This window comes from Bradyrhizobium sp. 45 (assembly GCF_023073155.1).
Classification (GTDB): Bacteria; Pseudomonadota; Alphaproteobacteria; order Rhizobiales; family Xanthobacteraceae; genus Bradyrhizobium; species Bradyrhizobium canariense_D.
In genome coordinates this window covers 1-46118 of sequence record NZ_JADPIX010000061.1, presented here as the reverse complement: position 1 = coordinate 46118, position 46118 = coordinate 1, and the positions used below count along the sequence as shown (strand labels likewise).

Here is a 46118-nt window from a genome sequence, read left to right as displayed (position 1 = left end):
ATAAAACCGCCGCTGCCTGAACGGGTCAGATGCCGCCCTCGATACGAAGGCCATCCGTCAAAAGCGCGGGCGTCATCGTGCGGAGAAAATCGCGCTTACTCTTGTTTCGCCATTCCGCTCAACGCCAGGTTTCTATTGTTCTGGAAGCTCAGGGTGCCGGATATTCGGACCTTGTGCTGAAGCAGTGCCTTCGCCGCCGCGATCTGCTCCCGAGAACGGCGGAGCATCTCTCGTGTCATTTGGCTTGCCTCGTTAACATGGCCTGTGCACTTCTATTGCGACTGTACCGAAAGACTGCCTCGATTTAGGAGCCGAGTTTAGTGGGTTGGATCGCGAATTTGCTCCGTCGGCCGGATGTCGGCCTGCGGCCTGGGAACGGCGCACAAGTAGACCTAGAACCGCTATCCGAGCGCGGCGGCCGATGGCTGAAGTACAACCTGTTTCCCTTCCCGGGCGCGGTGTGGTCTGGCAAGCGCGGTTGCGTGGAGCTGGCCGAGGGCGACGTGATCGCACTGCATCTCGTGGTCGAGCGGTTGAAAGAGGCCGGGGTTCGAGTGAGGTTCTACGGGCGGCTTCGGCGCTGGGACGGCACGTCACCGGTCTGGACGTTGCTGGCACGCGGGAAGCAATGATCCGGCGACTGTCGCAGCGACACCGGCACCGCGCACGCTGCGGCCGGCCCCGCTCTTGGGCATTTTCTGCGTAATAAACAAGGCAGGTTTTAACTCGTCCTGCACTGCCCAATGCTGGTACCCTCAAACGTTTCCCAGTGTCACTTCATCTAGCTTGTTGTCGTCTACATGGGGCGCGAGGGCCCAGTCGCCTGCGGCCGCGCGCTACACCATCGGTTTCGGCGGCGAGCTTCATCGCCGGCACTGCCTCGCGCTCACGTCGTACTCGATGTCCATCGCACGCAATTATGGTCTCGGGTCGTAAACGATCACGCGTCGATGCAGAAATATGGAGCCCGGCCACGCACAGGTTTGACGCTGGTCTAAGGGTCGGGAAATCGCTCCTCTCTCATCGAGATAAGGTTACGCACTGAAGTCTTTTGGATATGTCTTGGGCAACTTGAAAACAAAGGTCTTGGCCTTGGGAAGAATATTGGTCGGTGTTGTCGAGGTCCGCAAAAGGGACAATCTCGACCAGGAATTGACAACGATCTCGTGGCGATCGCAGATCAGCGTGATTGTCCTGCCTGTCGCTGGAACGCGTAGATGGGATTCAGACCGCAATATGCGAGGGTGCCGGATGCGGTGGCCATGCATTGATCGTAGGTTGAGAACTGGCAGTTGCCAGGATATCCCAAGGTACGTCCCTGCAGGCAATAAACGTCCTGCCGAGCTGGGGGGATGTACGAACGAGCCCGCGGAGCGGCGGTCGAAGGTGATCCAAAGCAGACGAGCATGGGAAGTGCAAGCACAGCAATATAAAGAAGGTTGCGCATGATCTAGCCTCCGTGAAGTCTTGAGAGGATAGAGAGTGTAGAATTGACGCTTTGATCTTGGTCAATGGCAAAACGCTTAGTAGACGGTTTGAGCGATCGGTTTCAAAGTAAGTCTAAGCGTCAGGCACTCGGGTTTTGGAGCAGCTTTCCTGCGAGTTTTGCGGATGGAATGCATTTTTCAAGCGCGGTGGGGTTCGTGCGTTTGAAAAACCTAGGAGAATAGGCAATCCGAGCTTGAGAACTCCGCGCACGGCAATATGCCGATTTGGGACAGCCGCAAACCCGCGCGCTTATCAAGCACAAATCGCCGCACTACTGTCACCTCAATTTGTGCCGCTGAGCGTGCAGGGAAGCTTCGGCGGGCTCAAGCTCGTCTAGGCTCTCGTGATCGGCCTGATCCGGCGCAGCTGGGAATTGGCATATTCCTCGCGCTCACGCGTGAAGTGCTCTTGGTGCGCTTTGAAGCTCTCGACCCGCTTCTTGATCTCTTCGCGTTCGCTGCCGTCATACTCTGACGCGCTGAGGTCACCCCGCTCGACGGCTTCCTTCGGCAGAGACCGGGGCAGCTGGATCTCTAGCTTCAGCGATTTGGTGAATGCCATCGTTTCAGCGACCAGTGCGTCAAGTTCGTTCTTCCAATCGTGCATTAACGCCCCCATGCGGCACTGCTGTGCTGGCCAGCTAATTCATAATAATCTGAGCTGCGGCTATAAGCACCGAAGCCGTCGCATGTAGGCCAGTCCCAAATCGTGTTATTGCTGAAAAAGGCGGCCGACAATATTGCCGGCGGCCTTCCCGGGTTCAAAATGCCTATTCGTGAAAAAATGCGGTCCAGCCCCGGTGCGAGCGATCCTACACACAAAACGTCTCTCTTCATAGTTTTGCCGTTCAGAAACCTTAACGCGGGGCGATCCGGGTTTGCTCGAAAGGGGGGAGGCGTCCAGCCGCCTTGTTTCCAATTATGTGCAATCGGTCCGGACCTGTTTCGGCGTGGCTTGCATCAAAGCGCGTAATGGTGTTGCCTCGACGAGGTCAGCTATATCACGAGGACTGCAAGAGCCATGGTCTGGATGAATGGCGCTGTGAGCCCGGCCGTACATCGTGAACTGGACATTCGGGTTAGCGAGGGTTCTAAATGCCAGATTGTGTGATCGTTCGGGCCCATGGGAGGCAATTGGATGTCTTGCGCGAAGAGGCATCGCGCATTGCACGGGCTGCCAAAATCGACTGGTCGATTGAGCGCGCCGATGAGGGGGCACATTTTTGCTTTGAGAATGCCGAGGCGAAAAAGACGTTCGTCACCAGCTGCAAGCGCTTTGATATGCCGCACCGAGACGCTTAGAAACCAAGTTCGCGTGCGATGAGTCAAGCCAGTCCAGAACTCTGCGCCCCACGCGTAGAGCTCGGGCCGCATACCGAATCTATCTTGATCGGGACTTCCAGAAAAGCGGCATGAGCCCAGGATCGACCATCGTATGGGCCGGGATGGCAAATCTGCTCATTGACTTTGACATGAGCCAGTTAGGTTCGCCCTTACTTGCTGCTGCAACGTCTCACGAAGCGGATGTGACCGTGTCGTCGCAAAAAGTTGTTGGACCGGAGCACCTGGTAGATCGGCGCTCGTCGAACGCCGAGGCGGAATTGCAATGCGATGAGCCGATGGGCGGTTGATGATGACGGTGCCTGGACGTGCGTGGTACCCTCGCAAAGGCAACCATCAGCGATCCAACGAGCTTCCCTTCGTCGACCGAAGTCGTCCCCTGCCTCGGGTTGTCACCGCGCCAATATCCATGGAGGCCTTTAAACGAGCCCCGTCCAGCCGTCGCCTGAGCGCTGCAAATCGGCTGGACAGTTTGGTCAATTCCTCGACGCCAAGCTCACCGAACACAAATTGATCGAGTTCCTTCTGTTGTGCAGCGACGTTCGCGAGGCGCTTACAAGCCTTGTCCGTCAGTGACATGTGGACGACCCGACCATCCCTGATACAGGGCTTGCGCCGCAGAAATCCGGCTTTCTCCAGCGCCTTGGAATTTATTGTAATGAACGACGGGTCAACTTTCAGCAATTTTGCCACCGTGCTGACTGCAACATCCCCCTCGCTCGCCAGGTCTGTCACTGCCATCAAGATTGTCAATTGTGGTCCAGTGATGCCGATTGCCTTGGCCCGGACTTGAAGAAAATCCTCCAGACAGATGTTGAGGGATCGGACCTCCAACGTTAATCGCCGCACCAGCAGCTGAGTGTCAGCAGAGTCGTTCCCGACTTGCGTTGCTGGCTTGGTCAAATGCGGCGCCACCGGATGTTAGGCCCTATCCTCAGAGCTCGTTCGCACTGACAAGATTTCAATAGAGGATCTCTGCTCGTTGCAGCGATCCTGTGCAAGCATCACGCGCTCACCTGCGCCCACGATTTAAGAACGATTACTAGTGATTCGGATTACTGGCTTTTCGACGAGAAACTCGGGCCGCCGTTGGCGGCCGCGCCTAGCTGAGTTGCGAATGCTAGTAATCTCACCGAAATGCACGTTCAAAGGAAGATCTCGTTCCGTAGTCTCGCGCAGCGGCGCGGCGTTTCGCCCGCTTCGAAAGCGCCAATTCGAAGGTCTGTTGCCGGATCCCGGGCAACGGCTTCGAAATGGCTTCCATACTGAGCAGCTTTGGGGCGCAACCTCGCACAGGCGCTGCGGTGAAATTCATCGAAATTGATGGCCTGAACGCGGGATTCAAGCGCATTGCGCTGTCGCGTCTCGTGTCGCAGTTGCCGTCCACGAGCGCGTGTTACTGGACGGGTTATGCGACTTCACACTTTGCAGCCTGGTCGCCCCTTACAGGTTCAGTCGAGATCCAAAAATTCAACCGTGGAGCTCTTGGAGTAGTGTTAGTTGTCCTGGTCTAATTTACTCATTGAGCATATTTGAGCGCTGCTGAAATCGAACCCGGCCTCTCGGCCGGGTTTCTCAGGCTCCATATGTGCTCAAATTGAGCTTATTTAATATCTGCTGGAGGCTTCATGCCGATCTCTGGACTTTACGGCCCCGACAACTTTGCCAACCGGCCGCAGGGCCAAACCACCGCTGCGCCGCGTTCCGTCCCAGCGGGCTCGAGGCCCGCATTTCCGATGCCTTCGCTGGAATGGACGCCGGAGGTCGAGCGCGCCACCGCGCCGCTTTACGAGCGCGTCAAACATGTGATCCCGCCGATCGAATGGCCGCTGCTGGCGCCGACCATCAAGGCGATCAACGAGCTGAAGCGGGCGCGGGGTGCGGTGATCCTCGCGCACAATTACCAGGCGCCGGAGATCTTCCACTGCGTCGCCGACATCGGCGGCGATTCGCTCCAGCTCGCGGTCGAAGCCACCAGGGTGAAGGCCGGCATCATCGTCCAGTGCGGCGTGCACTTCATGGCGGAGACATCAAAGCTGCTCAATCCGGACAAGACGGTGCTGATCCCCGATACGCGCGCCGGCTGCTCGCTCGCCGCCAGCATCACCGGCGCCGACGTTCGCCTGCTCCGCGACAAATTTCCCGGCGTGCCTGTCGTTGCCTATGTCAACACCTCCGCGGAGGTGAAGGCCGAAGTCGATATCTGTTGCACGTCGTCGAACGCGGTGCAGGTGGTCGAGAGCTTGGGCGTGCCGAGCGTGATCTTCCTGCCCGACCGCTATCTCGCCACTTACGTGGCCTCGAAGACCGACGTGAAGATCATCGCCTGGAAGGGCGCCTGCGAGGTGCACGAGCGTTTCACTGGGGCCGAGCTGCGCAGCTATCGCGAGGCCGATCCCTCCGTACAGATCATCGCCCATCCCGAATGCCCGCCGGACGTGCTGGCCGAGGCCGACTTCACGGGCTCGACCGCGCACATGATCAACTGGGTGCGCGAGCGAAAGCCGCGGCGGCTGGTCATGATCACCGAATGCTCGATGGCCGACAATGTGCGGGCCGAGCTGCCTGACGTCGAAATGCTGCGCCCCTGCAACATCTGCCCGCACATGAAGCGCATCACCCTTGCCAACATTCTGGAGAGCCTGTTGACGCTCGGCGAGGAAGTGACGATCGATCCCGCCCTTGCAAACCGCGCGCGGCGATCTATCGAGCGGATGATCAATCTGGGGAATTGAGAGCGGAACATGCAAGATAACATCCACACTCTCACCCGCAGCGCCGACGATGTCGTCATCGTCGGCGGCGGTCTCGCCGGACTCTTTTGCGCGCTCAAGCTCGCGCGGCGGCCAGTAACATTGATCTCGGCCGCGCCACTTGGACAAGGCGCGTCGTCCGCCTGGGCGCAAGGCGGCATCGCCGCGGCCGTGGGTGAAGGCGATACGCCGGAAGCGCACGCCGCGGATACGGTTGCCGTTGGCGGCGGCATCGTCGACGAAGCTGTTGCACTGGGGGTCGCGCGCGAGGCCGCGCCGCGGATCCACGATCTGCTCACCTATGGCGTGCCGTTCGACCGCGATCTCGAAGGCAGGCTCGCAGTCGGGCGCGAGGCCGCACACTCGGCGCGGCGTATCGTGCATGTGCGTGGCGATGGCGCGGGCGCCGCCATGATCGCGGCGCTGAGCGATGCGGTGCGGCGCACGCCGTCGATCCGAGTGATCGAAGGCCTCGTCGCCGAAGCGCTGTTGACCGAGGACGGCGCCGTCACCGGCCTTCAGTTGCGCGAAGCCGACAATTTCGCCGCACGGCCGGTCCTGCTCGCCGCTAGGACGGTGGTGCTGGCCACGGGTGGCATCGGCCATCTCTATGCCGTCACCACCAATCCGCGCGAGGCTAGCGGATCCGGCCTTGCGATTGCTGCACGCGCAGGCGCGGTCATCGCGGATTCCGAGTTCGTGCAGTTTCACCCGACCGCCATCATGGTCGGCCGCGATCCCGCGCCGCTCGCCACCGAAGCGCTGCGCGGCGAAGGCGCGACACTAATCAACGGCCGTGGCGAGCGTTTCATGGCGGCGCGCCATCCGCTCGCTGAGCTCGCACCGCGCGACATCGTGGCCCGCGGCGTGTTCGCGGAGATCTCGGCCGGACGCGGCGCCTTCCTCGATGCGCGGCAGGCGCTGGGCGAACGTTTTGCCGACAGATTCCCGACTGTTCATGCAAGCTGCATCGCCGCTGGGATCGACCCCGCCACGCAGGTCATCCCGATCGCACCGGCGGCGCACTATCACATGGGGGGCATCGCAGTGGACGATCGCGGCCGCAGCTCGATCGACGGGCTCTGGGCCGGCGGCGAAGTGTCGTCTACCGGCGCGCATGGCGCGAACCGGCTTGCGTCGAACTCGCTGTTGGAGGCCGTGGTCTACGCCGCGCGCATCGCCGACGACATCGCCGGCCGCACCATTCCCTCGCCCGCCCGCCTTGCGGACGTGGCGACGCCGCGGGACGGCGCGGCGGATGCTGCGGCCGTGAAGCGGCTGCGGATGCTGATGAGCACGCATGTCGGCGTGATCCGCAATGGTGACGGGCTTGCGGACGCGGTTCGCAGCTTCGCCGCGCTCGAACGCGAGGCCACGAGCATCGCGGTCCGCAACATGGCAACGGCAGCCCTGCTCGTGGCGGCGTCAGCCTGGAACCGGCGCGAGAGCCGCGGCGCGCACTTCCGCTCCGACCATGCCGCGGACGTGCCCGCCCTCGCGCAACGCACCATGACGACGCTCGCAGCAGTGCGCGAGATCGCGGACAGCCTGAGCGAACGCCCGACACCGCGCACCGCGCAACCGATGATCGCCTGACGGAGTCTGCCATGATCACCCCGAATTCTCTGCTTTATCCCGACGCCTTCCTCTCCCCGCTCGCGATCGACGAGGCCGTGCTGCGCGCGCTCGATGAGGATCTCGGCCGCGCCGGCGACATCACCTCACTTGCGACGATCCCCGAAGCAACGAAGGCGCAAGCAATCCTGGTCGCGCGGCAGTCCGGCGTGATCGCCGGCTTGCCACTGGCGCTCGCCACCTTGCAGAAGCTTTCGCCCGACATCGAGATACGCGCACATGTTCGCGACGCCGCGCGCGTCGCCCGCGGGCAGCAGGTGCTGACGATCTCGGGGCCGGCACGTGCCATCCTTACGGCGGAGCGGACCGCGCTGAATTTCGTCGGCCGCCTGTCGGGCGTTGCAACACTCACCGCAGACTACGTTGCGCGCACCGAAGGCACCAGGATGCGGGTCTGCTGCACGCGAAAAACCACCCCTGGACTGCGCGCCTTGGAGAAATACGCGGTACGCTGCGGCGGCGGCTTCAATCACCGCTTCGGGCTCGACGACGCCATCCTAATCAAGGACAACCACATCGCGGTTGCCGGCGGCATCCGCCCCGTGCTGGAGCGCGCCCGCGCCCATGCCGGCCATCTCGTCAAGATCGAGATCGAGGTCGACACGCTGGCGCAGTTGCGCGAGGTGCTCGACACCGGCCTTGCCGACGCCGTGCTGCTCGACAACATGGACATTGCGACGCTGCGCGAAGCGGTCAGGCTCAACGAGGGACGCCTCAAGCTGGAGGCATCCGGCGGTGTCACCCTGGACTCGATCGCAGCCATCGCTGCGACCGGCGTCGACTACGCCTCATCCGGCGCGCTGACGCATTCGGCGCCGAATTTCGACTGCGCGCTGGATATCGAGGCCTGAGGAGGTCTTCTCCCTCTCCCCGTTCCTACGGGGCCGCAACGAGATTTGCTCGCGCCGAGAGGACTGGGGTGAGGGGCATCTCTCCACGTATTCGACTGTCGAAAGACCTGTACCCCCTCGCCCGCATCGCAAGAGCGATCTTACGTCTCCCGCAAGCGGGGAGACGTAAGAAAGGTTACCGCCGTTCGCTCACGCCATCTCGGCCGAGCTCTTCGCTTCCTCGGCGAGTTCGGGGGGAGTGCGGCGGTCTGTGCGGGATGCCCAGTTTGGTTCCTCGCTGGCGTCGCCCCAGGCGCAAGGCCGGTAGAAGGTGTGGACGGCGCTCGTGTCATCTTCTTCATCTCGGCCACCCAGGACGGACGCACCCACTAGGCGTGCCTGCGTCGACTTGCCGACCTCGGGCCAGATCTGGTCACCAGCATCGCCTTCCAAAGTTTCTGGCGTGCTTCCGCCTGCTTCAGCGGTTCGAGCGGCTGAATCGTCAGCGAGCGCGCAGCGTCGCGGGCCTGCGACCGATTGGGGATTGCGAGCGGCGGCGCGTGAACGGCTGAGGCGCCAGCGGAGAGGCGGTGTGCTAGTAGGCGGTCTCTCCAGGCATCAATGCGAAGATGCAGAGACCAGTGCCGAAGGACGCGAACCGCGCGCCCTTCGGACGGGTACGCAAACACACAAGTCGCTACGCGCACGCTACGCTTACGCCAGAAAAATCGAACCGCAGTACATCCGTGCGATTCGAGTCTTCTCGTGAGTATCTAATTTAGGTTGCTGGGGCGTTAATCGGCGTTGCGCGTGCAGCGCACGCAAGCGAACACAGGTGGTTCCACGCAGTGACCGCGTGCACTGGTAAACGCCGCTCATGGAAACGATTAAACATCCGGTCAACGTGAGTGGTGAAGGACCCTTGCACGCCCGTGTCATAAGGGGATTCGCTGTGTTTCCCACTGTCTCACCATTGTGGTGCGGCCACTCCCTCGACCTCGCATCGGTGTTCGCCAGGAATTTATGAAGGGTACCCGGAAGCCCGATCGTGACCGGCAGGCCCTTCATGATCTCGAAGAAGCACCACGAAGTCGGCGCTAGAGTGCTTCTCGAGCAGCGTGTGGATCCGCGTCAACTCCCTTCAATACCTGCGGCAGCGGCGATCCATCGATGCGTTGTGGGATCCCGTTTTCCGTGCTGCCTCACTGATGTTCTGCGGCGCACGAATGCTCGCCCATTACGCTCTTAGCACGGAATTCACGTTGCTTGCGGCTCGCGCTCTACAGGATGCCCCACGCGCGATAGCGTCCCCGGCCAGTCGTCTCGCGAAGGTCGAGTTCGGCGACGAGGTTTTGGGCCGCACGGGCCGTGATCCCAAGCTCCGCCGCGATCATGCCGGCCGAGACGATCGGCCGGGTCAGCACGTAGTCGAGGAGCGCCGGCAGTTTCGAAGTGGCGCGCCGGCCGGCGAGTTTTCGGGCGAGGAGGTTTCTGGTCATCAGCCAGCGGTCGTGGTCCTTTAGGCCGGCCTCGGCGGCGGCCGTCATCGCCTCGAGCTGCACAACCAGCCGCGCTGCGACGTCGCGTGCCCGCCGACGCTCACGCGAGATGCTTTTCAGCCCTCCATGCAGGCACAACAGATAGCAGCGTGTCTTGCCGCGGTCGCGCAACACGCTAGCTGCGAGCAGGCACCCTAGCCAAGGCGTGTGCTCGAGCGGTTCAATCGCGTCCCAGGCATCCGCGGCGATTGCAGCCGCCAGAGTCGGTGGCAGCTTGCGGGTCTCATCGACGACGGCGCGCCAGTCATCGAGGCGGCCGTCCTCGTCCCAGTCCGGATCGTAGACGAGCGAGTCCCGCTCTGGCCACGACCGAAGCTCGTCGGCGAGTCTGCGCTCCGCCTTGGCGTTAGCGGCGTCGACCGCGGCGAAGGCTGCGGCCAGATGGAGATCGGTGTTCATGACGCCAAGCGGTCCGTCGAAACCCACCGCGTCCCGCTCTGCGTCCTCGTTGAGCCCGAGACGTTCCTCGACCTCCTCTCGCTCGCGCCGGCCCCGAAGGTCAGCCAGTCCGGAAACCGACAGCGCCCAATTGGGCTTCGCGTCGGCAATGCGCCGACGGGCGCGCAGCACGGCGTGAGCCCGGGTCAACTCGTGGGTGGGGGCGCGAACGTCCATGCCGGCGTCGTGGAGCACGAGGTCATCGAGGTGGACAAGTTCGCCGTCAAGCCACAGAGTGGCGCAAGCCTCGGCGAAGTGCATTCGGCTGATCGCACCGTCACGGATTGGGCTTTTGGCCAGTCGCTCGTCGAGGCGGGCGGCGGCATCCTCGGCCGCGGCAAGCGGCCCCGCGAGCTGAGCCCAAGGCAGCGGATCGGCGATTTTGTAGCCGGAAGACAAGGCCTTGATAACCTTAAGAGGAAACGGCGAAACGGAACCTAACACACCTTTATGTTCCGTCATAGCGAGGCCTGTTCCCGCTCCCCTCTCGCTATCGATAAGCACGCCTTATCGATCGGGTGCGGCCGCAGTGCGATCAGCACTCGCAGCGCTGCAAATCACCAGCGCCACTTCAGATCAACCACAAATCGCCACTCGTGCCAACCCTGCCCTGTTCCGGACCAGCCGCTCCGGTGACTGTCCCCTCCCCCGGCAAAGCAGGCGCCCTCGAAAATCAGGCTGCGCGGAATGCAAGTTGAAGCGTAGGTAAAAACAGGTCCGGAAATTGACGCCCGCCGGACCGCCTTGCCCAAAGCGAGAAAGGCGTCGAGCGAGCCGTGCGGTCTCAGGCTGCACCGGGACTGCGGCAATGAGGATCAGGCTACCTAATCTTCGAGCGCCTCCGCGTGGCGCTGACCGAAAGATTTGTGCTGGCCACGGCAACCGCCCTCCCCACGGCCTGCGGCGACATCAGACGCGTTCCGATTTCCTGCAGGCGAGCCAATAGCTCGCGTGCCTCGTCTCAGTCGCTGATGAGCGCGATGAAGGGCGATGCGCCGATGAATCTCCTCATACGGGCCGTCGCGGAATCCTTTTGGTGGGCCGTCCGCCGCGGAGTTGCCCCCTTTGGCGCATATCCGGGCAGAACTGGACGCCGCGGTCGAGAAAAAACGACCTCGGCTCTCGAGCTCATGAGCGCGTGCCGGTGCACTGTTCGGGTGAGGCGGACCTTTTTCTAACACCGTCACTTTCCGCGCCATCGCTTCGGTCTGCGGATTCTCGATGTGCAAGGCGATGGCGTGCTCCTCTAGACGCCACCTCCCGGTCATTCGATAAACGGAATACGGGAGCAGGTCGCTGTTAGGACCGCCAAGGTCGCTGGCTTTCCAGTGACGGGCGGCCTCAGGTCGACGTGCGGCTCTTTGTGGTGCTGACTGGAACTACATGGTTAACGGCTGATAAACGCCTCCCCTATTCCTCCGTCCTTTCCGCTCCCCTACCCTGCCCTTTCCGTCTCCGGACACGGGCGCGCTTTGTTTCCATTGTTGCCGCCCTAGCTGACCTCGATCCGTCCCGGACGACCACAACCTCTCGATGCCCTCGCCCGCGCTTGCGTGGTTTCAAGACAACCGATCCGAGACCCGCTCGGGTAAACCCTCGGCGCGGTGCGACCTGGATGCTGGAAGGCGCCAAGGAGGCGGAGCTGAGGAAGCCTCCGCCGACTACATCTGCATTCGCCCTCGGCTGCGAGCGGGAAATGGGCTGCACCGCCGTTGATCCGCATTGTGGCCCGTTCCGCGAAGATGAAGAGATGCCGTTCCTTCCGAACTGGATTGGCCGAGACCGGTTTCGGCGAGACTGATCGCCCGACCGGCTCCGGTCTACCTCTTGCCCGTCGCGCCGCCATCCCTGCTGCTTTCTTAGTCCCGCCAGTCGCGTGGAGCGTGGGACCCAGCAACCCGGGATGGCACGGCGGATGATCCGCATAGGACACCCGCGAGGGATAACAGGTCCTCAACCCCGTGCCTATGCTCGAACGCCTGCCGCGCGAGGTCCACTGCTTCCGGGGTGTTGTGCCGCTTGGGAGCCGACCGTCCGCCAAGGCCCTTGATCGTCACGCTATGCGGGCTGACGTCGCGGTCCTGCTGTGCGAGCGCGACATGTTCGCAGCCGATGATCATGCGGCTTCGAGGGTGGAACGGCGGCTGGGAGCGCGCCGGCTTTAGCGGTGAAAGAGGGCACTTTCCCTCGCTGCAGCGCTCGCCGAGTCGGCTCGCCATTCCAATCCAGCACGCGACGAATCGGTGCAAACGCAAGCGCCCGCATCAGGTCATGCGCTGGACGACTTGCTCGTGACGGGTCGCGGGACTCTCGACCTGCCATCCTTCCGACCTGCCATCCTTCGCGTCTGCACGGTCTCGGCGCGGGCGCCGCGCAGCGGATGTTGCGTTGCGGCTGAGCGGAGCGCGCCAGGCTCAACGCTGAATTTTAAGCCGAATGGGGCGGTGATAGAGTTCGAGCGCGAGTCGATTGTGGGAACTGCGTCGGGAGAAAGTTGACCGCGGTCAACTTCTGTTTAAGAGCGGCGCCTTCGGAACCGCAGCAGCCGCGCAGTTACGTGCCGAGAGTTGACCGCGGTCAACTTTAGACCACCCGTTGCCGATTCGGCCTGTTAAGGATTGGTTTACCCTTTAACTGTTGCGAGACCGGCCAGAATCGGGCGTAATAGCCACGCTTTGCGCATGCCGTGTACCCGAAATTCGTAACTACGCGAGAAAGCCGTGGCCCTGAACGACCAACAAGCGATGGCGTCAATCACGCCTGGCGCGCCGCAGGCGATCCACGACACGATCGCGGCAGACGCGCGGGAACTGTCGGCGAAGCTGCACGCCCACCGAACGAAGCTGTTCCCGCCAAAAGCACGCAAGCATCTGCGCCGCTTTACATCTGGCGAAGTCGCTAAGCTCGTCGGCATTAATGACGGCTACCTCCGCCAATTGTCGCTGGAGGGCAGGGGCCCTCAGCCGGACACCAGCCCATCGGGTCGAAGGTCGTACACATTCGACGATATTCAAAGTCTTCGTGCTTATCTCGATGAATCCGGCAAGGGTGCGCGCCGATACCGACCGTATCGCGTCGCGGGCGAACAGTTGCAAGTCATTGGCGTCGTTAATTTCAAGGGAGGGTCGGGTAAGACCACGACCGCCGCGCATCTCGCCCAACATCTCACACTGCAGGGCTATCGAGTGCTCGCGATCGATCTGGATCCGCAGGCCTCGCTCTCCGCGCTGCACGGCTATCAGCCCGAGTTTGATGTCGAGGAAAACGGAACTCTGTACGGCGCCATCCGCTACGACGACGCGCGTCGCGAACTGAATGAGATCATTCGGCAGACTTACTTTTCGGGGCTCGACATCGTTCCCGGCAACATCGAACTGATGGAATTCGAACATGAAACCCCGAAAGCGCTAGCTGCGCGCCAGTCGGGTGACCCGCTGTTCTTCGCCCGCGTTGCCCGTGCCCTCGCCACGGTCCAGGACCGCTACGATATTGTCGTGATCGATTGTCCGCCTCAACTCGGATTTCTCACGCTTTCTGCGCTCTGCGCAGCAACGGCAATTCTGATCCCTGTGCATCCGCAAATGCTCGATGTCATGTCGATGTGCCAGTTTCTAATCATGACATCCGACCTTCTTGCCGTCGTGGCCAAAGCAGGCGGCAACATGAATTACGATTGGATGCGCTATCTCGTCACGCGTTATGAGCCCGGTGATGGACCGCAGGCCCAAATGGTCGGCTTTATGCGCTCGCTGTTTGGCGACCGCATGGTCACGAACATGATGCTGAAAAGTACGGCGATCTCGGACGCCGGCATCACGAAGCAAACGCTCTATGAGGTCAGCCGCGATCAGTTCACACGGGCTACCTACGACCGCGCCATGGAATCGCTAGACAGCGTCAATGGTGAAATCCAAAGCCTCATCCAGGCTGCGTGGGGGAGGGCCTAATGGGTCGAAAAAACCTGCTTGCGGACCTCATTGATGACAAGTTGACCGCGGTCAACGAACCCTCGTCAGGTGAGCCCAGCGACAATCGCAGACCAACCCAGCCAACACTTGGGTCGCGCGGAGCGGTCGGCGCCATGAGCCGTTCACTCGAGATGCTGTCCGCGGAGCGCGATGCCGCCAAGGCCTTGAGCGAGCAGCTCACCACCGGTCAAACCGTCGTCGAGATCGCCCCAGATTTGATCGACGCCTCGATCGTTCCCGATCGTATGACGAGCGTGGACGAGAAGCACTCTGCCCTCGTTGAATCGATCCGCGCCAATGGGCAGTTGGTTCCCATCCTCCTTCGCCCGCATCCTTCCAGCCCGGGCCGGTTTCAGATTGCCTATGGCCATCGTCGCGTTCGTGCGCTCGCCGAACTTGGCCGCCCTGCGCGGGCCGTGGTCCGCGATCTTAGCGACGAAGACCTGGTGGTGGCACAAGGTAAGGAGAATGGTGAGCGGGAGGATCTGTCCTTTATTGAGCGGGCAACTTACGCCGCCGCGCTCGAGGATCGTGGATTCAAGCGCGAGATCATCATGGCGGCGCTCAGCGTCGACAAGACGGAGCTCTCTCGCCTCATCACGGTCGCGCGAGCCCTTCCCCGCAGCCTACTCGATGCAATCGGGCCAGCGCCAAAAACCGGCCGCCGGCGCTGGATGGAGTTGGCAGAGCGGCTTGAAGGTCGCCACGACCAAAAGGTATTGGCCGACAGCGTTGCGAGCGATCGGTTTGTGCGCGCTACTTCCGATGAACGGTTCGCGATAGCTTTCGCCGCGCTCGCACCCCGCAAGCCCAAAGTTGCACGGCCGACAATCTGGGCGGACGACGGAGGCAAAAAGATCGTAAAGATTGAACGTCGCGCAGATCGCATCACGCTAGCTGTAGATGAAAAGGCCGCCCCTGCGTTTGGAGACTTTGTGATTTCGCGGCTGCCGGAACTCTACCGGGCATTTCTCGATGGAGGCACCGATGAGTGACATCGGGCGTCTTGCCGCTTTGGATATGGCGCTGCCTGGACCTCACACGGTCGGGCAGCGCGATGCGTACCCGCGTTTCCGTCCTCTCACCGTAGGAGCATAGCGGAAAAGAAAAAAGGCCCCCGGAACGTCTCCGTCCGAAAGCCTTCTCTCGTCACGTTTGGCGACTGACAGAGAATCACTTTCACGAATCGCAGTCAAGCGTCTTTAGCGACGGCACCGTTTTGGTGAGCGGATTTTCTTTGCCCGCATGAGGCAAAGACATGCAGTCACACTCCCCAACGACGCCCTTTGGGCGGCGATCGCTGACGCTTGCCCATGTGGCAAGCCAGATGGTCGCAACCGAACGTCCGCCCGAAAAGATCGTCCATAAGTGGAAGATCTTCCACGCCATCTGCACGGCACGGCCGCGCCTTGGCGTGTCGGAACGCTCGCTCTCGGTCTTGAACGCGCTCTTAACGTTCCATCCCGAGACCGCACTGACGGGGGCAGGCGATCTGATTGTCTTCCCGTCCAATCATCAACTCAGTCGGCGGGCGCACGGCATGCCAGCGTCAACGCTGCGACGTCACCTCTCCGTGCTGGTCGACGCGGGCCTGATCGTTCGGCGCGACAGTCCCAATGGCAAGCGGTATGCGCGGAAGGACAATGCCGGCGACATCGAGCTCGCCTTCGGCTTCGATCTGTCGCCGCTGGTCGTGCGCTCGGAGGAGTTCGAGAGCCTGGCAGCCGATATCGAAGCCGAGGCCCGCGCACTCAAGCTCGTACGAGAGCGCATCACGCTGTGCCGGCGCGACATTGCGAAGATGATTGCAACTGGCATCGAGGAAGCCGTTCCGACGCGAAGGGGAGGGCAGGGGCCTGCCGATTGGCAGGTTGTGCACGCCGCCTTCCGCGCGATCGTCGACCAGATTCCGCGCACGGCCACCCGCCAGCAGCTCGAGCCGATCGCCGACGAGTTGTCTCAGCTTGCCGACGACGTGCTCAATCTTCTGGAAGAACACATCAAATCCAAGAATCCGACCGCCAATGAGTCCCACCCTGAGCGCCACATACAGACTTCAAATCCAGATACCCCAATTGATCTTGAACCTGTCTTCCGAGAAGGCAGGGCGGCGGGAGCTGAGCCTAAACCTCAACCGTCGCGAGTCGGGGAGGGGGCCTATCCGTTGGGAATGGTCCTGAGTGCGTGTCCCGACATCGTCGATTATGCGAAGGGTGGGGTTTCGAACTGGCGCGATTTCCTCGCTACCGCGGCCGTTGTGCGATCGATGCTGGGCATCAGCCCGAGCGCCTGGGAGGAGGCGCAAAAAGTCATGGGCGAGGTGCCCGCAGCCATTGTCGTCGCGTGCATCCTGCAGCGCGGGACGGCGATCAATTCCGCCGGCGGTTATTTGCGCGGTCTGACGCGAAAAGCCGAGGTCGGCGAATTTTCGCTTGGCCCGATCCTGATGGCGCAGATCAATTCTCGCCGGCGAGACAAGCAGCGGGCGTGAGGCGATGAGGCGCCGCCCAAACCTTACGTTTCTCGTGGATCGAAGAGGCCAGTCCAACCGGCTGCTGCGGTGTCGACGCAAAGCTGTTCGCAGAGATCGTCATGGCAGAAACTCCCCCCAAATCCTCACTCTGTTTTTCCAGCCTCGTCATGGAGGCGCCGCTGAGCGGCTGATGGAGGTGGCGCGGTTCGCGGACGGGGGGCGAGCCCTGGGCCACTACTCCCGTTGGATGGGAGATGGTCGAGCACGCCGTTCTGGGACAACAGACATTTCCGTCTGGTGCAACTCAGACGGTCGCATCCAGCCGCAGCCGAGCAGCGACAGTCTTTTTGAGGAGCTTCTGGAGAGAGGCCAATGACGAGATGAGATCGGTGCCGCGATCGACGGACCGTTCCGCTCGATGCGAGTGGGTGCGGTTTTCCTTCGACGGCCGGCAGCCAGGCCGGCAACGTTCTCAACAGCACCAGTAGTATCGATCTACGTACAGCCTCGCAGAAGATCAAGATCTCCAAGGCGAGGCGAGTACCTGTCTATCTTAAGCGGGACGATGCGACGCCTCAAGGAACGCACTTCCTCTCCATCGGATAGGGCGGGATTGACCAGCAGCATCGTGCTTGGAATGACAGCCCTTTTTCAAATGGACATGTTCGAGGGAGGAGTGATCGATGCTGCGCCGCTGCACCAGGGCGCTGACCTCTTCCTGCCGCTGCTCGAGAAGTGGACAGCCATGGAAGACTATGAACCGGTCGACGGGCTAAACTTGGCCGAGGGATTGGCGCGATTTGGATCCCAGGACGCGTTGTCGGCGATCGAGCGGAGATTGAAGCAGGTGCTTGGTTTGAACGATATCGATCTCTAGATTCTGACACGGCAGCACACGTTGGGCATGCACTGACGACGTTGCGTGAAAGACAGCATCTTCTGCCGCTTTCATTTCTCGAGAGAGTGGTCGCCCGATGGTCCTACAGCGAGACATCCGGAGCCGTCTCTATGATCGCCGCGCACGGCACGCAAACCGCGCTAGATGTATTGCTGGAAATCCACACGGGCGCCACCATCTCGCTCAAGGGAGCGGTTATGGATTCGCTAGAAACGCTGGCGGGCCGGTTGGGCGTACGAATTCGGCTGACAAGCAAGGGCAGACTTGAATCAGCAACAATTGAAGTAGCGAGAATCGAAGATACTACTAGGAAGTGGGACGAACCTCCGCGTTAGTGGGCGCCACAAAGCAATACGTTCTAATCTTGATCCGAAGGCCCCTTGTGGTCTACTGTCCTTGGTCCTAGGACAACGGACGAGAGCGACTCCGTATGAAAAGTCAAGACGTTGTTATATTGCTGAAGCTCGTGAGCCTTGAGCAGGCCAAAAATGAGGGCGACCCGAATCTTGGGGAGGCTGCGCATAACGATGACCCGTACTCAGTACGCAGCCTGGAATCAGCCCTTGGTATCAGCAAGACAGAGGTCAATGCGTCGATTAACCGGAGCGTTTCGTCGGGCCTTGCGGTCAAAGATCGGGAAACCGGCCAGGCAAAGCCCAACCGCCGCGATCTCTATAATTTCGTGGTGCACGGATTGAAGTTCGTTTTCCCGGCTAAACCGGGTGCGATGACCCGGGGCATCCCCACCGCCTTTGCGGCCGCCCCGCTTAAAAATCTTCTGATCAGCGCAGGAGAGTACATTTACGTCTGGCCGTACGCCAAAGGCAAGGACATGGGGCAGGCGGTAGACCCGCTGTTTAAAAGCGTACCCCAGGCCATTCAAAAAGACGATCGCCTGTACGAGTATCTGGCCCTTATCGATGGTGTCAGGCTTGGACATCAAAGGGAGGCTGGGCTCGCGGCCGAGCGTTTATCGGAAAGGCTTCTCAGAAAATGACCACCGTTAAAGGCCAGTTGCTTCATATGTTGCAAACGGTCGCGCAGTCTTTAGGAGATGAACTGCGCGAGCGGCTGGTGTTTGTTGGCGGTTGCACAACAGCCCTTTTCATTACGGACGAGATCGTGCTCGAAGGCGTTCGGGCAACCGATGACGTTGATCTGATCGTTGATCTCGTCGGACATGCGCAATGGGCTCAACTGCAAGACGAGTTGCGTCAGAAGGGGTTCGTGGAATCTCCGGAAGACGAGGTCATTTGCCGCATGCGGCTCGGCGACCTCAAAGTCGATTTCATGCCGGATGATGAAAGCATTCTCGGCTTTAGCAATCGCTGGTACGCCAAAGGCATCGAGACGGCGGTCACGTGTCACCTGAACGAGAGATTGAACATCAAGCGCCTCACGCCGGAACTGTTCGTGGCGACAAAGTTGGAAGCATATCTCGGCCGCGGCAACGACGATCTCCTAGGCAGCCGTGACATCGAGGACATCCTTCTCGTCGTTGACGGGCGAGAGGAACTCGTGGCTGAAATCCAAAACGCAGACGATGATGTTCGCTGGTACATTGCAGAGAAGTTCAAAGCGCTCTTAGATCATGAGGATTTTGATCATTTTCTCGACGGCAATATCAAGGGACCTGAAGGCCGGGTCGATATTGTACGAGAGCGCTTTGTCGCCATAAGCCAGAGCGATGCTGGCGAGCAAGAGGGGAATGGAGATCAATAGGCGCAGTGAGCAAGGAAAGAGGACGCGCGATAACCCGGATTGCGGCGGAGTCGGAGTGCGCGCCGATGCCGTGTTATGTCTCCTCGACGGTTCAACCTCTGCCCCAACAAGCGGTGACCTTGCCCGCCAGATTGTCCGCGATGTCGTAGACTGGTGCGTCGCCACAGACGAAGCCGCAATGGCAGAAAGCCTCAGCCGGCAATTGCGCCGCACTCATCGCAGTTTATCTCGGCGATTCCGCGGGACAGCGTGAGCTACGTGCTCGCCCAACGTGGTGAACCAACGCCTGCGACTCGCCTCGGTTTCGCCCGCGCTGCTCTAGGTCTATGCCGACGAGGGCATGTCGCTCGAGCAGTTGATGGCCTTCGCCGTCACCGCGGATCACGGCCGCCAGGAGCAGGTCTGGCAGACCATCTCCGGCTCTTGGTAGAAAGAGCCTTATCAGATCCGCCGCATGCTGACGGAGAAGTCGGTGCGCGCCTCCGACCGTCGCGCCATGTTTGTTGGCCTAGATGCCTACGAGGCGGCCGGTGGCGTGGTGCTGCGCAACCCCGTTCCAGTCCGACGACGGCGGCTGGCTCGAGGACATCGCTCTGCTCGACGGTCTGGTCGCTGAGAAGCGAAAGGCAGAGGCGGAAACGATCGCCGCCGAAGGCTGGAAGTGGATCGAGCTCCCAGGGTGCGAAGCTCATAGGCCAGTACGACAGCTCAGCGCTTTGTCGCTGGGTGGCATCCGACCGCTCGCCTGGCCTGCGCAGCAACACGCGCTTAGCCCTACGTATCTTGCGGCCGAGAAGTCGATTGGATGACTCCAGTTCTCATGTGATCCATCGTGAAATCCGAACCTGCCATCGGATTACTTGATCTCCGTCACCAAACGATTGCGTCCCAACGATACTGCGTCGGCCGCACAAATGCTGACCTCCAGTGGATAGGGACAATGACACTCTCAGAAACGAACTTTCGCTTACTTCGAACAATCAAGAATGTTGTTTTGACTCTCGCGTCGGCGCCCCTCGCGTCGAGTGGGGCACAAGCTGCTGACCTGCCAGTCAAAGCCAGAGCAGTGGAGTACGTGAAGGTTTGCTCACTGTACGGCGCTGGCTTCTACTACATCCCTGGCTCGGACACTTGCATCAAGCTTGGCGGATATCTGCGCGCTGACGTTGTCGCGAATAGCAACAGCGATTTTGACCCGGCCGCCAATGGCGTAGCGGGAGCACGCAACCGTCTAGGCAATAGCTACACTTGGCGCGCTCGTGAAGGACTGAGCATCGACACGCGCACCGCGACTGAGTACGGCCTCGTTCGCACCTATTTCTCGGGCGTGTTCACCTGGACGTCAGGCGGCTATACTGGCGCCGGCACGAGTGCCGTCAATGGGGCGACCGCTTACACAACGTCGACCGCTTCACAGGTCGCTGGTGGTTCGCTCGGCGTCTACTCCGCCTTTATCCAGTTCGCAGGCTTTACGATGGGTAAGGCCGTCTCACAGTTCTCGGCGCCCTGGACCAACTATCCAGGCAACGAGTTCGATGATCTTCCGGGCGGCGGCGGATGGGTCACCGGCGTGAACCAGTTCACCTATACCGCTGACTTCGGACAAGGCATCACGGCCGCTTTCTCAGCCCAGGATCAGGTCGCCTACGGCACGACCAATATCTGGAATGTAAGCGGAGCAACGGCGGCCGCTCTCGCCACCGGTGCGTACGGTACTAACAACATCGGCGGTTCATCGTCTCCAGACCTCATCGCGATGGTTCGTATTGACCAGGCGTGGGGTCTCTTCCAGGCGTCGTTCGCGGCGCACGACAACCATGCTGGGTACTACGGTGGCGACGAAGCGACCGGGCATCCGGACGACAAGTGGGGCTGGGCTGCTGCTTTGGCCTTGTCAATCAAGAACATCCCGACTGGAGCCGGTGACACGATCAACGTGTCAGGCGCTTATACCAACGGCGCGACCCGCTACAACTTCAACGATTTGATGCCAACCACCTACGCGATGTACGGCGGCACGGGGCTGGCAGGTGCTTATCAGAGCGTCGGCTTGGCGGGCTTGTCTGACTCCGTGTTCGTTGCCGGTGCGGGCCAGGAGCTAACCAAGACGTACGGCTTCCATGCTGGTTACACCCACAACTGGGATCCTCATTGGAATAGTGCCATCTACGGCGGCTGGGGCGCCGTTCGGTATAACAGCGCAGCGAAGGGCTACATCTGCGGTGCATTCGTAGCCAACCTTGCGCTGTCGAGCGGCAATGCTGGCTGTAATCCTGATTTCAACTATGGGGTTGTTGGCGTCGTCACGCGCTGGACACCGGTCAAGAACCTGACCTTCACGGCAGATCTCGCCTACACCATGCTCGACCAAAAGTACGCGAGCGGAAGTACAGTGACACTGCCTGTGCAGTCTGCGGTCGCCAAGCCGGCGGCTCTTTACGAATTGAAAGATCAGAGCACGCTGACCCTGCTCTTGCGGGCTCAGCGGAACTGGTGAGGCTCTGTCTAAAGCAGCGGAAGGAGAAAAGAGGGCTCAAAGAACGAAGTTAACCTCCAAGGAGGCCTCCGGCATGCCCGCCGGGGGCCTTCTACAATTAGTATCTAAATCAGAGCTGAGCATACGGCGGCCTTCAAACGGCGTTGAAGGACCGTTTTGGGCCGAGCTTCGTCGTTGTAGGCTTTGCTCTCACGTTTAAAAAACGGGTGCTAGGTGAGATCTTCAAGCAAGTTGGAATGCTGCTACGACAATCTTATGCCGTCCGCAAGGGCGGTCTTCTTACAAAGACGAACGAGCCACCGGCAAAAAGCGCGAGACATTTCGGGATTATCGCCTCGGTCTACAGCATAGGCGCGATACTGCATGCCGCTGGGAGTGCGCGATCGTGGAATCACATTGAGAGCTCCACCACGTACCAGGTCACTTACAATGATTTCGGGCGCGACGAGAAGACATTTGCCCGTCATCACCGCCGGCAGGGCCAGGTAATTGTGATCATATCGCGCTCCCGATTTTATATCTTTTGGGGTCAGGTTCATGGCCCGAAGCCATGTCGGCATTATGTCAGGCCGGGATGTGATGTTCAGGATGGGTACTGTGCGAACAACCGGGAGGCTCTTGCCATCGACGTGATTTGGTGAGCCCACACATACGAGTTGCTCGTTGTAGATTTCCCAATCATCTGCCGGCTCGATTACGGAAAGATCCCGTGTGATCAAAATGTCGTAATCGTCGGACGACGTCGGTTGTGAAAGTGAGCTAATCACATCCACAACTACGCCGCCCATTTCATTAGAAAAAGCTTGGAGATTTGGAATCAGAAAGGCGTAAGCGAAGGTTGATAGTGACGTGCGGACTACAATCCGATTGGTGTCTCGACGATTCCGTCGGCGCATTCTCTTAGCGGTGAAGCAAACGGTATCAAGCGGTTCTGCAACCGTGTTCGCAAAAAGCCGCCCGAATTCCGTCAATTCGCTCCGCCGGCCGCGACGCTGCATGAGGTCACTGCCCAGATACTCCTGCAGCACGGCGAGGTAGCGGCTGACCGAACTCTGGGTCATTCTCAAGGCGCTAGCCGCGCGGGTTACGCTTCCCTCGCGCGCAATTGTGACGAATACCCGGATCGCATTGAGCGGCACTTCATCCGTTTCGGTAGCCATTTTGTGCTCCGGAAGTCCGGGATGCCCGTCAGTTCTCGCAGGGGGGCATTGCCAGAAACCAATGGTCCATCACATTATTCGATGATCGTAGCCGGGTTACTAGATACCAACTGCAGGTCGCGCGCGAAAGCGATTTCGCTCAGACGCGGTGCAATCCGGTGTACGAGCTCGCTTCTAGTTGCGCACATTATTTTCCACAGGCGCGACGAAATCGTGCCGCTAGATCGGCTGGCGTGATCGCTCTTTGCGCAGTCACTTTTCTGGAGGAGAGTGGCGTTGATAGCATTTGTCGAACAGCAAAAACTGCGCCCGAGCAGAGTTCAGACGCAATGACGCGGTCTTGGACAAGAGATCTAGCGAAGGAAGCGAGCTTCGGCCGCCTTGACGCTATCCACGTTCTGGAGGTCGAAAATCTCTTCGACCGGCAGGATATCCTTGTGGACGTTCTGCACGCCGCCATCGGCAATGATTCGGCGGAATGTCTCTCTCATCGCAGTTGCAGCAGCGCGGATACCGTAGTTGCCGTAGATCATTACGCGGATATTCCCGAGTGCTTTGACCCGCTCGGCGTCAAGATCCGGGTAGGCGTTCGGCACGATCGCTAGCGGCACCGATCCGCCCCAGGCGCGCGAAAAGCTTTCGATCTCGGATGCATCCTTCTTTTTCGAATGGATCAGCACCATTTCGGCGCCGGCCTCTTCGTAAGCTTTTGCTCGGTGCAGAGCTTCCGTTTCGCCGAGACCCGCAATCAGGGCTTCGGTGCGGGCGATCACCAGAAAATTTGGGTCTCGTCTTGTCGCAACAGCGGCCTCGATCTTGCCCTGGAACTCCTCCACGCGAAGTAGCTCCTGCCGTCCGCCAGCCATAAGGCTCGTCACTTTCGGAAATGTTTTGTCTTCGATCACCACAGCGCTGGCCCCAGCTCGCTCGTATTCGTGAACGGCGTGGATCACATTGATTGCATTGCCATAACCGGTGTCAATGTCAGCGATGATCGGCAGCGTCGTGCGTCCAGCGATCGAGCGCAGCATGTCGAGATGCTGGGTCATCGAGATCAGGCTCATATCGGGCAGACCGTAAAGCGCGGAGAGTTCGAAGCCCGATGCCCACAAAGCATCGAACCCGGCCTCTTCAGCCAGCAGAGCCGAAAGAGGGCTATGGGCGGCCATGACATGGACGAGACTGGTCTCGTCCAGGCGAGTACGAAGGCGTTTGACGGAGGACATCGGGCAACCCTTCTTTCGCGGATACGGCTCGCCATCACTGAGCGGGGTCACCTCGGCACCCTGATCGCGCAATTGGGCGGCGCCAGCGGTCATGATCTTAGCTTTTTGAGGGGACGGACGACATCTGAGTCGGTCTTAAACGAGAGACAAGAGTCAGCACCTGAGTGAAAAGCGGAAATCTTGGCGGTTTCTAGTTGCTCTTAAACGGGCCAACCAATGGTGTGATCGAATTCTTACGATCTAGTGATCGAACATGTCGATGTTGGTCTCGTGGCTCGTTTCATCTCAGACTTGCCGGGAGCGGCAAGGGGGGAACATCACTCCGGGCCACGGTCGATCACTCGAGGCCATGTTTGGTTGCGCTAACAGTGAGAGCGCTGACGTCTCTCTAGTTGGGCAGCTTCACTCACCCCAATGGGGAACGAGCCAGTTCCGAGGAGGCACCGTTCTCTGCCCGGAAGCCTCATGTCATCTCATCTGCGCACGTGAACATCGACTTACTCGATCAATGTCATCGCAGCGTAGTATTTCGCGGCTCTAACGTCGGACACGTTTGGCAAGCACGAGATCAGCGATCTTAGTTTTTGGCCTCTGCGAGGATCTGCTGATCGCCGCAAGGTCAAGGCTATGCGTTCCGTACTGATTGAAGCGAATTCCGGGAGACGGTGATGACCCGCAGCCATCTGACACGGCGAGAGGCTTTGACTGGTGCGGTCGCAGCAGGTTTGTTGCCGACCGCGAGCGCCGTCTGGGCTGAGAGCGACGGCAAGAAACCAGCCCGGCGGCGATTAAGAGTTGGCATGTCCGGCTTTCCCCGCACGTTTGACCCGGTCATCGCAACCGACACCGCCATTCGGCGGATCATGCCACAGCTGTTTGAGAGCCTCATTGGCTTTGACCACGCCAATGGGATGGCGCTGCGGCCGGCATTGGCTGAACGTTGGGAGCGAGTTGATGCGCAGTCGCTGCGGCTGTTCCTGCGCAAAGGCGTGGCGTTCCACGACGGAAGCCCGCTGACTGCCGAAGATGTCGCCTTTAGCCTGGGGCCCGACCACCTCTTAGGACCGGGCCGCAGCGGAATGTCCGATGCGCTGCAGTCGCTGGACCGGATCGACAAAGTGGATGTCGTCGATCCCTATACGGTCATTGTCCACGCCAAAGGGAACGACGCACTGCTTGAGCAGCGTCTGGCTTCCTGGGGAGCGGAGATCGTCTGTAAGCGCGCGTTCACCGCCGCGGGCTCGTGGGAGCGCTGGACGGCAGCTCCTGTAGGGAGCGGCCCGTACAAGCTCGTCAATCACAAGCTCGACATCCATGTCACATTGACTGCGCACGATGCATATTGGGGCGGACGGCCACCATTTGAGGGCGTCGAATATCGCATTATTCCCGAGCTTTCCGCGCGCGTGAACGGCCTTCTTGCCAACGAGCTCGACCTCATCACTGACATCCCACCCGATCAATTCGAGCGAATCGAGAAGCGGGCCGATCTCCAGGTCTCGGGCGGGCCAGTACAGAATATCCGCTCGCTCGTGCTCGACCAGAACGATCCAGTGCTGAAAGACGTGCGGATCCGCCGTGCGATGAGCCTTGCGCTCGATCGCAAGCTCTTGATCGAGAGCCTGTGGGCGAACCGTCTGCCGATTCCGAATGGCTATCAACTCGCGAGTTATGGTCAGGGCTACATCGAGGATTTCCCCGCGCTGCTTTATGATCCTGATAAGGCCAAGGAGCTGGTCGCTGCGGCGGGCTACAAAGGAGAGCCGATCATTTATCGGCTTCTCAACAACTACTACCCCAATCAGATCTCTGGCGCGCAAACCATGATCGAGATGTGGCGTGCAGTCGGCCTGAACGTCAAAATCGAGATGATGGAAAATTTCGCGCAAGTTCAGCGCCAGCCGGTGCGGGCGATCTTCGACACCTCCAACACGGCGTTGTTTCTGGATCATCTCGGCCATCCCTGGCGTGAATACGGCCCCGGCGGCGCCCTGCCGAAGTCGGTTGGGGTCTGGAAGAACGAGGAGTATTTCGCCTTGGGCGCGCAGCTCCAGGAGACCGCTGAGCCCGAGCAGCGCCGTCCAATCGTGCGCCGCATGGTCGAGATCATCAATGAGGTCGATCCGCCCTGTGTCATTTTGCATGTGTCCGGCCAGTTCTATGGCAAGCGGCGCGACGTACCCTGGTTGCCGGGGCTGACGCTCGATCTCAATTTCGGCCCATTCAACAGCGCCTTGATCCGGACCTGAATCAGGATGAATGACGCGTTCCTCCGCTTGCGCGCAGCTCCACCACGTGGGCTGCCCGGCTCCCGCAATCCCTACGACGCCGCCCGCGAGGAGCAGCCGCGTCGACGCTGGCAGGACAGGGAGCTCCGATGACACCACTTCTTGAGATCACAGGGCTGCAGGTCGCTTTCGACCAGGTGCCGGTGCTGCGTGGAATAAATCTTAGTCTCCGCCGTGGCGAAGCGCTGGGCATGGTCGGCGAAAGTGGTTGCGGAAAGTCGGTGACTTGGCTTGCGGCGCTTGGTCTCTTGGGGTCGCGCGCCCGGACGGCAGGCAGCGTACGCTTTGCTGGCGAAGAGCTTCTCCATGCTGCTCCCGCCCGTCATCTGGAACAGGTGCGGGGTCGCCGAATTGCAATGATATTTCAGGATCCGACCAGCGCGCTCAATCCGGTGCGTACCGTGGGCGATCAGATCGGCGAAGCTCTGCAACTCCATCGTGGAATGGACAGGCGCAGCGCGCTGAATGAAGCGCGTCGTCTGCTGGATCAGGTCGGCATTCCCGATGCGGCGCGACGGCTTGGCGGCTATCCGCACGAGTTTTCCGGTGGGCAGAATCAGCGGGTCATGATTGCCATGGCGCTTGCGGGACAGCCCGACATCCTCATCGCCGATGAACCCACCACCGCTTTGGACGTCACTATTCAGGCGCAGATCCTTGAGCTTCTGCAAGAGATTCAACGCGAAAGAGGCATGGCGCTGGTCCTGATCTCACATGATCTGGGCGTTGTCGCCGAGATCTGCGAGCGCGTGCTGGTCCTTTATGCCGGGCACATCATTGAAGAAGCACCTGCCGTGCGTCTGTTCGACCATCCCACTCATCCATATACACGCGGGCTTGTTGGGGCCCTCCCGAATCTAGACGGGCCTCGGCAGCGCCTCGCCGCCATTCCCGGTGTCGTTCCGAGCCCGGCGGACCTTCCGCCAGGATGTCCCTTCGCGCCACGCTGCGACCTGCGCACGGACCAGTGTGGTGAATGCACCGTCGAATTGACGTCTGTGGACGATAATGCCGACCACAGAATTGCCTGTCTGCATGTCGCCGGCCAACGGTGCCAGGACGAGACCGTCGCCGCATGACGCTGACGGTCGCACCGCTTCTCCAGGCCGATGGGCTTGTCCGACGATATTCCTTGCGTCAGGGCCTGTTTCGGGGTCACTCGACGGTCCACGCCGTCAATGGACTGTCGCTGTCTCTGGCCAGCGGCGAGACGCTCGGACTGGTTGGCGAATCGGGCTGCGGAAAATCCACCGCGGGCCGGCTTCTCATTGGCCTGGAACGACCGGATGCGGGCACCGTCAGCTTCCGCGGAGAAGAGTTGCCGCCGATGGGCGATATCCGTTGGCGGCATCTCAGGATGCGAATCCAAATGGTATTTCAGGACCCGCTGGGGGCGCTCGATCGCCGGTTGACGATCGGGGCGCAAATCGCAGAACCGCTCGAAATTCATCGGATCGGCAGCAAGTCCGAAAGAGCGGACCTGATCAATAGGCTCCTCGCTGACGTTGGTCTCAGAACCGATCACGGGGCGCGCTATCCTCATGAACTCTCGGGTGGCCAAAGCCAGCGTGCGGTGTTGGCACGGGCACTCGCGACCGATCCGGACCTCATTGTGTGCGACGAGCCCGTGTCCGCGCTCGACGTCTCGATCCAGGCTCAAGTCGTCAATCTTCTGCGTGACCTGCAGGAGCGGCGCCGCATGGCGATGATCTTCATCAGCCATGACCTGCGCGTCGTTCGGCAGATCAGTGATCGCATCGCCGTGATGTATCTCGGCTCGATCGTCGAAGAAGGCTCGCCCGATGCAGTTCTGCGCGCCCCCTTGCATCCGTATTCAAAAGCGCTGGTTTCTGCCGTACCCAAGCCTGGACGGCGTAGCGAGCGGACGATCCTGCAAGGTGATCCGCCCAATCCATCGGCGCGGCCCGCCGGCTGCGCCTTCCATCCACGTTGTCCGGAGGCTCTTCCGGCCTGCGCACGGATGGTGCCCGAGCTCACATCGGTAGGCGCAGGACGCAGGGTCGCTTGCCATTTGATCAACAGGGATGGTCTTCAAGTTGGGAGCGTCGCCTGATGACCCGCTTCATCATGGTTCGGGTGGCTCGCGCCGTGCTCACCATAGCGATGGTCGTCACATTCGCCTTCGTGGTTCTGCGAGCCTCTGGCGATCCCGCTCGCGCGATGCTGTCGCCGGAAACGCCGGCCGACGCGGTCGAGGCGTTTCGCAAGGCTTGGGGGCTCGATGCACCAGTCTGGGTCCAATACGTAAAATATCTTCTTGCGGTCGTCCACGGAGATCTCGGCCAATCCATGCGGGACGGGCGTACTGCCGCCACGGTTGTTGCCGAACGCATCCCGGTCACGCTGATGCTCACTGCTCCGGCACTCGGCCTCAATCTTCTCCTAGGCATTCCGGCCGGCATCTATGCAGCCCTCAAGCGCGACAGTTTCACCGACCGTCTGGTGATGATGGTGACGGTAGCGGGCTTCACCGTGCCTTCATTCGTGCTCGGCCTCGTACTCGTGCTCGCCTTTGCGGTCGAGCTTCCCTGGTTTCCTTCAGGGGGCGCCGGCAGCGTGCGCCATATGGTCCTGCCGGTGGTCACGCTTGGCCTTGGCGGCGCGGCCGTTCTGGCTCGTTTCACCCGCAGCGCCATGCTCGAGGTGCTCGGGCAAGCCTATATCCGCACGGCGAGTGCCAAGGGTGTGCCATGGCGCAGAGTCGTGACGGGTCATGCCCTGCCCAATGCCGCCATACCAGTGTTGACCATCGTGGGTTTGATGGTAGGCAACTTAATCGCGGGGACGGTGCTCGTCGAAAGCGTCTTTTCCTGGCCGGGAATCGGCAGTCTGCTCGTCGTCTCCGTCGTAAGTCGCGATTTGGCTGTGGTCCAATGCATCTTGCTGCTGGTGGCAGCCGCCATGATCGCGACGAACCTCGCAGTCGATCTCCTTTACGGTATGTTCGATCCGCGTCTGCGCGATACGCGCTCTGCTGGAGGAGCGTAGATGGCGGAAATGTCTGCCGGACAGATGTCGTTTGCTCACGTTAAGAAGAAGAGAGTACTTCGTTGGCGCAATGTTGCTGTGCAAGGCGCCATCGCTTGGCTCGCGCTCATGCTCGTCATCGCGATCCTGGCAGATCGTCTCGCTCCCTATGATTATGCCGCACTTGATCTTCGGCATCGTCTCGCCGCGCCTATTGGCTTCGGGGGGCACGTATCGCATCTGTTCGGCACCGACGAGCTTGGCAGGGATCTGCTGGCGCGCTTACTTATATCGATCCGGATGAGCCTTTTCATTGCTTTTGGAGCCACGTTGATAGGCGCATGCCTGGGTACCACGCTCGGCTTTCTCGCCGCCCATTTCCGCGGCTGGGTCGAACAGGTCATCCTCGCATGTGTCGATTTCCAGGCCAGCATGCCGTTTCTCGTTCTAGCGCTCGCGGTACTTGCATTCGTGGGTAACTCTCTGCTGCTCTTCGTGGCCCTCCTTGGCCTTCATGGCTGGGAGCGCTACGCGCGCGTCACGCGCGCGCTCGCGATGAGCGCGAACACGCAAGGCTATGTGGTCGCCGTACGCCAGCTGGGTGCAGGACCTTGCCGCCTTTACCTGCGCCACATCCTACCGAACATCGCCTCAACCTTGATCGTCACCATGACTCTTGCCTTTCCGGATATTATTCTGCTCGAGAGTGGTCTGAGCTTCCTTGGTCTGGGCGTGCAGCCCCCGCTCACCTCCCTCGGCAATATGGTCGGCTATGGTCGTGACTATCTGACCCGCGCGCCCTGGATACTCGTCCCCTCTTCGCTGATCATCTCGCTCACCACACTGTCCATCTCGCTGGTGGGGGACTGGCTGCGCGACCGCATGGACAAGACATTATCGTGAAGGCCTCTGTAACTTCCCCTGCTACCCGCCGCGTCATCCTTGTCAGTTTCGATGGGCTCCGTCCCGATCTTATAAACGCTACAGCCACTCCTCATCTTCACAGGCTGCAGCGCCAGGGCGTGACCCTCGGCCGGAATGTCACCGTCTATCCGAGCGAAACGCGGGCAGCGATGCCTAGCCTTGTTACCGGCGCATCACCCGGGCGCCATGGCATGGTCGGGAACCAATACCTCGACCGTTCAGCGGTGCCCTCCCGCTACATTGACACGGCGGATGACCAACTGGTCGAAACCCTGGATACATTGAGCGGCGGGCGTCTCATGGGCGTGCCATCGCTCGGCGAGGTTCTTGCCGCTTACGGCAAGACGCTCGCGGTGCTCGCGTCGAATTCTGCCGGGACGACCCGCCTGTTCAACCACAAGGCGCGCACGCTCGGTCATCCCACAATCTCGGGGCACTTCGCGCGGCTCGCGACTTCGCGATCTCTTCTCGAGGCGCTGAATGCTCGAATCGGTCCGCCCCCGGCGCCCCCGCCTGCCGGAACGCCCGACCTCGCAGCGCAGAGCTATCTGACGGCGGCTTTGCTCGACATCGTCTGGCCACAGCTTCGGCCGGACGTCACCATTCTCTCCTTTGGCGAACCGGACAGCTCGTCTCATTACTGCGGCACGGCAGGGGTACGGACCTTGGAAGCGCTCGCCTGGGCCGACCAGCAATTCGGTCGCGTTCTGGACTGGTGGGAGGCTGAAGGGCGGGGGCGGGACGTTCACATCATTGCCGTCTCCGATCATGGGCACGTGAGCGTCCATGCGCAGGCTGACGTTCACCAAGTGCTCAGAGATGCCGGATTCCGTTGCGGCTCGGCGCCCGGACAAGACGTAGATGCAATACTCGTTCCCGGCCAGGTCGGAGCCATTTATCTGGCAGACCCCTCGGAGCTGAAGATCCGGCGGGCCGTCGCAGCAATGACCAAAGCGCCGTGGTGCGGACCGATCTTCACCGCTGGACGAAATGACGTCGACGGCATCGCGCCGGGCAGTTTTGCGCGCCAACTTGTGATGGCAGATCATGCCCGATCCAGCGACATCCTGTTCTCCTATCGTGCCGATAGTGAAGTCGATCCATTCGGCCTCATCGGCCGAACCTGGAGCAACGACGCGCTGATCGGACTGGGAGTACACGGCGGCTTGCATCCTAAAGAGATGGCGGCGGTCGGCATTCTCGCCGGACCTGCCTTCCGCTCGGGCAGCCTTTCAGAAGTTCCGTCGGGGATCTGCGACATCGCGCCGACCATTCTGCATCTTCTGGGAATTGTCGCCCCTAGCCAAATGGATGGGCGCGTCCTCAACGAGACGTTTGCGACATTCCCCCAGGCTGCACCCGCTTCAGTCGTAGAGACCGTCTATGAAGCAAGCTCCTCCACTTACCACCAGGTCTTGCGCCTCATACAGGTAGGAGCCGTAGGCTATATCGAAGGCGGCTTTGCAGAAAGCGCCGCGTGAGCCTGGTGGCTTTCCGGCCTCGTACATTTTGCAGAATTTAGCCGTTCTATGCCGTCGGCTCCTTCTCACCCGTCTGGCCATCCGGGCTTACGGCCAGCGAAGACCAATTCGCTAAGCCCGATGGTCCAATCTCGCTCGGGGGCGCGGCGCTCATTCCTGAGCAGGGCTCCGACCAGCGTTGATATAGACGACAACTTTGTGGATGGGTTTAGTAGTCGTGGCGCTCCCGGCCCGCGAGTCCTGGCCGAGGCTCGATTGATGATTCTGTGCGTCTAAAGCGCGAAAAGAATATCTGCACCGGGGCGACATCGGTAGTGATGCCTCATTCTCAGTCGCTATCCATACGCCCGCTGGCTCGGCCTTCTCGGTAGGTCGAAGATGAGAGGCGCGGGTCTCAACGACCGGTCCGGATCGTCTTGAGAATTGGTGTGGGTGAGTCCTGGCAGCTCCGTCAGGAAGCCATGGACCCCGCTTCTGATCCGTTCTGTGAATTCCTGGAAATCCCGATGGGCAGACGTTGTGCTCCGCGTGTTGCGAGAACGAGTGTCAGGAGGTGCTGCAACTGAATTATATCCGGAATCGACTGCCCGCTACTTGCGGTGGCGAGCTTCTTTGCGGGGCGGGTGACGGCGATTCGCGCAAAGAAAGCGCGTTTTCGGACAAGTTGCGACGAGAAACGGCGTCTCAAGATAGATAAAAGCCCCCGGAGAACCTCCGCGGTATGCAGAATGCGCTGCGCACGGCTTCAGCGGGCCCTCTGACGCGCCGCGGCAGCGGCGCCGTATCGGGTCGAATTCCTCGTTCAATATTGGCGTTTTCAGGTTGCGAGGCCAACGGGGAGCTGACCGATGCGAGATTTTCGCATCCTAATGCAACCCACTCATCTGAGATTCGGGACTAACGTGATTCTCGGCACCCCTAGAAAGAGTCCATTTCGGTATCGCTGTGACCAGAATCATTGCCTGAAAAATCTCAGGCCAAGCTCTTGGAGACGGAAACGTGGCTGACTATTTTGAGGTCGATTTTTTAGATGTCGAAGCAAAGAGCAGCGGTGACGCCATTTGCGTTCGCTATGAGTTGAATAATCAGACCTTCATTCATGTGGTCGATGGAGGCTATCAATCAACCGGCGAGAAGGTCGTCAACTTTCTTAACAAATACTACGGGACGCCGAGGCGGATCGATCATGTCGTGGCGACTCACAACGATGGCGATCATGCGGGAGGCCTGCAGCGCGTCCTGGAGGATTTTGAGGTCGGCGCGCTTTGGATGTTGCGACCCTGGCGTTATGCTGCAGAGCTTCTTCCTAGGTTCAAACGCTTCACGACCTCTCAAGGGCTGGAGAAAGCCTTGAGGGAGGCTTATTCCAATCTAGTTGCTCTTGAAGAGATCGCCCTCCGAAAGAACATCCCGATATATGAACCATTTCAGGGTAGCACGATTGGTGCTTTCCGCGTGATGGCTCCGATCCGTTCGCGCTTTCTGGATCTGGTTGTCTCCTCCGACAAAACCCCCGAGGAGAAAGGGTTGCTCGAGATCGCGCGCGATGCGGTTATTCGTGTGGCGAAGGAGGCCGCCGCGCTCGTCAAGGCAGCTTGGGGTGACGAATATTTTCCCGCGGGCGAGACGAGCAACGAAAACGAGATGAGCGTGGTTCAGTATGCCTATCTCAATGGTTGCAAAATCTTGCTTACCGGCGATACTGGACGCACTGGGCTCAAAGAAGTCATCGACTATGCACCTTTGATCGGATTGACGTTGCCCGGCATTGATCGATTCCAGGTTCCTCACCACGGCGGGCGCCACAACGTTTCGACCGAACTGCTGGATCAACTCTTGGGTGAAAGGAAGGCGGCCCAGGGCGGTAAGACAACCTTCACCGCGGTAATTAGCTCGGCTAAAGCCGATGAGAATCATCCGCGCAAATCCGTTGTTCGAGCTATGCACCATCGTGGGGCGCATGTCATCTCAACCGAAGGGTCAGACAAGCGAACTGCCAAAGACGCTCCGGAACGCGATGACTACAGCCTCGCCGAATGCTTGCCATATCCCGACAGACAGGAAGACTGAGACTTGCGTTCGCATCTCAGGATGTCCGGCGATCCATTTTTTTGTCGAATGGCGTTCGTGTTGGCCGAAGGATAGCGAGCCGGTTCTCTCGCTCTTTGCCGCGGTGCGAGCCCCCAAATAGGCAAGAACAATGACTAAGAAGGGCTCGAAAGAGAGATCTCTCAAGGATCAGAACACTACCTCCTTAATCACCATCCTGGTCGTCAACATCGCTATTTTCGCGGTTGCGCTTAAGACTGATCAGCTTGTTGCAGCCGATTATCAGGAGATGCTGAAGCATTGGCAGGCGCTTATACCTGCTGGATTGGGGGCCGTGCTCATCGGAGTGATCAACGGTTTGCTTGATATCCAAACCAAGGCCAGATTGGTGTTTTGGCGTTGGCACGATCCCCTGCCTGGATGTCGAGCGTTTTCTTACTATCTTCATCGCGATGCGAGAATCGATATCGGGACACTCAAGACTAACGTGGGGCCGTTTCCCACCACGTCGAGCGAGCAAAATGCTCTTTGGTATAAGCTCTACAAGTCGGTAGAGGACGATCCGGGCGTGCTGCAGGTCCATCGCATGTTCCTGCTGACGCGCGACTATGCCGGCATTGCGTTCATGCTGCTGATGGTCTTTGGCGGAATCGGCGTAGTGACCATGCAGACATATAAGACTGCGCTCGTATTTGCGGCCGCGCTCCTCGCGCAATTTGTCCTCAGCGCAATAGCGGCAAGGAATTATGGTGTGCGTTTTGTAAATACCGTACTCGCTTTAAAGGCGACAAGCCGCCGGCCAATCTAGCGGCGAGCTGCGAAAGCGTCGGGATCAGAACGCCGCATTCGTTGGCACGGGCAGTAACCACGCGACGATGCGCGTTGGCTGTTGCTCATCAGTGGATGCCCATCTTGCGAAATATTCAACCGCAATGTAAGGTCGTTTAATTTATGATATCAACTGTTTGTTGGCGGTCGGTTTTCGGGCCGATGGTGGGGGGACTTCATGCGCGCGTTTTGCTTGTCCATAATCTTCGTGACCTTCGTTTCAGGCGAGGCGTTTGCCTGGCGTTGCGGTGAGCCAGGAGCGCCGAAATGCCCAGGGGGCCTATGCGTTCACGACCTGACATTGGCGAGCGACTACTGCGCTCGAGGTCTCATCATCGCCGACAGCCCATCGGGACCGACTATAGCGGTCGCTTCACCCAAGGCCAGTGCACTGCTGCGCCGTTTGCGGGCCAAACCGATCGTAGGCAACGAATAAAGTTCCGATTGTGGGGGCGACCATGTTGGAGCGATCGTTTATTCTTGTCGCGCTGGGCTGTACGCTGACAGGCTGCGGACTCTCCTATTCGCGGCTACCAGAAGTGTGGGATCAGGCGGGGGACCCCAACGCTACGCGGGATATGGAACGCCAGGTCAAGAACGCCATCTACTGCGAACTGAAGTTCGGCCGGGACGAAATCCGCAGACTTCCGGTACCCGTACGGTTAGTTAACGGGAAGCAGGTCTCCACCGCGGAGGACGCCTACATGCCGGGCTCCTGGGGCGTCCTCATTCAACTTACGCTGCAGGCAGACGAGAAGAGTTCGGTGACACCAGGCGCGTCGTACAAGATGCCGCTCGCCAATTCGCAGACTTTCACCTTCGGTTTGGGTGGACAGCTTTCGTCCGAAAATCTGCACTCGCATAAGTATAATTTCTACTACTCCGCAAATGATCTGGCTGAGCCGATGATAGGCAGCAGCTGCGCTCCAGGCTTCCCTCTCGGGCCTCGGTCGACCAGCTCGCCGTTCGTGGATGCCTCAAACCTCGGTATCCGGGAGTGGCTCGTTGACGCGGTCCAGGTGATCGATTTCCATCGGTCGTCACGCGCGACCGCGAATGGTGAGGGGCCGCCGCTTGGGGTTGCCGGCACACAGTCGGATTCGTCGCAATACGACAACAAGTTCATCATCACGACGGATGCGAGTATGGCCGCGACATGGAGTCTTGTTCGGCTGTCGACGCCGTCCAGTCCCTTGCTCGATGCTAGCCGCACCAGGACGCACGAGCTTCTTATGACGCTGGCGCCCGGAGCCTCGTCTTTCCAAGCGGTCACCGATAAGCGAGGGAAGGTGGTCGGGAGGATCGTGAACGGCCCATCGCAAGCGGCCGTCGATGCGCACAACGCGGCTCTGATCGGCAGCGCGGTCGCGAACGCGCTGAGACCTCAGTGAGCGCGAAGGATCTGTGCCACCCACCTGGGCTCGTACCTACAGGGTTCAATCAGATCCCCTGACCCGCGATCGAGTCCCGGAGAAGGTCATAGAATTGATCAGCAAGCGTGGAGCTGCTTATGAAGATTTGGCGAATTTTTGAACGGCTCGCGCACTGGGTGGCCCTTCTCTTGGGTATTGTCGCAATCGTCGCGATCGGTGTGATTATCGGCCACCCTGCGGAGAAAAGCGGCAACCAGCCGAACTTCGCCGGTGCTGAGCAGCAACAGAAGCGTCTGGCGGTCTTTCTCGATGGGACGTGGAATAGTGTCGATAGCAACACGAATGTCTGGCGGATGCGGGCCCTGTGCGCCTCGAAAGGGAGAGACGGAAAGCCGCAGCTCGTCTACTACTCGGTCGGAGTGAACGGTTTTCTCGGTGGGGTGTTCGGACAGGGGCTCGATGAGAACATCCGGCTCGCCTACGAGTGGCTCATAGAAAATTACAACGACGGCGACGAGATCTACATTTTCGGCTTCAGCCGCGGCGCATACACCGCAAGAGCCTTGGCTGGATTGATCGCCATCGACGGCATCCTCAAGGCTGGGTCGCCCATAGGCGTCAGCGAGCTCTTCGAGCGCTATAGGAAAGGTGACGAGGAAAGTATTTGGACTTTGAAGGATAAGGAAGCGGCTGGCGACGTCGCCAAGCTGACCGAGCAGGAGAGATGGCTACTCAAGTATGCTCAACCCACGAAAATCAAGGTGATTGGCGTCTGGGACACCGTCGGGTCTGTCGGCTTGGCGGCAGGGAATATCCCCGGCATCAGCCGTTCGTCTTTCGATTATCTTCAGACCGGACTGCGTCTTCCCATCCTGAACGGATATCACGCGCTGGCTATCGATGAGCATCGGAACGACTTTGTTCCCACCCTCTGGGATGTCCACCATCCAAAAGATCCGAAGGCCATCATCGCGCAGCCGCGACTGCTCTCCGGCGTCGAGCAACGCTGGTTTGTGGGCGCCCACGCCAACGTAGGTGGCGGCTACGAGACCGACCTTCTCGCCCAGGCACCACTGCGCTGGATGATGAAAAAGGCAGAATCGCAGGGACTTTCGTTTCGATCAGAGGTCGACTTGGAGGGAAATTCGGTGGTGGCGCCGATCACCGATTCCTACAAGCTCTTCGGCTACGGGATGTACGCCAGGTTCACGCGACCGCTCTACCGGTCGATTGGCCAAGAGCCGGATGTCCGCGACGACGGGAGGCACATCAACATAAACGAGACGATCGACGGCAGCGTGTTTGGGCGCTGGCGCGCCGATCCCGGGTATCGTCCGACCAATCTTGTCGAATGGGCACAACGCAAGAAAGTAGACCCGGCGCAGCTGCAGACGTCCGTGCGGGCCGACGATCCTCATTCAGCCGTGCCCGACCAATAGTCGCACTGGATTTTGATGAGTCCCGACGGTCAAGCGGAGAGAAGCGAACATGCTAGCCCTCGAACCTAACTGTGCCACCGCGTCTTGTCGCATGTACCGACGTTGCTGATAGACCTATTGTTGCCTGAACTATTGTGCTCCCTGACCAGGGGAGCGATGAGGCCGGTCGTACAATCAATAGGCATTGGCGAGCGCGCCGATATCGCGCGCGGTCTTCGGCTCTGGCCCTGGTTGCTCGGCGAAAGGGGCCCATCGGGGCCGTGCTGGACGAAAAGGGGTGCCCTGGATAGCGCCTGTCCTGAACAAGGCGGGGTCAATCGAGGCTCACGTCTACTACCCGCTGGCTATTCAGATCGTATTTGCAGGTAACCACGATGTGCACGATTGTGCCGGATGCGTTCTGGAACTCCGCGTCGGGCTCGACCAACGTCGCCTGTCCGGTCCTCACGAAGTCGTTGCCGCTGTTGAAGTTGCTGAACGAAAAGAAGGGGAACGACGGGGCGCCGTACTTCGCGAGCTTCTTTGCCGCATACTGGCACGACAACGAACTGCGGCTGCTGTCCTTGAAATTGTTCATAAGGTCAGCGTTATCGGAGCACTGGCGCCAGTCGGAGTTGCAGGAGCCGTTCCGCGAGTCGGCGGCCGGCACCGGCTCCGGCTTCTTCGGATGTCCCCCTTCCTCGGCTATCTGCTTGGTCAGGACTGCCTCGCAATCCGGGATCGCGCCGGGCGCCTGGCAAACCTCTTCAGCCAGTTCGGCGGGCGACTTCGACGTAGGGGCGATGGCGTGCTCTTGACGCGCCAAGGCCTCTTCCTTTGCGCCATCGATGGCGGTCACCGGCAGGAACGTAACCACCGAGACTGTCAGCACGATTGCCGCCATTCGGCGGTCGCGGATGTACAGGAAGCGGAGTGGAAAGGCAATGGAGACCAGCCCGATCATGATGCCGAAGAAGGACAGGAAGCTTGCTACTGTCATCATGGGAAAGGTGCCGAACTGAAGGGAAGGCGGCAAGCTTAGGTTAAAGCGATGAAAGCCATCTTCCGGAATTTGCTAAATGTCTCTCTACCGTAGCCCCCGCGCGGGGCGCTTGGCAGAGTGTGCCGATGGAACTTGGCCCGATGGCTGCTGACCATGACGACGCGGCGTCCCTACGAGGTGTACACCATGGCCGCCTTCCACGCATTCATCGCGGCGAGGCTCGGCAAGCCGGGGCCGACGGCCGCGGAGCAAGCCGATCTTGCCGGGCCCGACAGTTAACGCCCCGGTGCGACTTGGCTGCCCACCTGCAGTGCCGGTGCAAGCTCGGACCTTAAAGGCGGACCTCGGAGGTTTCGCGGCGGAGCGCCGCCATCTGCGCTGAGATCGCGATCAACCGGCCGGACCCGACAGTGTGTGGTGCCGGGACAGGCCTGCTACCATTGTGCGCTTGATGGATGGCCAGGAGGGATGGTGCGAGGCCGTCTTTGGCTGCGAGCCCCAATCTCTCGCGGGGGCGCCCGCGAAAGGGCGACGTCGAATATCTCGCCGCCGCTCCGTCGATCAGTTTGCTTGTTTTCTCGCGAGCTGGAGGTGTTCGTCTACTCGGAGGGAATTAGGAGTGGGAATGGTCGGCTTACCTCGTCGGCTGAGCAGCTCGTGAGGACTGGGATTGGGCTTGAAAACCTGATTGTGGAACTCTTGAAATAGCCGGATCGGCCCTATGTTTTGACAAGTAATTGATTTTCCAAGGGAAACCTTTCTCACGGCGACACTTGTAGGGTGTCAGAAGTTCTCCTATGTTTCTGACAGTGGAGTGAGTGCCATGACCACCCTGAGCACCCGGATTTTGGAAGTCACAAAAGAACTGCCCGAAGGCGCGCCCATCGCTGCCAAGGCACTTTTGCAACTTGGAAAGCGTGCTGCCGTCGATCAGGCCCTTTCGCGTCTTGCCGAGCGAGGAAAGCTCTTGCGCGCGAGGCGAGGGGTATATCTACGTCCGGTCGAAAGCCGCTTCGGGACTAGAGCTCCGTCGGTCGAAAAAGTCATTGAGGAGACCAAGGCGCGCAGCGGTGAAATTATCGTTTCCAGCGGCGCTGCGGCGGCCAACCACCTCGGTTTGACGACGCAGGTACCTGTTCGGCAGGTCTTTCTGACCTCCGGTCCTTCCCGCCAGCTCCATCTTGGCAAGCAAGTTGTGGAATTCAAGCATGCACCGCGTTGGCAGCTTACCCTGGCCAACCGTCGAGCAGGTGAGGTCGTGCGCGCGCTTGCCTGGGTCGGTCCTGAGACTGCAAGACAAGCCTTGCAATCGGTCAGTCAAAAACTGACTCCGATTGAAGCGAACGAACTGAGGTCTGCCGCACCTTCATTGCCGACTTGGCTTGCCAAGCCGGTAAGCGAACTGCGCGTTGGATAAATTTCTAAATCTATCGAATGCCGAGCGCCGAGAGGCGCTCGGCGTTGCTGCTTCAAACTCAGGACTACCTGCACATCTTCTCGAGAAGGATGTTTGGGTCGTTTGGTGCCTGAATGCGCTTTTTTCCTCGCCAATGGGCGACCATCTGGTCTTCAAGGGCGGAACGTCCCTTTCGAAGGCTTACGGCGCAATCCGCCGTTTCTCGGAAGACGTCGATCTCACCTACGACATCCGCGCGATAGCTCCGGACCTGGTGAGCGCAAGTGAGGACAATCCGGTCCCTCAGAGCCGCAGTCAAAGCAAAAAGTGGAGCGACAAGGCACGAGAACGCCTCCCAGTCTGGGTCAAGGAAAAGGCGTTGCCCGTAATCAATAAGCGCTTGCAACATGACAAGCTGAGCGCCAAGGCTGAAGCCAAGGACGACAAGATTTTCGTCACGTACGATCCCTTGGAGACTGGTAGCGGCTATGTGAGCCCCGCCGTGATGCTCGAATTCGGCGCACGATCGACAGGGGAGCCGAGCGAACTTCATGACGTCGTTTGCGACGCTGCCCAGTACCTTGAAACTCTCGAATTCCCGACCGCTAAGCCCAAGACCATGAAAGCGGAGCGAACCTTCTGGGAGAAGGCGACTGCGATCCATGTCTTTTGCGTTCAAGGGAAACTGAAAGGCGAACGCTTCGCTCGCCACTGGTATGACCTTGTGAGATTGGACGATGCAGGGATTGCGGAATCGGCAATGAAGGACCGAAAACTTGCTGTAACCGTTGCGGAGCACAAGTCGTGGTTCTTCTCAGAAAAGGATTCTGCCGGGGCGGTCATCGAATACAACTCGGCCGTCGGTGGCGCCTTAAAGCTCGTCCCAGAGGGACAATCGCGAGTCGTCTTGGAACGAGATTACAAGCACATGATCGCGGACGGACTCTTGCTCGACGAGCCCGAGACATTTGATGAACTGATGCGTCGGTGCGCGGACCTCGAGAAATGGGCGAACAAGGTTATTTGAACCAACGTGCGCATCGGTGGATGCAGCCCAGCCACACCGCCATGTTTTGCGTCGGAAGTAAGGTCACGCACGAACGTGCAGCTAGCTGTCGCGCAGGAAAGTGCGGTCACCCAGTCGCGCGACGGTAAACACCGGCCAGCATTACAAAATCTAAATCCCGATTTTGCCTCCAAGCAAGTACGAACATGATAGAAGTGAATGAGCTCCGCAAGTTCGACATTGCACTGAATGAACTGCGCATCGACGTCATAGCAAAGAAGGCGGCCCGCAGAGTTGGATTGTCGACCACCATCGGCGGATATGAACCAAGCAATGGGCTGGCTGGCGAAGGCGGATTCGCCGGAATTGAAGCTCCACATACGTGGGTACGTGGAGCCCTCAGATCACGCGGAAGGGACCAGCCAAGATGCTCACGCCCCCAAAAGCATCGCACTTGACGCGATTTGCGACCACGTTGTTCGCGCTCTGCGCGGCACGAACAATCTTATGTTTGGCGGGTCTCGCGGGACCGAGGCATCGGCAGCCGACCGTCTTCGCCTCAGATGCGAGAAAGCGGGCGTCCCGAACGAGTTCTATCCTCATCACGGCAGCCTTTCGAAGGTTCTCCGAGAGGACCTTGAAATTCGGCTGAAGGACAGCAGCCTGCGACGACGGCGGTCTGCACGTCGACGCTCGAGTCGGAGTGGACATCGACTCGGTGAAATCCGTCGCCCAGATCGGCGCTTCGCGACGAAGGCAAATTTCATGTCGCTTCCTTCGCGAAGTATGCTGCGGCCCTATTTAGTATGTCATTGCTTCCGCTCCGTGCAACCACGCCCATGGACAACCAACTGTTTAGCGCGCAGACTATGTTGATGCGAGGACAACGCAATCAGCGGCTCGTCCTGAGGTTCAAGAACGTTCTGCGTAGAAGAGAACCTCACGGGCGGCCTTGGTATCGCCAGCTGGACATTCCCGCTTGGCTCAACGCGGTGTTTACCCTCACCTTGGCGATCTTCGCTTACGAAGCATGGGAGGAATCGCGGCGGGCCAGGGAGATTTTTCAAGGCCAATTGACTGCCGCGCAGGATCAAATTGCTGCCGCACGGGATGCGCAAAGGGCTTGGCTGACCGTGGCCACCAAGCTTCTTACAGGCTTTAAACGCATCGCCTTGGAAATGGGCCCGTCGAAACCGACGTTTGAGGGATACGAACTCTCCCTCGGCTACCAAACTAAAAATGTCGGCCATCTTCCCGCACAGGCAGTGCTCATCGGAAGCTCCTGGATCGTCCCCAAACCGGGGGGTGATTATCCTATGGACGAACTGTACAAGCAGCAGAAGGAAACCTGCACTCGACCTAGCACGCAAGCTACGGACTCCCAATCTGTCGTCGCCACGACTCGTGGAACAACTATCTTTCCCGACGAAGAGCCTTCTCAGAATTATGGTACAATTAGAATTGGCCTTGGAGGTTGGCCAACAAAGCCGTTCTCGACCGACTCTTATGTGCTTCTCGTTGGATGCGTTATGTATAGAACCGGAGGAACTAAAACCGACCACCACACTGCCTTCGCCTATAAGATAGAAGCAATCGACGGGCAGATGTTCTCCCTTCCCACCGATCCGGCGAAGATTGCGTTGGAGAACATGCGTCTTAGTCGGCTGCGTTTTACCGAATTGAATTCTGCCGATTAAGCTTTGCGCCAAAATGCTATCGTCGACGCAGTCCGTTCACGAACTCCGAACTGACAGATCTAGAGTTCCTCACGCCCTCGCCGTAAACTCCTCTCATCGCTCCAACCGAGCCATGGTGCGCCGGCTTGCAGCTCGAAGTAATCGCCTTCGGTCACCCGCGCCTTCGAACCACCCGACGTAACGTATCGTTGCTCACGGGCAGCATAAGTCGACGGGCAAAACAGATTGGGCCGGGCCGTTCGGCGCGCCCACGGCGCCAGAGCGCCGTCATCGAAACGCTCGGTGAAAATACGTCGACCGCACATAACAGTAACGCAGCGGAAGCGGCGCGCCATGACTACCAGGCGAACCGGCCGCCCTGCCAGCGGCAGATCGGTGAGGCGTCGCTGATATCGGCTAACCATTGGTGTTGGATGAAGCGTCAAAGAGGTTTTTCCAAACTGCAAACCCGATGGGGATAGTCGTGGTGCGTTGTTGGCGGTTGACGCCTCGGGAATGGTCGTACGGTACGAGCCGGGAAGCATCCCGGAGGCTCACTTTCGGAGACGGGCATGGCTAAAGCCACGCAAAAGCGAGAACCGAACCTGGCGAGGATCGCCGTAGGGATGGGCGGAATCCTATCTCAGTCCGAGACCGTTGTTCGAGCCTTTGGCCGGGAGCGGGGGTTTGTCCTCATGCTGCTCGCGGTCCTGGCTGGCGTCTTGGTCTCCCTCTGTACGCTTCTTTTTCTTACCAATGGCATCGTCAGACATTTCGGTTGAGTAGTGGGGATTACGGTTGTGAGAACCTACCTGCCGCAACCGGTTTTGATAGATTGGCGTCCCGGTGATTTGCTGCACCCCATGGATATCCGATGGTCAAGCCCACAGAGGTGAAGCTCCGCGAGTTTTTGAAGAACAGCAACCTGCCGTACCGAAGAGTCCGCCGTGGATACACAGCACCGCTTCGAGCAACCTGATTCCGATCTTGAATGAAGAGAAGCTTCTCGCGGTGAAGTGCAACGTCTTCCAGGGCGAAAAGCTCTGCTATCTGTTCGTCGGTCGTGCTGCCTATAAGGGCAAGGATGCGCTGAACCCGGAACCGTGGCAGCTGCCGACCGTGTTCGTGATGCGCTTCAGCAATCCGCCACCCTTGAAGCGGATACATCCCTTCGATACGGGCGCCTTCGAGCGGGGAAGGATGCCGGATTAACGCCGACGGGTACGAGTTGACCGGGCTGATTCCGGACACCTACCGGCAACGGCTTTTCCGGATTGGAGATCCTGCGCCCATCATCTTTTGGGTAGACCAGGCCCCGTACATTGTTGAAGGCGATGCCGAGAAAGCAAAGTTAGAGGAAATCTTCGGCACCCGGGCGCGAACCCACCCGGTCCTGAAGGACCTCGGGGGGATGTTGCACGATGCCCGGACGGGAGTGTTCAAACGCCAGCAGGAGGAGTGGCTGGCGCGGGAGTTGGAGGTTGCCTATGGCGATGTGTTCCTGGAGCCGCCAAGCCGGACGAAGTATTGGATACACCGCTACAGGGTAGCCCTCGAAAACGCCCGAAAGCTCACGCAGCCTCCCCACCCCATTGATGTGCGGTTGCGGCGCGCCTCAACGGAATGGCTGGAGAAGTTCGCCACCAAGACCGAACTGCCTATGATCTCGGCCCTTCTGGGCGAAGCATCCCAAGGCGTTTATTCGGTGCGCCAGATTGCCGAGATCATGTTTGCTTACCTGAGCAACAAGTTATCAGCGGCCCGTCCGGTCGAGATCAATAAGATCACCAGCGACCAGACCATCCGAGCACTGTTTGCTCACGGCATGTACGACTTCTATATCCAGGACGGGTGGCCCCATGCGCCGTTTCAGTATGGCAAGCTCGACTTTGTCGATCTGATGAAGGAACGGCTGGTGCAGGGGAGCGAAAGCTGGACGTGGGCGCCAGCTCTGCAGCTCGCCAAGCTCCTGTTCGGCGATAAAGACGTTCCTCCCGAAGTCGAGGATGTCGCGATGATCTACATGCGGCCGATCCTCACAGACTACAAAAGGTTGCTGGATGAACTTGCTAACCATTACACATACAAGGGTGAACTCCAGCGAAGGCATTCTAGAGCGCTCAAACGAAGTCCTTGACCTGTTCGACCGCATTCAGGAGTTGGGCCGCGTAATCGTTGGTGCTGACCGCGATAAGGCTCAAATGATGGACGGACGCTTTCAGGTTAGTGAGAGCCAGGTCAGGTGGTACCGGGCATTTTTGGAAAGCTGATCGAGACATGAAGGTCTTCTGGGCTTGGCAATCTGACCATCCGCGCGAAATCTCTCGTGATGTTATCCCCACCGCGGTTGAGGTGAACCGCCCCGGGTTTGCCGGAGGCCATTTGGTTTAAGTTATGCCGCCATGGCGGGTTGTTCCAGCATGGCGTAGTAGTGTTGCTCGGCTTCGGCCGGCGGTATGTTGCCGATGGGCTCGAGGAGCCTTCGGTCGTTGAACCAGTCCACCCATTCCAGCGTCGCGAACTCGACGGCTTCGAAGCTGCGCCATGGTCCGCGCCGATGGATCACTTCGGCCTTGTAAAGGCCGTTGATGGTTTCGGCGAGAGCGTTGTCATAGGAATCTCCGACGCTGCCGACAGAAGGCTCGACACCAGCTTCAGCCAAGCGTTCGGTGTACTTAATGGAGACGTATTGGGCGGATTCAAACGGTCGTCGCAACACTCGGAGTTTGGAGGTTGCGATGAACGCTGTAAGGCGTCGATCATGCAGTGCCTGCTCCAGCGCATCGAGCACGAAGCCTGCATGCGCCGTGCGCGAGGCCCGCCAGCCCACGATCCTGCGGGCATAGGCGTCGATGACGAAGGCGACGTAGACGAATCCGCTCCAGGTCGCGACATAGGTGAAGTCGGAGAGCCAAAGGACGTTCGGCCTTGGCGCCCTGAACTGGCGGTTGACGTGATCCAGCGGGCATGGCGCGGCCTTGTCGCTGATCGTGGTCTTAACCGGTTTGCCGCGGATAACCCCCTGCAAACCCATGTCCTGCATCAATCGCGACACCGTGCAACGAGCAACATCGAAGCCTTCTCGCTTGAGCTGCCGCCACACCTTGCGCGCGCCGTAGACGGAGAAGTTCTCATCGAAGACGCGCCGAACCTCGATCTTCAGCGCGGCGTCCTGCCTGGCTCGCGCCGACAGCTTGGCGGGATCGCGCCGCTTGGCCACATGGGCATGGTAGGTCGAGGGGGCGATCGGCAACACCTTGCAGATCGGCTCGACCCCATGCGCCCCACGATGATCGTCGATGAAGGCGATCATGGCTTAGACCGGCGGTCGAGCTCCGCCATCGCAAAATAGGCGCTTGCCTTGCGCAGGATCTCGTTGGCCTGCCGCAGCTCACGGTTCTCCCGTTCCAGGGCCTTCAGCTTCTCGGCCATCTCAGTCGGGACACCGGCCCGCTGCCCGCTGTCGATCTCGGCCTTCTTGACCCAGTCATGCAGCGTCTGCGGTGTGCAGCCGATCTTGGCCGCAATCGAGGTCACCGCCGCCCAGCGGGACGGATGCTCGCTGGCGTGCCTGGGATATCGCGTCGGCGCTCCCGTTGGCTACTGCGCATTTCGCTGATGGTGAGCGGCGATTTCAGGCGATCGTGAGCAGCTGTTTCGCGCGATGGTGAGCAGCGGCTTTGACCGACATGGGTGATTGG

37 protein-coding genes, 3 pseudogenes and 1 other annotated feature are annotated in these 46118 nt (G+C 59.8%); of the genes and pseudogenes, 31 read left to right on the top strand and 9 right to left on the bottom strand.

Annotated features, from left to right (window positions below):
• The first annotated feature begins 320 nt into the window (after positions 1-320).
• Positions 321-632 carry a hypothetical protein gene (locus tag IVB42_RS11435; RefSeq protein ID WP_247297713.1) on the top strand — a complete coding sequence of 104 codons (312 nt, stop codon included), beginning with the start codon at positions 321-323 and terminating at the stop codon, positions 630-632.
• Positions 633-1180: 548 nt separating this feature from the next.
• Here IVB42_RS11435 and IVB42_RS11430 read toward each other — a convergent pair.
• Together IVB42_RS11430 and IVB42_RS11425 are read right to left on the bottom strand one after the other, a co-directional pair.
• Positions 1181-1447 carry a DUF3551 domain-containing protein gene (locus tag IVB42_RS11430; RefSeq protein WP_247470178.1) on the bottom strand — a complete coding sequence of 89 codons (267 nt, stop codon included), beginning with the start codon at positions 1445-1447 and terminating at the stop codon, positions 1181-1183.
• A 374-nt stretch (positions 1448-1821) separates the two neighbouring features.
• Complete coding sequence (locus tag IVB42_RS11425) at positions 1822-2094, bottom strand: hypothetical protein (protein WP_247282202.1); 273 nt, start codon at positions 2092-2094, stop codon at positions 1822-1824.
• A 527-nt stretch (positions 2095-2621) separates the two neighbouring features.
• Between IVB42_RS11425 and IVB42_RS11420 the strand changes: the two genes are divergently transcribed.
• Together IVB42_RS11420 and IVB42_RS11415 are read left to right on the top strand one after the other, a co-directional pair.
• Entirely contained in the window at positions 2622-2789 is a 168-nt protein-coding gene (locus IVB42_RS11420) for a hypothetical protein (protein ID WP_247470175.1), read from the top strand.
• 110 nt (positions 2790-2899) lie between these two features.
• Positions 2900-3118, top strand: coding sequence for a hypothetical protein (locus IVB42_RS11415; protein WP_247470173.1), 219 nt, complete (start codon positions 2900-2902; stop codon positions 3116-3118).
• Between the two features lie 46 nt (positions 3119-3164).
• Here IVB42_RS11415 and IVB42_RS11410 read toward each other — a convergent pair whose 3' ends face one another.
• Positions 3165-3731, bottom strand: a complete 567-nt coding sequence (locus IVB42_RS11410; RefSeq protein WP_247470171.1) for a MarR family transcriptional regulator — start codon at positions 3729-3731, stop codon at positions 3165-3167.
• A 725-nt stretch (positions 3732-4456) separates the two neighbouring features.
• Here IVB42_RS11410 and nadA point away from each other — a divergent pair.
• From nadA to nadC, 3 genes are read left to right on the top strand one after another with little or no spacing between them, the layout of a single operon-like run.
• Positions 4457-5563 carry a quinolinate synthase NadA gene (gene nadA, locus IVB42_RS11405; protein WP_247470168.1) on the top strand — a complete coding sequence of 369 codons (1107 nt, stop codon included), beginning with the start codon at positions 4457-4459 and terminating at the stop codon, positions 5561-5563.
• Between the two features lie 9 nt (positions 5564-5572).
• On the top strand, positions 5573-7177 hold the full coding sequence (locus IVB42_RS11400; RefSeq protein ID WP_247470167.1) for an L-aspartate oxidase: 1605 nt from the start codon (positions 5573-5575) through the stop codon (positions 7175-7177).
• A gap of 11 nt (positions 7178-7188) precedes the next feature.
• Positions 7189-8067 carry a carboxylating nicotinate-nucleotide diphosphorylase gene (nadC, locus tag IVB42_RS11395; RefSeq protein WP_247470165.1) on the top strand — a complete coding sequence of 293 codons (879 nt, stop codon included), beginning with the start codon at positions 7189-7191 and terminating at the stop codon, positions 8065-8067.
• 189 nt (positions 8068-8256) lie between these two features.
• Here the strand turns inward: nadC and IVB42_RS11390 are convergent.
• Both IVB42_RS11390 and IVB42_RS11385 read right to left on the bottom strand, forming a co-directional pair.
• Positions 8257-8478: pseudogene (locus tag IVB42_RS11390) on the bottom strand (cell wall hydrolase); the annotation flags it as partial.
• A gap of 848 nt (positions 8479-9326) precedes the next feature.
• Positions 9327-10505, bottom strand: a complete 1179-nt coding sequence (locus IVB42_RS11385; RefSeq protein ID WP_247294263.1) for an RHE_PE00001 family protein — start codon at positions 10503-10505, stop codon at positions 9327-9329.
• Between the two features lie 2282 nt (positions 10506-12787).
• Between IVB42_RS11385 and repA the strand changes: the two genes are divergently transcribed.
• The 8 genes and pseudogenes from repA (at position 12788) to IVB42_RS11345 (ending at position 21601) form a co-directional block, all read left to right on the top strand.
• Positions 12788-13990, top strand: coding sequence for a plasmid partitioning protein RepA (gene repA, locus IVB42_RS11380; RefSeq protein ID WP_026233724.1), 1203 nt, complete (start codon positions 12788-12790; stop codon positions 13988-13990).
• Positions 13990-15006 (top strand): plasmid partitioning protein RepB, encoded by a 1017-nt coding sequence (repB, locus tag IVB42_RS11375; RefSeq protein WP_247470163.1) that lies wholly within the window; start codon positions 13990-13992, stop codon positions 15004-15006. Before repA ends, repB begins: the two co-directional genes overlap by 1 nt.
• 263 nt (positions 15007-15269) lie before the next feature.
• Positions 15270-16502 (top strand): plasmid replication protein RepC, encoded by a 1233-nt coding sequence (gene repC, locus IVB42_RS11370; protein WP_247470161.1) that lies wholly within the window; start codon positions 15270-15272, stop codon positions 16500-16502.
• A 595-nt stretch (positions 16503-17097) separates the two neighbouring features.
• Positions 17098-17361: a hypothetical protein gene (locus tag IVB42_RS11365; protein WP_247403380.1), complete on the top strand. Its 264-nt coding sequence runs from the start codon at positions 17098-17100 to the stop codon at positions 17359-17361.
• Positions 17362-17812: 451 nt separating this feature from the next.
• Complete coding sequence (locus IVB42_RS11360; RefSeq protein WP_247470159.1) at positions 17813-18379, top strand: hypothetical protein; 567 nt, start codon at positions 17813-17815, stop codon at positions 18377-18379.
• Positions 18376-19104 (top strand): hypothetical protein, encoded by a 729-nt coding sequence (locus IVB42_RS11355; RefSeq protein ID WP_247470157.1) that lies wholly within the window; start codon positions 18376-18378, stop codon positions 19102-19104. Before IVB42_RS11360 ends, IVB42_RS11355 begins: the two co-directional genes overlap by 4 nt.
• A gap of 271 nt (positions 19105-19375) precedes the next feature.
• Positions 19376-19778: pseudogene (locus tag IVB42_RS11350) on the top strand (DNA-binding protein); the annotation flags it as partial.
• 266 nt (positions 19779-20044) lie between these two features.
• Positions 20045-21601, top strand: coding sequence for a porin (locus IVB42_RS11345; protein WP_247470156.1), 1557 nt, complete (start codon positions 20045-20047; stop codon positions 21599-21601).
• A 242-nt stretch (positions 21602-21843) separates the two neighbouring features.
• Here IVB42_RS11345 and IVB42_RS11340 read toward each other — a convergent pair whose 3' ends face one another.
• Together IVB42_RS11340 and IVB42_RS11335 are read right to left on the bottom strand one after the other, a co-directional pair.
• A complete protein-coding gene (locus tag IVB42_RS11340) occupies positions 21844-22761 on the bottom strand; it encodes a LysR family transcriptional regulator (protein WP_247470155.1) in 918 nt (305 codons plus the stop codon).
• Between the two features lie 353 nt (positions 22762-23114).
• Positions 23115-23987 carry an isocitrate lyase/phosphoenolpyruvate mutase family protein gene (locus IVB42_RS11335; protein WP_346732214.1) on the bottom strand — a complete coding sequence of 291 codons (873 nt, stop codon included), beginning with the start codon at positions 23985-23987 and terminating at the stop codon, positions 23115-23117.
• A 668-nt stretch (positions 23988-24655) separates the two neighbouring features.
• Between IVB42_RS11335 and IVB42_RS11330 the strand changes: the two genes are divergently transcribed.
• From IVB42_RS11330 to IVB42_RS11285, 10 genes are all read left to right on the top strand, one after another.
• Positions 24656-26236: an ABC transporter substrate-binding protein gene (locus IVB42_RS11330; RefSeq protein WP_247470153.1), complete on the top strand. Its 1581-nt coding sequence runs from the start codon at positions 24656-24658 to the stop codon at positions 26234-26236.
• Positions 26237-26364: 128 nt separating this feature from the next.
• A complete protein-coding gene (locus IVB42_RS11325) occupies positions 26365-27354 on the top strand; it encodes an ABC transporter ATP-binding protein (RefSeq protein ID WP_247470152.1) in 990 nt (329 codons plus the stop codon).
• Positions 27351-28349, top strand: a complete 999-nt coding sequence (locus tag IVB42_RS11320; protein WP_247470151.1) for an oligopeptide/dipeptide ABC transporter ATP-binding protein — start codon at positions 27351-27353, stop codon at positions 28347-28349. The genes IVB42_RS11325 and IVB42_RS11320 overlap by 4 nt, the downstream gene beginning before the upstream one ends.
• Positions 28349-29284, top strand: coding sequence for an ABC transporter permease (locus IVB42_RS11315; protein WP_247470150.1), 936 nt, complete (start codon positions 28349-28351; stop codon positions 29282-29284). The genes IVB42_RS11320 and IVB42_RS11315 overlap by 1 nt, the downstream gene beginning before the upstream one ends.
• A 24-nt stretch (positions 29285-29308) precedes the next feature.
• Positions 29309-30166, top strand: a complete 858-nt coding sequence (locus tag IVB42_RS11310) for an ABC transporter permease (RefSeq protein WP_247282308.1) — start codon at positions 29309-29311, stop codon at positions 30164-30166.
• Entirely contained in the window at positions 30163-31668 is a 1506-nt protein-coding gene (locus IVB42_RS11305; protein WP_247470148.1) for a nucleotide pyrophosphatase/phosphodiesterase family protein, read from the top strand. The genes IVB42_RS11310 and IVB42_RS11305 overlap by 4 nt, the downstream gene beginning before the upstream one ends.
• A gap of 999 nt (positions 31669-32667) precedes the next feature.
• Complete coding sequence (locus IVB42_RS11300) at positions 32668-33738, top strand: MBL fold metallo-hydrolase (RefSeq protein ID WP_247470146.1); 1071 nt, start codon at positions 32668-32670, stop codon at positions 33736-33738.
• A gap of 130 nt (positions 33739-33868) precedes the next feature.
• Positions 33869-34525, top strand: a complete 657-nt coding sequence (locus IVB42_RS11295; protein WP_247470144.1) for a hypothetical protein — start codon at positions 33869-33871, stop codon at positions 34523-34525.
• Positions 34526-35003: 478 nt separating this feature from the next.
• Positions 35004-35936: a hypothetical protein gene (locus IVB42_RS11290; RefSeq protein WP_247294322.1), complete on the top strand. Its 933-nt coding sequence runs from the start codon at positions 35004-35006 to the stop codon at positions 35934-35936.
• 119 nt (positions 35937-36055) lie between these two features.
• Positions 36056-37357, top strand: a complete 1302-nt coding sequence (locus IVB42_RS11285; RefSeq protein ID WP_247470142.1) for a DUF2235 domain-containing protein — start codon at positions 36056-36058, stop codon at positions 37355-37357.
• Positions 37358-37670: 313 nt separating this feature from the next.
• Here IVB42_RS11285 and IVB42_RS11280 read toward each other — a convergent pair whose 3' ends face one another.
• Positions 37671-38339 (bottom strand): hypothetical protein, encoded by a 669-nt coding sequence (locus tag IVB42_RS11280; protein WP_247470141.1) that lies wholly within the window; start codon positions 38337-38339, stop codon positions 37671-37673.
• Positions 38340-38471: 132 nt separating this feature from the next.
• Between IVB42_RS11280 and IVB42_RS11275 the strand changes: the two genes are divergently transcribed.
• From IVB42_RS11275 to IVB42_RS11240, 7 genes are all read left to right on the top strand, one after another.
• Positions 38472-38618, top strand: a complete 147-nt coding sequence (locus IVB42_RS11275; protein ID WP_247294346.1) for a hypothetical protein — start codon at positions 38472-38474, stop codon at positions 38616-38618.
• Positions 38619-39162: 544 nt separating this feature from the next.
• The gene (locus tag IVB42_RS11270) at positions 39163-39756 is read left to right on the top strand and encodes a DUF6088 family protein (RefSeq protein WP_247357273.1); all 594 of its coding nucleotides are present in this window, start codon (positions 39163-39165) and stop codon (positions 39754-39756) included.
• Positions 39749-40762 (top strand): nucleotidyl transferase AbiEii/AbiGii toxin family protein, encoded by a 1014-nt coding sequence (locus IVB42_RS11265; protein ID WP_247470139.1) that lies wholly within the window; start codon positions 39749-39751, stop codon positions 40760-40762. The genes IVB42_RS11270 and IVB42_RS11265 overlap by 8 nt, the downstream gene beginning before the upstream one ends.
• Before the next feature lie 818 nt (positions 40763-41580).
• The gene (locus IVB42_RS11255; RefSeq protein ID WP_247470136.1) at positions 41581-42438 is read left to right on the top strand and encodes a hypothetical protein; all 858 of its coding nucleotides are present in this window, start codon (positions 41581-41583) and stop codon (positions 42436-42438) included.
• A 551-nt stretch (positions 42439-42989) separates the two neighbouring features.
• Positions 42990-43199, top strand: coding sequence for a hypothetical protein (locus tag IVB42_RS11250; RefSeq protein WP_247294358.1), 210 nt, complete (start codon positions 42990-42992; stop codon positions 43197-43199).
• 205 nt (positions 43200-43404) lie between these two features.
• Positions 43405-43629 carry a hypothetical protein gene (locus IVB42_RS11245; RefSeq protein ID WP_247470134.1) on the top strand — a complete coding sequence of 75 codons (225 nt, stop codon included), beginning with the start codon at positions 43405-43407 and terminating at the stop codon, positions 43627-43629.
• A gap of 16 nt (positions 43630-43645) precedes the next feature.
• Complete coding sequence (locus IVB42_RS11240) at positions 43646-44554, top strand: hypothetical protein (RefSeq protein WP_247470132.1); 909 nt, start codon at positions 43646-43648, stop codon at positions 44552-44554.
• 255 nt (positions 44555-44809) lie between these two features.
• On the opposite strand, the pseudogene IVB42_RS11235 reads toward IVB42_RS11240, so the two are convergent.
• Positions 44810-45981, bottom strand: a pseudogene (locus tag IVB42_RS11235) (IS3 family transposase); the annotation flags it as partial.
• Positions 45656-45772: a sequence feature (AL1L pseudoknot), on the bottom strand. (Overlaps the previous pseudogene by 117 nt.)
• Positions 45982-46118: the final 137 nt, after the last annotated feature.

What these genes read in the sequence shown, in the direction of transcription:
- IVB42_RS11430 (WP_247470178.1), bottom strand. Translation starts at nt 1,447, where the DNA reads ATGCGCAACCTTCTTTATATTGCTGTGCTTGCACTTCCCATGCTCGTC.
- IVB42_RS11425 (WP_247282202.1), bottom strand. Translation starts at nt 2,094, where the DNA reads ATGCACGATTGGAAGAACGAACTTGACGCACTGGTCGCTGAAACGATG.
- IVB42_RS11415 (WP_247470173.1), top strand. Translation starts at nt 2,900, where the DNA reads ATGAGCCCAGGATCGACCATCGTATGGGCCGGGATGGCAAATCTGCTC.
- nadA (WP_247470168.1), top strand. Translation starts at nt 4,457, where the DNA reads ATGCCGATCTCTGGACTTTACGGCCCCGACAACTTTGCCAACCGGCCG.
- IVB42_RS11400 (WP_247470167.1), top strand. Translation starts at nt 5,573, where the DNA reads ATGCAAGATAACATCCACACTCTCACCCGCAGCGCCGACGATGTCGTC.
- nadC (WP_247470165.1), top strand. Translation starts at nt 7,189, where the DNA reads ATGATCACCCCGAATTCTCTGCTTTATCCCGACGCCTTCCTCTCCCCG.
- IVB42_RS11385 (WP_247294263.1), bottom strand. Translation starts at nt 10,505, where the DNA reads ATGACGGAACATAAAGGTGTGTTAGGTTCCGTTTCGCCGTTTCCTCTT.
- repA (WP_026233724.1), top strand. Translation starts at nt 12,788, where the DNA reads ATGGCGTCAATCACGCCTGGCGCGCCGCAGGCGATCCACGACACGATC.
- repB (WP_247470163.1), top strand. Translation starts at nt 13,990, where the DNA reads ATGGGTCGAAAAAACCTGCTTGCGGACCTCATTGATGACAAGTTGACC.
- repC (WP_247470161.1), top strand. Translation starts at nt 15,270, where the DNA reads ATGCAGTCACACTCCCCAACGACGCCCTTTGGGCGGCGATCGCTGACG.
- IVB42_RS11360 (WP_247470159.1), top strand. Translation starts at nt 17,813, where the DNA reads ATGAAAAGTCAAGACGTTGTTATATTGCTGAAGCTCGTGAGCCTTGAG.
- IVB42_RS11355 (WP_247470157.1), top strand. Translation starts at nt 18,376, where the DNA reads ATGACCACCGTTAAAGGCCAGTTGCTTCATATGTTGCAAACGGTCGCG.
- IVB42_RS11345 (WP_247470156.1), top strand. Translation starts at nt 20,045, where the DNA reads ATGACACTCTCAGAAACGAACTTTCGCTTACTTCGAACAATCAAGAAT.
- IVB42_RS11340 (WP_247470155.1), bottom strand. Translation starts at nt 22,761, where the DNA reads ATGGCTACCGAAACGGATGAAGTGCCGCTCAATGCGATCCGGGTATTC.
- IVB42_RS11335 (WP_346732214.1), bottom strand. Translation starts at nt 23,987, where the DNA reads ATGTCCTCCGTCAAACGCCTTCGTACTCGCCTGGACGAGACCAGTCTC.
- IVB42_RS11330 (WP_247470153.1), top strand. Translation starts at nt 24,656, where the DNA reads ATGACCCGCAGCCATCTGACACGGCGAGAGGCTTTGACTGGTGCGGTC.
- IVB42_RS11325 (WP_247470152.1), top strand. Translation starts at nt 26,365, where the DNA reads ATGACACCACTTCTTGAGATCACAGGGCTGCAGGTCGCTTTCGACCAG.
- IVB42_RS11320 (WP_247470151.1), top strand. Translation starts at nt 27,351, where the DNA reads ATGACGCTGACGGTCGCACCGCTTCTCCAGGCCGATGGGCTTGTCCGA.
- IVB42_RS11315 (WP_247470150.1), top strand. Translation starts at nt 28,349, where the DNA reads ATGACCCGCTTCATCATGGTTCGGGTGGCTCGCGCCGTGCTCACCATA.
- IVB42_RS11310 (WP_247282308.1), top strand. Translation starts at nt 29,309, where the DNA reads ATGTCGTTTGCTCACGTTAAGAAGAAGAGAGTACTTCGTTGGCGCAAT.
- IVB42_RS11295 (WP_247470144.1), top strand. Translation starts at nt 33,869, where the DNA reads ATGACTAAGAAGGGCTCGAAAGAGAGATCTCTCAAGGATCAGAACACT.
- IVB42_RS11290 (WP_247294322.1), top strand. Translation starts at nt 35,004, where the DNA reads ATGTTGGAGCGATCGTTTATTCTTGTCGCGCTGGGCTGTACGCTGACA.
- IVB42_RS11285 (WP_247470142.1), top strand. Translation starts at nt 36,056, where the DNA reads ATGAAGATTTGGCGAATTTTTGAACGGCTCGCGCACTGGGTGGCCCTT.
- IVB42_RS11280 (WP_247470141.1), bottom strand. Translation starts at nt 38,339, where the DNA reads ATGATGACAGTAGCAAGCTTCCTGTCCTTCTTCGGCATCATGATCGGG.
- IVB42_RS11270 (WP_247357273.1), top strand. Translation starts at nt 39,163, where the DNA reads ATGACCACCCTGAGCACCCGGATTTTGGAAGTCACAAAAGAACTGCCC.
- IVB42_RS11255 (WP_247470136.1), top strand. Translation starts at nt 41,581, where the DNA reads ATGGACAACCAACTGTTTAGCGCGCAGACTATGTTGATGCGAGGACAA.
- IVB42_RS11250 (WP_247294358.1), top strand. Translation starts at nt 42,990, where the DNA reads ATGGCTAAAGCCACGCAAAAGCGAGAACCGAACCTGGCGAGGATCGCC.